Raw genomic sequence first — 54,914 nt, 5'->3', positions numbered from 1 at the left:
GAGCTTTTCCAATTTTGGCCAGAAGCCGAAGACGGCTTCCACGAATAGGCCTTATACATAGATGCAACGGGGCGACGGTTTTTTAAAAGCGGGTAGACAGTGGGGGCGAGTCCATACATAGGAGCTGCCGCAGGCTGCGATCTTTTGATCTTGTTTGTAAAAATCAAAGTCAAAAGATCGCAGCCTGCGGCAGCTCCTACAGGGTTGCGTCAGGTTCGGTAATGGGTGTCGATCAGGGCGTGGCAGCCAGAGGCGGCGAAGCCAGTGCCTTCTCCACCGCTTCAATGAATTCAGGATCATCGGGCTTGGTCAGGCTGGAGAAGCTGGCGATCACCTTGCCCTGGCGATCGACCACGTACTTGTAGAAATTCCACTTCGGCGCACTGCTCTGTCTGGCGAGCACCTTGAACAGGTTGGTTGCATCGTCGCCACGGACTTTCTGCGGTTCGGTCATGGTGAAGGTCACGCCGTAGTTCACGTAGCAGACCTTGGCCGTCTCGGCGCCGTCCTTGGACTCCTGCTTGAAGTCATTGGACGGCACACCAATCACCTCCAGCCCCTGCGCCTTGTAACGCTGATTGAGCGCCTCAAGGCTTTTGAACTGCGGGGCAAAACCACAGAAGCTGGCGGTATTGACCACCACCAGCGGCTTGCCGGCGAAGCGCTGGCACAAATCGATGGATTCGTTGGCGCGCAACTTGGGCAACGAGCCTTGCAGCAGCGCCGGGCACTCGTCCGCCTGAGCCAATCCGGTAAATGCTACCAGTAACGCGGGAACCGCCAGCCAGCGCATCAGCATATCGGTACTTCCTTGAGGATTCTTGTGAGGTTGACGTTACTCGCCCTCACTTCCTTCTAGCAAGTCTCTAGCAAGCCGCCTTCTAGCATGCCCCGCCCAACTGCATCAGCGCCAGGCCTCCCTGGTGCCAGCCCCACCACGCCAACGCCAGCAGCAAGGCGCAGACAGCGACGAGCACGATCCGCGGCCAGAGGCTGTTCATGTCGCACTCATCTGGCTTTGCAGGCGCGCCACCGGCCGCTCACGCACAGGCCAGTTCAGGGCCGCGGCCATCAGGCTCAAGAGAATCGCCACCTGCCAGATCAAGTCGTAGCTCCCGGTCCGGTCATACACCACCCCGCCCAGCCAGCCACCGAGAAATGACCCGAGCTGGTGAAACAGGAAAACGATCCCACCGAGCATGGACAGGTTTCGTACGCCGAACAAGGTGGCCACGGTGCCGTTGGTCAAAGGCACGGTCGACAACCACAGCAATCCCATGCCCATCCCGAACAAGTACGCGCTGGTGGTCGTCACCGGCGCCCACAGAAACAGCGCGATCACCACCGCTCGCAACAGGTACAGGGCGGTAAGCAAACGCGGCTTGGACATGCGCCCGCCGAGCCAGCCGGCGGTATAGGTGCCGAAGATGTTGAACAGGCCGATCAGCGCCAGCACCGTGGTGCCCACGGTCGCCGGCAGATGTTGATCCACCAGGTACGCCGGCAGGTGCACGCCAATGAACACCACCTGGAACCCACAGACAAAAAAGCCGAATGCCAGCAGCCAGAATCCCGAATGGGAACAGGCCTCGTGCAGCGCTTCAGAGAGGGTTTGCTCGTGGCCGAGTACCGGCAGCGGTTTGTCCTTGAGCATGCCCACCAGCGGCACGATCAGCGCCACCAGCAGCCCCAGCGCCAGCAAGGCCGCGGACCAGCCGAGCCAGCCGATCAACCCGAGCGTGCCGGGCAGCATGGCGAACTGGCCGAACGAACCGGCGGCGCTGGCGATGCCCATGCCCATGCTGCGTTTTTCCGGCGGCACCGCGCGCCCGACCACGCCGAGGATCACCGAGAAGGAGGTGCCCGACAGACCGATCCCGATCAGCAGGCCGGCGCTCAGGGACAAGGTCACCGCCGAGTCGGAAAGCCCCATGCACACCAGCCCCGCCGCGTACAGGACACCGCCGACCAGCACCACTTTCGCTGCGCCAAAACGGTCGGCCAGGGCGCCGGTGAACGGTTGCGCCAGGCCCCAGATCAGGTTCTGCAGGGCGATGGCGAAGGCGAAGACTTCACGCCCCCAGCCGAATTCGGCGCTCATCGGCGCCAGGAACAGCCCGAAACCGTGTCGCACCCCCAGGGATAACGCCAGGATCAGCGCACTGCCCACCAACACCCAACCGCACGTACGCCACATCGAGGTCATTCTTGTTCTCCTGTCGCGGGTATATACCCGCTTATAATCGTACAAACCGGCTTCATGCCAGTTCGTCCAGCAACTTGAGCAACGTTTCGCGCTTTTCGGCGCCCAGGCGATCTACCAACCGCTGTTGCGCCGCCTCCCACGCCGGCAAGGCTGCTTCCAGGCGCTGGGCGCCCGCTTCGGTCAGCCGGACGATGCGGTTGCGCATGTCCTCGCCCTCCACCAGCGTTACCAGGCCTTCACCTTCCAGCACCCGCAGATTGCGCCCCAGGGTGCTGCGATCCAGCCCCATGGCCTCGGCGAGCGTAGAAATACTCGGTTGATCCAGGCGCTGCAGATTGCACAGCAAAGAATACTGGGCAACGTTGATCCCGAAGCCATCGAGAGCGCCGTCGTAATGCCTGCTGACGCCACGGGCGGCGCGACGCAGGTTGATACATAAACATTGGGAGTCGAGCATGATGCGTGTATATACCCGTGGTTAGATAAGTGCAAGTCCTGCGAGGATCGCAACTTCCAGCAATTCCAGCAACGCCCCCGCCGTGTCTCCCGTCGTGCCACCCAATCGACGCAGCATCACCTGCCTCAGCCAGACGAAAATCAACGCTGCCAGCAACAGCGCCCATACGGCGCTGAGACCGGCGATCAGCACACACAACAGGCTACTTGCCGCCAGCACCTGCTTGCCCGACAAGCGCGGAAGATGATCGGCCAGCGCCTGACCCAAGCCACCGGGACGCACATAGGACGTGGTGAGGAATAATCCCAGCAGCGCGCTGCGACTGATCAAGGGAACGATGATCAGGGCCAGTGCATGCTGCTGTTCGATCAGCGCCACCAGTGCGGCAAATTTCAACAGCAACACCAACACCAGTGTGACCACTGCGATCGGCCCGCTGCGCGGATCCTTCATGATCGTCAATGTACGCTCACGATCGCCGAATCCGCCCAGCCAGGCATCGGCGCTGTCGGCCAGGCCGTCCAGGTGCAGCGCGCCGCTGAGCAGCACCCACACCGCCAGCAACAATGCCGCATGAAGCAACAATGGCGTGCCCAGCAACAGCCAGTTCAGCGCCCATAGAATCGCGCCGAACAGCAAACCCACCAGCGGATAAAACAGCAGCGAGCGCCCCAGTTCCTCAGGCGTCGGCATGCCCGGCAGGCGAATCGGCAGGCTGCTGAGAAATTGCAGGGCGATCCAGAACGGCAACATGGTCAGCGCACTTCCTTCAATACACCACCGGGCTCGACCGCCAGCGAGAACAGCGCCCCATGTGTCACTTCGACATTGAGCAGTTGCTCGCGTGGCAAGCCCCGGGCATGGGCCAGCAATAATCGCATGACCCCGCCATGACTGATCAGCAGCACACGTTCCCCGGCGTACCGCTCACGCAAACTCGCCACCGCCGCCAGCACCCGCGCGGAAAAGTCCGCGACCGGTTCGCCCTCGGGCGGGGTAAAGGCATAAGGATCCGCCCAGAACAAACCCAGGGCCTGGGCGTCGGTTTCCATCAACGCAGCGGCACTCTGCCCCTCCCAGGCACCGAAGTGCAGTTCTTGCAGGTTGCTGTCCAGCTCGATCGGCAGCCCTGATTGCACCGCCAGTTCTTCGGCGAATCGTGCACAACGCTGCAACGGCGAACTGACCAGGCGATCCCAGGGCCCCTGCTGCGCCACCGCTTCGCGCATCTGCGCCCAGCCCTTGTCCGTCAGCGCGTCGTCGAGGCTGCCGCGCAAGCCGCCGCCGAGTTCGGTTTCACCGTGACGCAACAGATCCAGATGCAAAATCATGCCGGACGATCCGCCACCGCCGCTTCGGCGAACGTCGCCATCTGCCCGTGCAGGTCACAGGCCAGGCGCAGCAATGGCACGGCCAACGCGGCGCCACTGCCTTCGCCCAGGCGCAACCCGAGGTCCAGCAAAGGCTGGGCATTGAGGGTTTCCAGCACATGACGATGGCCCGGCTCGGCTCCGCGATGACCGAACAACAACCATGGCCGGCACGACGGATTCAAACGCACCGCCACCAACGCCGCGACGCTGCAGATGAACCCGTCCACCAATACCGCGATGCCGTGCTGGGCGCTAGCCAGGTAGGCGCCGACCAGTGCCGCGATTTCAAACCCACCGAGGTTGAACAGGGTCTGCAACGCATCGCCACGCTGAGCGCCGTGCAAGGCCAGCGCGCGCTCGATCACTTGAGCTTTATGACTGACACCCGTCGCATCCAGCCCGGTACCCGGCCCGGTCATATGCACCACCGGACAATCCAGAAAGGCACAGGCCAGGGCGCTGGCCGCCGTGGTGTTGCCGATGCCCATTTCGCCACTAATGAACAGTTGCGCGCCCATCGCGATGGCACGCTGCACGCTGTCGCGACCGGCCTGCAAGGCGCGTTCGCCCTGAGCCACGGTCATCGCCGGACCCTGGGCGAAATTCGCCGTGCCCGGACCGATGTTCAGGTGACGCACACCCGTCAGGTTCAACGACGGGGTGATGGTGCCGAGGTCGACCACTTCCAGGGAGGCGCCCAACTGCCGCGCCAACACGCTGATCGCCGCACCGCCGCTGACGAAGTTGTGCAGCATCTGCCCGGTGACTTCCTGGGGATAGGCCGACACCCCCTCGGCCACCACACCATGGTCACCGGCAAAAATCGCGATCCACACCCGCTCCAGACTCGGCTTGACCTGCCCCTGGAGCCCGGCCAGTTGCACCGCCACCGACTCAAGCTGACCGAGGGAGCCGGCCGGTTTGGTCAGTTGCTGTTGACGGGCTTGCGCCTGCTCGACCGCCTGGGCGTCGATAGGTTGGCACGGGGTCAGCCACCACGATGAGCTCATAACGCAGTTCCTTTCAAAGTCAGGGGCAGGCCGGCGACGGTCAGGATGACGCGCTGACAACGCTCGGCCAGGGCTTGATGCAGCCAACCGGCTTCATCGACGTAGCGGCGAGTCAATTCGCCCAGCGGCACGACACCCATTCCGGTCTCGTTGCTGACAAAAATGATTTCACCCGGCAATGAGGCCAGGCATTCGAGCAAGGCTTCGCGCTCGGCGTTCAGGCGTTCAAGATCATCGAGCATCAGCAGGTTGGTCAGCCACAGCGTCAGGCAATCTACCAGCAGACAGCGGTTGGCGCTGGCGTTCTCGCGCAGGACGCGGGCCAGTTCCAGCGGCTCTTCGATCAACGCCCATTCGGCGGGACGGCGGGCGCGGTGATGGGCGACACGCTCGTTCATTTCGCCGTCCAGGGGTTGGCTGGTGGCGATGTAGGTCACTTGGAGTTGGCTGTCGGTTGCCAGTTTTTCAGCCAGGCGACTCTTGCCGGAGCGGGCGCCGCCGAGGATCAGTTGGAGCATTGTTTATTCCATAAATTGTGCAGTGTCATGACGGGCCCCTTCGCGGGCAAGCCCGCTCCTACAGGGAACGCGGTCAAACTGTAGGAGCGGGCTTGCCCGCGAAGAGGCCGGTAAAGCCAACTCAAATCCCACAGAGCTCACGCAACAGCCCGGTATCCAGATGCTTCTCCACCAGATCCGCCAACCGCTCGATATCCCGCTCGCGCAACCCGTGGTAATCCACGTCCTGCACATCCTGCAATCCCGCCCAGCGCAACAGCGCACTGCACGCCGCCGGTGACTCGAACAGGCCATGCAGGTAGGTGCCGAAAATCTGCCCGTCGACACTCTGCGCGCCATCGCAGCGACCGTCATCGAGCTGCACGGCAGCGTTTTCCAATGCCGGGCCAGTGGTGACGCCAGCATGGATTTCGTAACCGCTGACCTCAGCATTCTCCAGCGCCAGGCGCCCACGCACGTTGCGCAGCTGCTTCTCTTCTTCCAACTGTGTTTCAAACGCCAACAGCCCCAACCCCGCACTCGAGCCCGACGCCCCTTCCAGCCCCAGCGGATCATGCACCTGCTCCCCCAGCATCTGCAGACCACCGCAAATACCCAGGACCTTTCCGCCATAGCGCAAATGCCGGAAGATCGCGGCATCCCAACCATTGGCACGCAGGTACGCAAGATCGCTGCGCACGCTTTTCGAGCCAGGAAGAATGATCAGGTCGGCCGGTGGAATCGCCTGGCCGGGGCCGATGAATTGCAGGTCCACTTGCGGGTGCAGGCGCAGCGGATCGAAATCGGTGTGGTTGCTGATGCGCGGCAACACCGGCACCACCACTTTCAACAGTTTCCCGGCCTTGTCGGCCTGGCGCTGATCGATGCCGTCCTCGGCTTCCAGGTGCAAATCCATCACGTAGGGCAGCACGCCGATCACCGGTTTGCCGGTGCGCGCCTCGAGCCAGTCGAGACCGGGTTGCAGCAGCGCGATGTCGCCACGAAAACGATTGATGATGAAGCCTTTGACCCGCGCCTGTTCGCTAGGCGACAGCAGTTCCAGGGTGCCCACCAAATGGGCGAAAACCCCACCGCGATTGATGTCGGCGATCAGCACCACCGGGCAATCCACCGCTTCGGCAAAGCCCATGTTGGCGATGTCGCCGGCACGCAGGTTGATCTCGGCCGGTGAGCCCGCGCCTTCGACCATCACCACGGGATACGCCGCGCTCAAGCGTTCATGGGAGGCCAGCACCGCTTGCATGGCGATAGCCTTGTAGTCGTGATAGGCCACGGCGTTCATGGTCGTGACCGCACGACCATGGATGATCACCTGGGCGCCGGTATCGCTGTTGGGTTTGAGCAGCACCGGGTTCATGTCGGTGTGGGGTTCAAGATGGGCGGCCTGGGCCTGCACCGCTTGGGCGCGGCCGATCTCGCCACCGTCGGCGGTCACCGCGCTGTTGAGTGCCATGTTCTGCGGCTTGAACGGCACCACGCGGACACCCTGGCGTGTCACCCAGCGGCACAGCGCCGTTACCAGGGTGCTTTTACCGGCGTCGGAGGTGGTGCCCTGCACCATCAGCGTGGTCATGGGTGTTCCTTGGCGTAGGCGTCCAGCGCCGAAGCGAGACGTGCCCAGTCGGCTTCATCGCCAGGCAGACCGAAACGCAGGCTGCTGTTGTGGGTGAACAGGCGCAGCAGAATGCCGCGCCGGGCCATGAAGTCGTGAAGCAGTTCGGCGCGCTCGGTGCTCAGCCACTGGAACAGGGCGCAACCGCCCTGGGGCTCGAGGCCGTATTGCGTCAACAAGGTGGCCAGCCGCGCGCTGGCCTCATCGGTACGCAAGCGCTGGCGCGTGTGACCTTCGGTGTCGCGCAGGCATGCCTGGCCGAGCACCCGGGTCGGCCCGCTGACCGCCCACGGCCCGACCTGCTCGGCGAGCAGCTTGAGCAACCGGCGCTCCGCCAGGACAAAACCCAGGCGTACCCCGGCCAGGCCGAAAAACTTGCCAAAGGAGCGCAGCACGATCAAACCGACCTGATGGGCAAACGGCGCCACGCTCAGGTGCGGCGTGTTGTCCATGAAGGCCTCGTCCACCACCAGCCAGCCACCGCGCGGGGCCAGGCGCGAATGCCAGTCGAGCAGACGCGCGGGCGTCAGGTTCAGCCCGGTCGGGTTGTTCGGGTTGACCACCACCAGCACGTCGAGGCTGTCGACAAAGAAGTCGACTTCCTGCTCCAGCACCTCGCGCACGATGTAGCCATTGCGCCGCCACGCCTCGGCATGCTCGGCGTAACAAGGCGACAGCACGCCGACCTTGCCCGCCCGGCGCAAGCGCGGCAGTAACTGGATGGCCATCTGTGAGCCGGCGACCGGCAGTGCCTGCAGGGTGCCGTAGTAGTCACAGGCCGCCTGCTCCAGGCCGTCATCGGTTTCCGGCAACCGCGCCCAGGCGCGCAGCGGGATGTCGGGCACGGGAAACGGCCAGGGCGCCAGGCCGCTGGACAGGTCGAGCCAATCGGCTTCGTCAATGCCGTAATCGTGCGCCGCCTTGCGCAGTCGTCCGCCGTGCTCAAGCATAAAATTCAGCCCCCACGCACAAAATCAGCAGCCACAACCATACCCCACGCTGGACCAGTTGCCAGCCGCGGTCGATGGCGTCGGCATCCGCCGGCACGCCCTCGCCCAGCTTCGGGCGCTGATGCAGTTCACCGTGATAAATCGCCGGCCCGCCCAACTCGACGCCCAACGCACCAGCACCCGCCGCCATCACCGGGCCGGCATTCGGGCTATCCCAGGTCGGCCCCTGGGTGCGCCAGCATTTCAACGCCAGGCGGGTCTTGCCCAGCAGCGCGTAGGTCAACGCCACCAGACGCGCGGGAATGTAGTTGAGCACATCGTCAATCTTCGCCGCCGCCCAGCCGAACCTCTCGAAGCGCTCGTTGCGATAGCCCCACATCGCGTCCAGGGTGTTGCTCAAACGGTAGAGCACCACGCCCGGTGCGCCAGCCACGGCAAACCAGAACAATGCGGCGAACACCGCGTCACTGCCGTTTTCCAGCACCGATTCGGTGGCGGCACGGGCGACGTCGGTTTCATCCAGATCGCTGGTTTTACGGCTGACCAGATAACTCACGCGTTGGCGTGCTTCTTCAAGATTACCGCTACGCAATGCCTTGGCCACCGGCGTGACATGCTCGCCGAGGCTGCGCATGCCCAGGGCGCAATAGAGCGCAAGAATCTCGATGATCCAGCCGACGTAGGGCGCCCAGGAAAATGCCGTGGCCAACAGGGTCAGCGGCAACACGGCGATCACCCACGCGGTGACCCCATGGCTGCGCCAGCCGCGTCCGCCACCGTTGAAACGTTGCTCGATGCGCTCGGCAAATCGGCCGAACGCCACCAGCGGATGCCAGCGTTTGGGTTCACCCAGCAGCGCATCCAGCGCCACCGCGGCGACACTCAACAACGCCACACTCATTGACTCACTCCCCAATAGTTTTCATACAACAGCTCACTCAGCGGACGCGCCTGCGCCCAGCCTTCGAGTACCAGCATCGGTGCCGGATAAAAGGCCTTGACCGGTCCCAGGCAAAGAATCGCCAAGGGCTTGGCACCCGGCGGCAGGCCCAGCAGGTCCGCCAGGGCTTGCGGCTCGAACAGCGAGACCCAGCCCATGCCCAGCCCTTCGGCGCGGGATGCCAGCCAGAGGTTCTGGATCGCGCAGGACAACGAGGCCAGGTCCATTTCCGGCAGGGTACGACGACCGAAGATATGCCGTTCGCGATCGTCCATCAGCGCGGCGACCAGCACCTCGGCGCAATCGTTGATGCCCTCGACCTTGAGCTGCATGAACTCGTCGGTGCGCTCACCCAGGGCCTCGGCGGTGCGCACGCGCTCCTGCTCCACCAGGACCTGGATCTGGCTGCGTAGCGCGCGGTCACTGATGCGGATGAAGCGCCAGGGCTGCATCAGGCCAACACTCGGGGCCTGATGCGCGGCTTCGAGCAGGCGCCGCAGTAAATCGGGCTCGACCGTGCCGCCGGCGAAGTGGCGCATGTCGCGGCGTTCGCCAATGGCGCGGTAGACCGCATCGCGTTCGGCTTCGGAGAAGGCGTTGTCGGTCATGGCCTCTTCGCTGTAGGAGCTGGCTTGCCAGCGAAGGCGGCCTCAAGGTCGGGCGCAAACAACGCGGCAACCGCCTTCGGATTGGACGGAAAATAAAAATGCACATAAGAGGCCGTCATCCGCCCCTCGCGATAAACCGCCTCTGCCCCGCGCCCGCCGTTAGGGCTCAAGCCCCGGGCAATCGGAACAAGCTCGGTCGTGGTCAACGAATGATGATAGGTATGCCCACGCAGCGAACCTTCCGGCAGCTCCACCGCCTGCAAGGCCAACGCAGCCAGGCGCTTCTGCATCACCGCATCGCCCTTCAACAAGCCGACCAGCTCTGCCCGAGTACCCTCAACATCGGTCAACGAGTCGAGCAGATAAAGCATCCCGCCACATTCCGCCAACAAGGGTTTGCCCGCCGCGTGATGCGCGCGGATCGCCGCCAACATCGAGGTGTTCTGCGACAGCGCCACATGGTGCAATTCCGGATAACCGCCCGGCAGATACAAGCTGTCCGCCTCTGGCAAACCAGCGTCACGGATCGGCGAGAAAAACCGCAACTCGGCACCCATCGCCCGCAACAGATCCAGGCTGGCGCCATAGGTGAAGGCAAACGCCTCATCACGGGCCACGGCGATGCGCACGCCAGCCAGAAGCGGTTCGGCCGCGATTACATCCGGCGCGGCGAAGGTCACCGCCGGTGGCAGCGCGACTTCGCAACTGCTGGCCAGGGCGTCTGCCGCTGCATCCAGGCGCACGTCCAGGTCGTTCAACTCGCTGGCTTGCACCAGGCCCAGGTGGCGGCTCGGCAATTCAATGCCGGTCTCCCGAGACAAGGCGCCGTACCAGCGCAGGCCTTCGGTCAGGCTGCCTTCGAGTAGTTGCGCATGGCGCAGGGTGCCCACGCGGTTGGCCAGCACGCCGGCAAACGGCAAGTCCGGCTGATAGCGCGCCAGGCCCAGGGCCAGTGCGCCAAAGGTCTGGGCCATGGCGGTACCGTCGATCACAGCGAGCACCGGCACGCCGAAATGCCGCGCCAGATCGGCGCTCGACGGTGTACCGTCGAACAGCCCCATGACGCCTTCGATCAGGATCAGGTCAGCCTCAGCGGCGGCCTCCCACAACAGGCGACGGCTTTCCTGCTCGCCGACCATCCACATGTCCAGTTGATACACCGGCGCACCGCTGGCGCGTTCGAGGATCATCGGGTCGAGAAAATCCGGGCCACACTTGAATACCCGCACCTTGCGTCCCTGGTTGCGATGCAACCGGGCCAGCGCGGCGGTCACGGTGGTCTTGCCCTGGCCGGAGGCCGGCGCGGCAATCAGTACCGCCGGGCAATGACGAGGTTGATTCACAGCTCGACGCCTTTTTGCGCTTTGATACCGGCCTGGAAGGCGTGCTTGATCATGCCCATTTCAGTGACCGTGTCGGCCAGTTCGACCATCTCCGGCTTGGCGCCGCGACCGGTGACCACCACGTGCTGCATTGGCGGGCGCGCTTGCAGGTCGCTAAGCACCTGATCGAGATCGAGGTAGCCGTGCTTGAGGGCGATGTTCAGTTCGTCCAGCACCACCAGGCCAATCGATGGGTCGCGCAGCAGTTGCTGCGACACCGCCCAGGCCGCTTCGGCCGCCGCGATGTCGCGCTGGCGATCCTGGGTCTCCCAGGTGAAACCTTCGCCCATCACATGAAAACGCACCTGCTCGGGGAAGCGCCGGAAGAACAGTTCTTCGCCGGTGCTGTTGCGCCCCTTGATGAACTGCACCACACCGCACTGCATGCCATGCCCCATGGCACGCGCAAGCATGCCGAAGGCCGAGCTGCTCTTGCCTTTGCCGTTGCCGGTCAGCACCAGCAGCAGGCCACATTCGTTCGGGGAATTGGCGATGCGTTCGTCGATCACGGCCTTTTTGCGCAGCATGCGCGCCAGATGACGTTCGTCACGATCAGGGGTATCAGACATGGGGGAGCTCTCCGTTGAAGCAGGATTAACGGCGGGCAGGCACAAGAATAGACGGCAAGAAGCCTGGCATCGCCCACCGTGATGCCGCTTGGATGGATCAGGCCGGTCTCCGGGCTCATGAGCGGCGTAATGCCGGACTGCGCGCCTTCCCGCATCATGGATCGACGCAGTGGCTTCTGACGCAGTTTTCACTCATTTACCGTTGCGGGGGCAGCGCCGGGATCGCGGGGCTTCATCGAATGAAGCGCTCAACTCACCGGCTTCCCTGTTTCACTCTGTCGACCCAAAGCCACAGAGCACCTGAAACAAGCGGCGAAGGTTAGAGGGTTGGGGGTGGAGCGTCAATTGAAGACGCGGTACCGCGGCGAATAACTGCCACCCATCAATAATGTGACGTCAATCTTGTGCCACACTCACAGCAGTGATATCAAATAGCCACAAGCCTCAACACAATAACAAGGGTGAACCCCATGCAAGGCATCATCATCAGCAATCCGAAGCTGGAATTCCTGCGTCCGGTCCTGGAACGCTGGTTCGACTGTATCGACCGCTACAACGCCGTGCGCGGCGACACCGAGACGCCCTACTGGCTCGACGAAAAAGCCAACCTCGGCCTGCTGTCCGCTGCGGCCTGGATGGCCGAAATGATCACCCTGCAACAATCACCTACCCGCAAACAGACCGAAGAAGGCGAACGCAACGGCCGCGCCGATCTGTTTATCGCCACGCCCGAAGCACGCGCCTGGCTGCAGATCACGCAACGCTGGCCACGGGTCAACAGCCTGAACCTGACCCAGGCCCTGCTGGACATCACCAGCGACGCAAAAAAAATCAGCTACGCCAGCGACCTGAAAATCGGCTGCCTGTTCGTCGCGCCGCACAAGAACCAGCAAGGCGCCACCCCCGAAGAACTGCAGGACATGGTTGATGACCTGCAAAAGGAGCACAGCTGCGCCGTGGCCTGGTATTTCCCCTATGCCTATCGCAAATTGCGCAACGAAGCCGGCCACTATCACCCCGGCATCGCCGTGCTGCTCAAGGAAGCTCGCGGCTAACGTTGAACCATCGGGCTGCCGCGCTTCTCTATGGTTTAAGTCACTTCATTCATAGGGAAGGTCAGCAATGCGCACGTCTCAGCTGGTTTTCATTATCGCATTAGCGGGAGGGCTCGCCGCCTGTGGCGAAACCGCCCGCTTGCAAGTCACTGACGGCACCGGGCCGTCCCCCAAGCTCCCGGAACCCAACAAGACCCTGTTCCCGACGATGAACATCGCCCCGGCCATCGGCTGGGCGGACGGCGCCAAACCCGTCGCGGCCAGCGGCACCCAGGTCGGCGCCTTTGCCGAGGGCCTCGATCATCCGCGCTGGCTTTACGTGCTGCCCAATGGCGACGTACTGGTCGCCGAAACCAACGCCCCGCCCAAACCCGATGACAACAAAGGCATCAAGGGCTGGATCACCAAGAAAGTCATGGGACGTGCCGGTGCCGCCGTTCCGAGCCCAAACCGCATCACGCTGCTGCGCGACAGCAACCACGATGGCATCGCCGAAACCCGCACGGTGTTCCTGGAAAACCTCAACTCGCCCTTTGGCATGACCCTGGTCGGCAATGACCTGTACGTTGCCGACACCGACCGGCTGCTGCGCTTTCGCTATGTCGATGGCGACACGGCCATCAAGTCGCAACCGATCAAAGTCGTCGACCTGCCGGGGGGCACCCTTAATCACCACTGGACCAAGAACGTCATCGCCAGCAAGGACGGCAGCAAGCTCTACGTCACGGTGGGCTCCAACAGCAACGTCGGCGAAAACGGCATGGACCAGGAGCAAGGGCGCGCGGCGATCTGGGAAGTGGATCGTGCCACCGGCAACCACCGGATCTTCGCTTCAGGCCTACGCAACCCCAACGGCATGGCCTGGGAGCCACAAAGCGGCGCGCTGTGGACCGCCGTCAACGAGCGTGACGAAATCGGTAGCGACCTGGTGCCGGACTACATCACTTCGGTGAAAGATGGCGCCTTCTATGGCTGGCCATTCAGCTATTACGGCCAGCACGTCGACGTCCGCGTCGACCCGCAAAATCCCGACCTGGTGGCCAAGGCGATTGCCCCGGACTACGCGGTCGGCCCGCACACCGCCTCACTGGGCCTGACCTTTGCCGAGGGCAACAAGCTGCCGGCGCAGTTCAAGGAAGGCGCTTTCATCGGCCAGCACGGCTCATGGAACCGGAAGCCGCATAGTGGCTACAAAGTGATATTCGTGCCCTTCAGCGGCGGCAAACCGAGCGGTCAACCGGTGGATGTGCTCAGCGGTTTTCTCAATGACGAGGAAAAAGCCATGGGCCGGCCGGTGGGTGTGGTGGTTGATCAGCAAGGGGGTTTGCTCGTGGCCGATGATGTGGGGAACAAGGTGTGGCGGGTGTCGGCGGTGCAATAACCTGCACATGAAACAGGCCTGTCGGTCGGCCGCCTTGCTTTGGATTTGGCTCTGGCTTTGGCTTTGGTTCTGGCTTTTGATTTTGATCTTGATCTTGATCTTGATCTTCTTGCCCCATCGTGAGGCCGAGTGGAGGTTCTGCGCAGTGGGTAAACCGGCATGGATGCCGGGTTAGCCGCGGGGTGTCAGACTTCCCGCGTTATCGTTGACCTCCATCGCGAGCAAGCTTGCTCCTACAGGCTTTTCCAAGTGACTCGCCGTAAGGGCGAAACCATAAGCGGCCGTTACCGAAGGAATGGATATGTACTCGGTCAAGAAAATCCAGGTCGGCTGTCAGGCCGCCATCGCTGGCAAGCCAGCTCCCACAGTTGATCGGGTACAGCCGGGAGAGATTGGTCGGCTATCAGGCCGTCATCGCTGGCAAGCCAGCTCCTACAGTGGATCGTGTACAGCCGTAGGAGATGGGTCGGCTGTCAGGCCGCCATCGCCAGCAGGCTGGCTCCCACAGTAGATCGGGTACGGCCGTGGGGAGATGGTGCGGTTGTCAGGCCGTCATCGCTGGCAAGCCAGCTCCTACAGTGGATCGTGTACAGCCGTGGGAGATGGGTCGGCTGTCAGGCCGCGCCATCGACAGCAGGCTGGCTCCCACAGTAGATCGGGTACGGCCGTGGGAGATGGGTCGGCTTTGAGGCCGCCATTGCTGTGTGCCTGGAGATCAGCGTTTACGGCAGAGCGTCAGCCCATCCCCCAACGGCAACAGCGATAGATCCACTCGCGCATCATCCTTCAAGGCACGATTGAGCGCCTGGATGGCGCGGGTATCTTCGCTTTCGGGATTATCCTCAAGCACCCGGCCACTCCACAGGGTGTTATCGAATACTGCCAGGCCGCCGGTACGCAACAGGCGTAGTGCTTGTTCCAGATAGGCCGGGTAATTGGCCTTGTCGGCATCGATGAACACCAGGTCGAACTGGCCTGGCTCGTCCAGCCTGCCGAGGGTTTCGAGGGCCGGCGCCAAATGCAGATCTATCCGCCCGGCCACGCCGGCCTCCTGCCAATAGCGGCGCGCGGTGGCGTTGTAGTCGCCGGGCAGGTCACAGCAGATCAGCAAACCGTCATCCGGCAACGCCGCCGCCATGCACAGGGCGCTGTAACCGGTGAAGGTGCCCACTTCCAGCACACGCCGTGCACCGATGAGTTTGACCAGCAAGGCGAGAAACTGCCCCTGTTCCGGCGCCACCTGCCAGCGCGCCATGGGCAGCGCCTGGGTTTCGTCGCGCAGGCGCTTGAGCAGCGGCGTTTCGCGCAGGGAAACGTCGAGCAGGTATTGATAGAGCGAATCGTCGAGATTGAGCGTGCGGGCAGTCATTACAACACTCTCTGGCGGTTACGGATTGCGCGCCAAATGCTCCGGTTGCAGAACGCGCTTGGCACTCAGGTAGGCTCTCTGCCAATACGCCTTGGACAAGCTGTCGAGCTTGACCGTGCCACCGGTGGCCGGCGCATGGACGAAGCGCCCTTCACCGACATAGATGCCAGCATGGCTGACCTGGGAACCGCCATTGGTGGCGAAGAAGATCAGGTCACCGGTTTGCAGGCCCTCCTTGCCGACACTGGCCGCTTGCATGGAAATCATTTCGCGGGTGGTGCGTGGCAGGGAAATACCGGCAACATCACGGTAGACGTAGCCAATCAGCCCACTGCAATCGAACCCGGAGTCCGGTGTGTTACCGCCCCAGCGATAAGGCGTGCCGACCAGCCCCAACGCGCGAAACAGCACGTCTTCCGCTTCCGGAGAAAAGGCCTGGGAGGGACCGAATACGATGGGTGCACGAACCACCGGCGCAGGGGGCGGTGTACGGCTGGCGCAAGCGCTGAGCAGCGCTGCGAACAGCATGATTGCGAGGCGGGCCGACTTCGTCATAGCAGAGCATCCTGATCAGGCTGCGGCTTTTTTCTGCGCGAGTGCAGAAAAGAAAACCGCCTGCGGATCACGCAGGCGGTTTGCCATCATTCATGGATCAGAATTTTAGCGCTTATATGGCAAACTTCAAGTAAGACTTTAAGTTCGCCCTACGAAAAGTATGTTTACTTGCGAGCGGTGACGATTGGAGTCGCCGCGGGTGCCATCGCGAGAGCCCGCTTGGCTTCGATGAAGGTCTTGCTCCAGTAGCTGTCGCCCAGGCTATCGATGCGCACACCACCGCTACGGCGGCTGCTGGAGTGGATGAACTGGTTGTCGCCCAGGTAGATCCCGGCGTGACTCACACGACCGCGACGACCGTTAGTGGCGAAGAACAGCAGGTCGCCCGGCTCGAGCTTGCTGCGCGAGACCAGTGGTGCATCCACGTTGATCATTTCCCGAGTGGAGCGTGGCAGGTTCATGCCCGCTTCTTCACGGAACAGATAACCGATGAACCCGCTGCAATCGAAGCCGGCTTCAGAGGTACCGCCGAAACGGTAACGGGTACCGATCAGGGACATGCCGCGTTCGAGGATGCTGTCGGCCAGAACCGGAAGCTGGTAAGACTTGCCATTGCCGAAGCTGGCCAGTTCTTTTTCGGTGGCCGCTTCTTCCTGTTCAAGCGCTTGCTGATAAAGCGCGGAAGACTGGGCGGTAACGGAATTTTGAACCTGCTGTTGTTGTGCTTGCTGGGACACTGGCGTGTGGGCAGCGCAACCGAACAACAGGGTAACGAGTGCGAGAGGCACGAGGGGTGCAAAGCGATTTAGCATGGGCACGACCGTGGCTGATTGATGTCAAGAAGCCGAGACTATGCCCGCTATCATCCTCATTTGCAAATTCAATCGAACTTTTTGTGACTTCTTCGTTTCTCGCTGACATCTAAGCGCTAAAGCCCATTCTAGACACTTACGCAGTCGGCGCCCCCGCCGGAAAGCGGATTTTCTGCCGTCCGAAATATTCGATATATCGCTGTGGGCCTTGAATTTACAGGGCCTTGGCTACCAGCCCAAGGTCTCTTTAAGGAAAGGAATGGTCAGCTTGCGCTGGGCTTGAAGAGAGGCCTGGTCGAGTTGCTCGAGCAGTTCGAACAGCGCGCTCATGCTGCGGGTACCGCGAGTCAGGATAAAGTGCCCGACTTCGTCGGTCAGGTGCAGGCCGCGACGTGACGCGCGCAGTTGCAGGGCGCGCAGCTTGTCTTCGTCGGAGAGTGGGCGCATCTGGAAGATCAGCGCCAGGGTCAGGCGCGACTTGAGGTCAGCCAGCTTTACCGGCAGCTCGCGGGGCGAAGTCGATGCGGCAATCAGCAGGCGCCGACCACTGTCGCGCAGTCGATTGAACAGGTGAAACAACGCCTCTTCCCAGTCAGCCTTGCCGGCCACCGCCTGCAGGTCGTCCAGGCAGACCAGCTCGTATTGCTCGAGGTTGTCGAGGATTTCGATGCCGCGATCCATCAACTCGGCCAGCGGCAGGTAAACCGCCGGTTCGCCCATCTGTTCGAAACGCAGGCACGCGGCCTGCAACAGATGCGTGCGCCCTACCCCGTGCTTGCCCCAAAGGTAAATCAGGCTTTCGGTCCAGCCGGCGTCGGCTTCGCACAGACGTTCGACATAGCCGAGTGCAGCGGCATTGGCGCCTGGGTAGTAGTTGATGAAGGTGGCGTCGTCACGCAGACGCACACCTAGGGGCAGCTGAATCGGTTTCATGCTGACTGAACAGTTCCAAAGGAACCGTTAGTGGCCTCTGTGTAAAGTTTGCGAAGTTTATACCCGTGAGGCCGACCGCACAATGCGACAGACCACAAGCAAAATCAAAGGTTTGCGTTAGCGCACCGGTTTTATGACAGATTCTTTGGCGCTGTGGGCAGCCCGCCGGGGTCTATCCGGGCTGCCCGTGACCCCGTCTATAGCTCGGGTTCGTCAACACCACTGTACATACCAGAATCCTTATACAAATCATGCACATGGCGCAGCAGCACCATGATCACCGCCGCCACCGGCAGTGCCAGCAAAACGCCGGTAAACCCGAACAGCTCGCCCCCGGCCAGAATCGCGAAGATCACCGCCACCGGATGCAGACCGATGCGGTCCCCCACCAGCAATGGCGTCAGCACCATGCCCTCCAGCGCTTGACCGACCATGAACACTGCGACAATGCCCATCATGGGATACAAATCGCCACCAAACTGGAACAGACCGGCAATCAGCGCTGCGCCAATACCAATGATGAAGCCCATGTACGGCACGATGGCCGCCAGCCCGGCAATCATCCCGATCAACAGGCCCAACTCCAGGCCCACCAACATCAGGCCCGCGGCGTAGATCACGCCCAAGGCGACCATTACCAGCAATTGCCCGCGTATGAAGGCGCCGAGTACCTCATGGCACTCTTCGGCCAGTGACACCGCCTGCTCTTCGCGGTCCCGCGGCAGCAGGCTGCGGATCTTCGCCACCATCAAATCCCAGTCCCGCAGCAGGTAGAAACTCACCACCGGAATCAGCACCAGGTTCGCCAGCAAGGCTATCAACGCCAGGCCCGACGCCGTCGCCTGGGTCAGGACCACACCAACGATGTCGGTGGTCTGCCCCATGTGCTCGCTGATCGCCGCCTTGAGCTTGTCGAACCTCCAGAAGCCTTCCGACAAGCCAAACTTCGACTGCGTCCATGGCAATGCCGTGTGCTGCAGCCAATCGAGCATCTGCGGCGCCAGCTCATACAAGCGAAACAGCTGCTTGGCGAGCATCGGCACCAACACCAGCAACAGCGTGGTGAAGATCAGGGTGAACAGGGCAAATACCGCGATCACGCCCCAGGTGCGTGACAGGCCGGCCTTTTCCAGCCGATCCACCAGGGGGTCAAACAGATAGGCCAACAACAACGCCACCAGGAACGGCGTGAGGATCGGGTGCAACAGCCAGATAAACGCGCAGAGCAAGAGCACTCCACCCAACCAGAACCAACGCCGCGTATCGGCCATGTACCACTCCATTGCTGCTATATAAAGAAAGAAAATCCTACCAGCGGAAACGCAATTGCGGCGTCGGTGCCGGCGCAGGCGCGACCGCAGGGGCCGAACCACCGGCTACAGGCTGGACCGGAACCGCTGGCACCGGTGCCGGCGCCTGATCTGCCGTGACCTCCTGCAATTTTGCCAGCGACAACTGCGCGCGCAATTGATCGGTACTGCCATTGACCCGGTAAAGAATCCGGTCGCCGTCGACACTTTGCGGACGCCCCCCGAAAGGCTCGAGTAAACGCCCAAGGCTCGCATAACGCTCCAGGTTCATGCCCTGGACTTCGAGCAACTGCGCGGCAGAAGACCCCGGCTTGGCGACAAATCGCGGCGCCAGTCGCTGGTTCACCGCCAGCATCACCGCGTCGGCCAAAGCGGCCTGATCGGCGCCCTGGGCACTGCCCGCCTCTTTCTGATCGCCCAGCCACAATTGCCACTTGGCTTGCCATTGGCCGCCCTCTTCCCGGGCATGCACCGCCAGCAAGGCGTCGGCATTGTAACGCTGCGATGCGTTGCGCAGGGCCGACGGATCAGTACTTTCCAGATTCGGCGCGGTGGCGACGATCTGTTCGTTGAGGTCCGCCAGCGGTAGACGCAGGGGCAGACCACGGTGCTGCGCAGCGCGGCGCAGTGGCGTCGCACCGGCCTGGCCATCACCCACCAGGCTCGCGCCCTCGGTGTAGTCGTTCAACCACCAGCCCAGGATCGACGGCCGATTGGCGCCCCACATCGCCAGCCCGGCCCGGCGCAAGGCCTGCTCAGTGGTACCCGGGTCGAAATCGACTTTCAACACTTCCGGCGGGCCGGCCTCGAAGCCGTACTGGCTGATGATTTGCTGCGGGTCTTTGCGAACCGCCGCCAGCCCGGGATTCTGGGGTGCCTTGGGATCGCCAGTGAGGCGCAAGACCAGCGTATCGAGCGCCCGTTGTGTCGCTTCGTCACGCTCTTGCGCCGACTGGCCGTTGACCGGTTCGCGCACCTGATAAAGGCCTTTGACGGTTTCAGCCTGGCTGACAAGGCTGACCACTGACAAGCAGCCCACAAACAAGAATTTACAAAAACCCATGGAAGATTCCTGAGGACAAAAGCGGCTGGAACAGACCGCATGAAGACGAACGAACAAGGCTGTGACCCTCGCCCGACGCAAAACATTCACACGCCCTGGGTAAGTTTTCGCACTGTGATAACGATAGACGGTTAATGACGACAACTTGTGCAGGCGAGCAGGATGTCAGCCACAGGGGGCGATGGCGGTTTTTTTTCGGCCGATATGCCCCCTGCCGTCGGCCTGAGGATGGCCGCTGACCGTCAAGCCTGATAAAATCGCGCGCCTTCGCAGACCGGCAACAGCCGGGCACCCTCGAATATCGCGTGAGGCAATCACCTTCGTCGATGTCGGCGGTCCCGCTGGACTCGGTCGTTACCCAGAAATCCCCCCTAAAGGCCTGGATCATGAGCAAGCAACCCTCCCTGAGCTACAAGGACGCCGGTGTAGACATCGACGCCGGTGAAGCATTGGTCGAACGCATCAAGAGCGTCGCCAAGCGCACTGCGCGCCCGGAAGTCATGGGCGGCCTGGGCGGTTTTGGCGCCCTCTGCGAAATCCCGGCCGGCTACAAGCAGCCCGTGCTGGTTTCCGGTACCGACGGCGTCGGCACCAAGCTGCGCCTGGCATTGAACCTGAACAAGCACGACAGCATCGGCATCGACCTGGTTGCCATGTGCGTCAACGACCTGGTGGTGTGCGGCGCCGAGCCGCTGTTCTTCCTCGACTACTACGCCACCGGCAAACTCAACGTAGAAACCGCGACCCAGGTCGTGACCGGCATCGGTGCTGGCTGCGAACTGTCCGGTTGCTCCCTGGTGGGCGGCGAAACCGCTGAAATGCCAGGCATGTACGAAGGCGAAGACTACGACCTGGCCGGCTTCTGCGTCGGCGTCGTGGAAAAATCCGAAATCATCGACGGTTCCAAAGTCGCTGCCGGCGATGCCCTGCTCGCCCTGCCTTCTTCGGGTCCGCACTCCAACGGCTACTCGCTGATCCGCAAGATCATCGAAGTGTCCGCTGCCGACATCGAGAATATCCAGCTCGACGGCAAGCCGCTGACCGACCTGCTGATGGCCCCGACCCGTATCTACGTGAAGCCGCTGCTCAAGCTGATCAAGGAAACCGGCGCCGTCAAAGCCATGGCCCACATCACCGGTGGCGGCCTGCTGGACAACATCCCGCGCGTTCTGCCAAAAGGCGCACAAGCGGTGGTTGACGTAGCAAGCTGGACCCGCCCGGCGGTGTTCGACTGGCTGCAGGAAAAAGGCAACGTCGACGAAAACGAAATGCACCGCGTGCTGAACTGCGGCGTGGGCATGGTTATCTGCGTGGCTCAAGAGCACGTGGAAACCGCACTGAATGTGCTGCGTGAGGCTGGCGAGCAGCCTTGGGTCATCGGTCAGATCGCCACCGCTGCCGAAGGCGCTGCCCAGGTTGAACTGAAGAACCTCAAGGCTCATTAATGTCAGCCACCTGTGATGTTGTGGTGCTGCTATCCGGCACCGGCAGTAACTTGCAGGCCTTGATCGACAGCACGCGGACCGGCGACAGCCCGGTCCGCGTCGCTGCGGTGATTTCCAACCGCGCCGATGCCTATGGCCTGCAACGCGCCAGGGACGCGGGTATCGACACCCGCACCCTGGATCACAAGGCTTTCGAGGGCCGCGAGGCCTTCGACGCCGCGCTGATCGAACTGATCGACACCTTCAAGCCCAAACTCGTGGTCCTGGCCGGGTTCATGCGCATTCTAAGCGCTGACTTCGTGCGCCACTACGCGGGCCGCCTGCTCAATATCCATCCCTCGCTGCTACCCAAATACAAAGGGTTACACACTCATCAGCGCGCGCTGGAGGCCGGCGACGCTGAACACGGCTGCTCCGTGCACTTCGTCACCGAGGAACTCGATGGCGGACCACTGGTCGTACAAGCAGTAATACCGGTAGAGTTGCATGACTCGCCGCAGAGTCTGGCGCAGCGGGTCCATGTACAGGAACACCTGATCTACCCCATGGCCGTACGCTGGTTTGCCGAAGGCCGGTTATCCCTCGGCGAACAAGGTGCTTTACTGGATGGACAGTTGCTTGCGCCCAGCGGCCACTTGATTCGAACCTAGGAGATTTTATGCGTCGCGCCCTGCTCTTCGCTTGCGCTCTGCTCGCCTTGCCCTTCGCACAGGCTGCAGACCTTCAACCTTTCTCCGCCAGCTACACCGCCGACTGGAAGCAGTTGCCCATGAGCGGCACGGCTGAACGCAGCCTGACCAAGGAAGCCAACGGCGTCTGGAAGCTCAACTTCAAGGCGTCGATGATGATCGCCAGCCTGTCCGAAGAAAGCACCCTGACTGTCGACAAGGACACCTTGCTGCCACAGTCCTACCACTTCGAACGCGGTGGCCTGGGCAAAGCCAAGAAGGCTGACCTGGACTTCGACTGGACCGCCAAGAAGGTCACCGGCACCGATCGTGGCGACGCGGTCAATATTGCCCTCAACCGCGGCATGCTCGACAAATCCACCTACCAGCTGGCGCTGCAGCATGACGTGGCCGCCGGCAAGAAAAGCATGAGCTATCAGGTTGTCGATGATGGCGAAGTCGATACCTATGACTTCCGCGTGCTGGGTTCGGAAAAAGTCGAAACCAAGGCTGGCCAGATCGATGCGATCAAGGTCGAGCGCGTCCGCGATCCGACACAAAGCAAGCGCATCACCGTGCTGTGGTTCGCCAAGGATTGGGATTACCTCCTGGTTCGCCTGCAACAGGTCGAGACCGACGGCAAGGAGTACAACATCATGCTCCTGGACGGCACCGTGAACGGCAAGCCGGTTAAAGGCAGCTGATACTCATATGTTTGAAGGAGCCCCGCACTTGCGGGGCTTTTTTTAAGATCAAAAGATCGCAGCCTTCGGCAGCTCCTACACGGGAATTCGGTCTCTTGTAGGAGCTGCCGAAGGCTGCGATCTTTTAAAGGAACGCACAACTGGCGCAATGCTCTATACCTTCAAGGTCTTTTTTGATCGAATGACTTTCCCTGCTGCCTGCGAGGTTTCCCATGACTGTTACCGTCAACACCGTTTCCGCCGAAGGTCTTCGCCATACTGTCCAGATCGATGACCACGAGTTGTTTGCCGACGCTCCCGTCTCCGCCGGTGGCGAAGGCAGCGCGCCAGAGCCTCATGATTATTTCGACGCAGCGCTGGGCGCCTGCAAAGCCTTGACCTTGAAGATGTACGCGAAGAAAAAGGACATTCCGCTGACCGGTGTTGGTGTGGAGGTCAAACGCGACAACAGTGAAGAGCAGAAAGGCAAATATGCCCTGCATGTGAAACTGACCCTCAAGGGCGTGCTCACCGACGCCCAGCGCGATGAGCTGCACCGGGTGGCCGATCGTTGCCCGGTGCACAAGCTGATGACCAGCAGTGAAGTCAGCATCGAAACCCATCTGGCCGAAGGCGCGTTCAGCCAATAGCGGCAAGGGCTGCGCAAGCGGGTTATGCTCGACGCATTACCCGCTCAGCCTGGAACGCACCATGAACACTCCGCTCGTGATCCGCCCCCGCGCCGAAGATGTCGAAGGCCAGCCGATTCTTCGCCCGTTACCGTCTGCCAAATGCCGCAATGTCGGGCCCTTCGTGTTTTTCGACCACATGCTCGAAACCCGTTATGCCGCGGGCACGGGCATGAACATCCGCCAGCATCCACATATCGGTCTCTCCACACTCACCTACCTGTTTGAAGGCCAGCTGCAACACAAGGACAGCCTCGGTTCGGACCAGGTGGTCAATGCCGGGGATGTCAGCTGGATGACCGCCGGCAGCGCCATCGCTCATGTCGAGCGCACGCCCGACGCGCTAAAAGACAGCGGCTTTACGATGCACGGTTTGCAGATCTGGCTGGCTTCTCCCAAAGACAAGGAACAGGGCCCCGGACACTACAGCCACCACCCCGCTGCCACGCTGCCGGTCAGCGAAAACCTCGGGGTGAAGATCCGCATGATCGCCGGCTCGGGCTTTTGCCTCGAATCGCCGGTTCCGGTGCTTTCTCCGACGCTGTATGCCGAATTGAACCTGCAAACGGCGACAACCCTGCTGATTCCTACCGAGCATGAAGAGCGCGCGCTGTATGTCTTGAGCGGTGACGTGCAGCTGGATGGCGAGACGGTAGAGCCGCATTCGCTGGTGGTGTTGCCGGCTGGGGAAGAGATGACGTTGTTCGCCGAGAGCGACAGTCATGCGGTGGTGTTCGGGGGTGCGCCGCTGGATGGGCCGCGGCGGATCAACTGGAATTTCGTGGCGAGCGACCCGGCAGCCATCGATGAAGCGCGCCGGCGTTGGGCGGCCGGAGATTGGCCGACGGTGCCGGGGGAAGTTGAGCGGATCGAACTTCCTTAAGACTTTTTGTGAATTTCACATCGCCTTCGCGAGCAAGCCCGCTCCCACGGTTGACCGCATTCCAATGTGGGAGCGGGCTTGCTCGCGAAGAGGCCGGCACTATCGCAATCAGCCCTTGAACACTTCATCCAGCAGATTGTGCATCGAAGTGAAGGCACGAGCGGCGACCTTGGCGTCGTACATCATCATGCCCGGTACGTTCGCATGGGGATCGGTAAACGAGTGGAACGCGCCGCCGTAGCTCAGCAGCTGCCAATCCACGCCCGCGGCATTCATTTCATCCTCGAAAGCCGGCAGTTGCTCCTTAGGCACCAACGGATCGGAAGCACCGTGCAGCACCAATACCGAGCCCTTGATGTTTTTCGCATCATTGACGTCCGGAGTATCCAGCGTACCGTGGAACGACACCGCCGCCTTCACGGGCGCACCCGTACGCGCAAACTCCAGCGCGCAGCAACCACCGAAACAGAAACCGAACGTGGCCAGTTTCGACGTATCGACAGCGGCCTCACCCTGGCTTTGCAACTGTTCGAACGCCACCTGCATGCGCTTGCGCAGCAACGGCCGGTCATTCTTCAGCGGCATCATTGCCGCGCCTGCCTCATCGTTGTTCTGCGGACGAACCGATTGACCATAGAGATCCGCGATCAGCACCACGTAGCCCTTGACCGCGACCAACTTGGCGATCTCCTCGGCACCGGCACCGACGCCCATCCAGTTCGGCGCCATCAACAGGCCCGGACGCGGACCTTTGTGGTCAGCGTCGAACGCCAGCCGGCTTTCGTAGGATTGGCCATCAATCTGATAGGCAACAGAACGTACAGTGATTTGGCTCATTTCTGACTCCTGATTTTTTTACACCAGAATGAAAAAACCCGCCGAAGCGGGTTTTTCTACAACGAAGTTAAGCCGACAGCTCAACCAATAGCTTGTTCAGACGACGCACATAGGCCGCCGGGTCTTTCAAGCTGTCGCCGGCCGCCAGGGCCGCCTGATCGAAGAGGATGTGCGACAGATCGCCAAAGCGCTCGTCGCTCTGCTCGTTGTCGAGCTTCTCGATCAGTGGGTGAGCCGGGTTGAATTCGAAGATCGGCTTCGAATCCGGAACCTTCTGCCCGCTGGCTTCGAGGATCTGACGCATCTGCAGGCCCAGGTCCTGCTCGCCGATGGCCAGGATCGCCGGGGAGTCGGTCAGGCGATGGGATACCCGTACTTCAGCCACGGATTCGCCCAGCGCGGTCTTCAGACGCTCGACCAGACCTTCCTTGGACTTGGCGACTTCTTCCGCGGCTTTCTTGTCCTCTTCCGAGTCCAGGTTGCCCAGGTCCAGGTCACCGCGCGCCACGTCGACAAAGCTCTTGCCGTCGAAATCGCTCAGGTAGCTCATCAGCCACTCGTCGATACGGTCAGTCAGCAGCAGCACTTCGATGCCTTTCTTGCGGAAGACTTCCAGGTGCGGGCTGTTCTTGACCTGTGCGTAGGTTTCGCCGGTCAGGTAGTAGATCTTGTCCTGACCTTCCTTGGTGCGTGCCAGGTACTCGGCCAGGCCGACTACCTGTTCGCCGTCATCACCGATGGTCGATGCAAAACGCAACAGGCCGGCGATTTTCTCTTTGTTGGCGAAGTCTTCTGCCGGGCCTTCTTTCATGACCTGGCCGAAGTTTTTCCAGAAGCCTTTGTATTGCTCTGGGTCGTTCTTCGCCAGTTTTTCCAGCATATCCAGAACGCGCTTGGTCAGCGCCGACTTCATGGAGTCGATGATCGGGTCTTTCTGCAGGATTTCCCGCGACACGTTCAGCGACAGGTCGTTGGAGTCGACCACGCCTTTGATGAAGCGCAGGTACAGCGGCAGGAAAGACTCGGCCTGATCCATGACGAACACGCGCTGCACGTACAGCTTCAGACCTTTCGGTGCTTCACGCTGGTACAGGTCGAATGGCGCACGGGCCGGCACGTACAGCAGCGAGCTGTATTCCAGCTTGCCTTCAACCTTGTTGTGGCTCCAGCTCAGCGGGTTTTCGAAATCGTGGGCGATGTGCTTGTAGAACTCCTGGTATTCCTCGTCCTTCACTTCAGTGCGAGGGCGAGTCCACAGGGCGCTGGCGCGGTTGACGGTTTCCCATTCAACGGCAGGCTTCTCCTCGCCTTCCACGGCTGCCACTTCTTTCGGCAACTCGATCGGCAAGGCGATGTGGTCGGAGTACTTCTTGATGATGTTGCGCAGACGCCAGCCATCGGCGAACTCGTCTTCACCGGACTTCAGGTGCAGGACGATGCGAGTGCCACGGTCAGCCTTGTCGATGGTGGCGACTTCGAAATCGCCCTCACCTTTGGACGACCAGTGCACGCCTTCGCTGGCAGCGCTGCCGGCACGACGGCTGTACACGTCGACTTTGTCAGCGACGATGAATGCGGAGTAGAAACCGACACCGAACTGGCCGATCAGGTGCGAATCTTTCTTCTGGTCGCCGGTCAGGTGTTTCATGAAATCGGCGGTGCCCGACTTGGCGATGGTGCCCAGGTGGGTGATCGCGTCTTCGCGGCTCATGCCGATGCCGTTGTCTTCGAGGGTGACGGTCTTGGCGTCCTTGTCGAAGCTCACGCGGATTTTCAGTTCGGCGCCGCCTTCCAGCAGCTCTGGCTTGGCCAAGGCTTCGAAACGTAATTTGTCTACAGCGTCAGAGGCGTTCGAGATCAGTTCGCGAAGGAAAATTTCCTTGTTGGAATACAGCGAATGGATCATGAGGTGCAGCAGTTGCTTCACCTCGGTCTGGAAGCCCAGGGTTTCCTTTTGAGTTTCCACACTCATGGTCATCAAACTCCAATCAGATGGCATAAGCCGCGACCTTCAGGGTCGGCGGCGGGTTGTCATCAGAGTTGGGGGCAGCATTCAGGATTTCAAGGGCTCATCGAGTTTGAAATGCGCCCGGGCCGTGGCGATGGGTTCCGCTTCGGTGCTTTGCCAGGCGGTAATCGCCACGTTGGCGACCCGGCGCCCCTGGCGACACACCTGGCAACGGGCCCAGGTATCGCGAAACTGCCCGGCGCGCAGGTAATCGAGGGAGAAGTCGATGATCTTCGGCACGCCCGGCGAACCGGTCGCCACCAGCAGGTGCAGCGCGGCGGAAAGCTCCATGAAACCGGCGATCACGCCGCCATGGATGGCCGGCAACAACGGGTTGCCGATGTTGTCCTTGTTGGCCGGCAGGCGAAACAGCAGCTCGTCCCCCACCCGCGAGCATTCGACACCGATCAATCCGGCGTAGGGAATCAGGCTCAACAACGGCGCGTACTCGCCCTGCTCATGGGCCTGTTGCAGTTGCTCCTTGAACGACTCGCTCACTTCGCACCTCCGGCAATCACGCCGCCAAAACCCTTGGTCCCCTTGATGCCCTTGCCCATGCGCATGAAAGTGCCCACGACATGAGCAATGGGCTGCTCCGGGTCATCCTGATAGGCAAATCCGCGGGCGAAAATCACGTCGGTGGTCACCCGATAGCACTGGGCGAAGCCATAGACATCCTTATGCGGTTCGGCAGCGTGCATGTAGTCGATGCGCAGGTCGAGGGTCGGGCAGACTTCGAACTCAGGCAGTACGCAGAGGGTAGACATGCCACAGGCGGTGTCCATCAAGGTGGTCAGGGCGCCGCCGTGAATTACCCCGGTCTGGGGGTTGCCGACGATCTGCGGGCTGTATGGCAGCACTACGGTCAGCCCTTCGGCGCCGGCGCTGTGAACCCGCAACCCGAGCACCGAACAATGTCGCAGCGCCGACAGGAACCGTGTCGCACGCTCAAAAACGGGGTTTTCGGCCATGTTGATAAAGACTCTTGTTTAGTTGGCAGTGAAGTAGAGAGCCAGGTAAAGGTTCCGCGCTAGAACAAACTTATATATCTGAAATAATTTGTGGAACTTAACCATGACGCCAAGGCTCTTAAGGCCAGATAGATCTTTTCCACAAGGAGAAACACCCCATGCGTAAGACTTTTGCTATTGCCTTGATGTTGACCGCTTCCCTCGGTCTCGCTGCTTGCGATAAAAAATCCGAGGACAAAGCTCAAGATGCCGCCGAACATGCTGAGCAAGCACAGCAAGACATGAACAAAGCTCAGGATAAAGTGAACGACGCTGCAAAAGAAAATGCCGAAGCCGCCAAAGCTCAGGCTGAATCGAACGAAGCCGCAGCAAAAGAAGCCGCGCCTAAAAACTGATCCGGTTTTTAGCGTGGTAAAGAAAACCCGCCAAGTGCGGGTTTTCTTTTGCCTGCGATTTATTCGCTAGAGCAAAATCGTTCGAAAAGTCGGACTAATCATCAGCAACAAGGAACAGATCAAACCCACCAGCCAGACCAGGCTGCGTTGCCAGGCCAGGTCTTTCCAATAACACAGCAGGTAAAGGACTCGTGTAACCACAAAGATGATCGCCAGCGAGTCGATCAGCCAACCCGCCGTTTGTGTGGTGTGAGCCATCAACACCCCCACCGCAAACAATATGAAGGCCTCGAAACTGTTCTGATGCGCCGCCACCGCGCGCGCACCCAACCCCGTGAGTTGCGCCTGCTGTTGGCGCGGCAGGTGATTGTTGTAACCGCCCTGCTCTTTCATGGCCGTGGTCACGGGCATGCGCGCCACGTAAATCAGTACGGCACTGATAAACACGCACCAGAATGGAATACTCATCAAGCGGCCTCTTTATTCACCTCGGGCAATGGCGCCTCTGTAGGGGTATAGACCATCACATCGAGAACGTCGGAGTGAAACTCGCGGCGATACAGCACGAACACCACGCCGGCACTCATCAACATGAACAACCAGGGGCTGACGAACCAGGCCAGCATGGTCATGCCGAAATAGTAAGAGCGCAGGCCGAAGTTGAACTGGTTGGCGGCCATGGAAATAACCCGGGCTGCCCGATTGGCAAAGGCTTTGCGCTCCTGCTCCGACACATGACGCTCACCGACCATGGGGGCCGAGCCCACCAGGATGGCGGCGAAGTTGTACTGGCGCATGCACCAGCTGAAGGTAAAAAATGCATAAACGAACACCAGCGCCAAACACAGCAACTTGATCTCCGACATCCCCTGGGACGCCTGCTGCACCATCGGGATATCCGCCAGCAACGACACCGCCCTTTCCGACGCCCCAAGGACCGTGAGAATACCGGCCAGGATAATGAGGGTGCTGGAGGCAAAGAACGACGCATTGCGCTCCAGGTTGCCGATCACGCTGGCATCGGCGATGCGGTTGTCACGCAGGAGCATGCGGCGCATCCAGTCTTCGCGATACAGGTGCAGCACGCTGGCCAGGCAGGCCGTGTCACGGCCCTTCCAGGTCGCATAGCGGGTGTAACCGCCCCAGCAGATGACGAACCAGATGGCCGCGAGGATGTGGATCAGGTTGGCTTGGATGAACGACATGCAGGTCCTTGTGATGGAGTGGCTGGTACACCGATACCCCTTGTAGGAGCGAGCTTGCTCGCGAAGAACCTGAGAGCAACGCGTTTATCCAGAAAACACGCGCCATGATTCGCGTCCTTCGCGAGCAAGCTCGCTCCTACAATTGGATTGCGCAGTCTTTCGACGTTAGCGCAGAAGAAAAGGCACCGCATCTCCCCATAAAAAAATGCCCCGTATCGATTGATACGGGGCATTTCTGTTTTTGCCTGCAAGCCCGCTCGTGGCGGGCCGGCAACGCTTAAGCCAGCGCTTCTTCGCGCTTGCCCAGCAGACGGTCGCAAACCACCGCTACCACCAGGGTCATCACCGACGGCACCAGCCACGCCAGGCCTTGCTCGCTGAGCGGCAGGTGCGACAGTTGCGTCGGCATCCAGTCCGCCAGGCCGGCGCCCTTGAGGGCATCGATCAGGCCGAAGATGAACGACACCAGCATCACCGGGCCGACGATGCGGCCTTGTTCATGCCAGAAGTCCTTGCAGAAGCTCAGGGCCACCAGGGCGATGCACGGTGGGTAGATCGCGGTCAGTACCGGGATCGAGAACGCGATCAGCTTGGTCAGGCCCAGGTTGGACACCAGCAGGGAGAACGCCGCGAGGATGATCACCAGCGTCTTGTAGGACAGTGGCAGCACCCGGCTGAAGTACTCGGCGCAGGCACAGGTCAGGCCGACCGCCGTGACCAGGCAGGCCAGAGAGATCAGGACGGCGAGGAAACCGCTGCCCAGGGAGCCGAAGGTGTACTGCACGTAGGCGTGCAACACGGCCGCGCCATTGGTGGCACCAGCAGCGACTTCATGGCTACCCGAACCCAGGCGGAACAGGCTGATGTAGACCAGCGCTAGGCCCACGCCGGCAATCAAGCCGGCAATGATCGCGTAACGCGTGATCAACGCCGGCGACTCGACGCCGCGCGAGCGGATGGCATTGACGATGACGATGCCGAACACCAGTGCACCGAGGGTATCCATGGTCAGGTAACCATTGATGAAGCCCTGGGAGAACGGCGCCGCCACGTATTCCGGCGTTGCATGGCCAATGTCACCCGCCGGCAACGCGAACGCGGCGATGCCGAGCGCGGCCAGGGCAATGATCTTCAGCGGCGCGAGGAAGCGCCCGACGGTATCGAGCAAACGGCCCGGGTACAGCGAGATGAAGAACACCACCAGGAAGTACACGGAACTGTAGAGGAACAGCGCCAGCGGGCTTTCGCCGGTCAGGGGCGCCAGGCCGACTTCGAACGACACGGTCGCGGTACGCGGGGTGGCGAACAGCGGGCCGACAGCCAGGTAGCAGGCCGCCGCGAGCAGGCCACCGGCGATCTTGCCGATCGGGCTGCTCAGGGCATCCATGGCGCCGCCGACCTTGGCCAGGGCGACGACGGTGACCACGGGCAGGCCGACCGCGGTGATCAGAAAGCCCAGCGCCGCCATCCAGACGTGAGGCCCGGACTGCAAACCGACGATAGGCGGGAAGATGATGTTGCCAGCCCCGACGAACAGGGCAAACGTCATAAAACCAAGTGCCAGGATGTCCTGGCCTTTCAACACTTTCATTAAGGAAATACCACACTACTGAATCGGAATTTAGAGAGGGATTTCCCTATGGGTGAGGGAAATGCTGTCGGTCCGTATGGGACCAACCCTTTTAGCGCGTTGCAGCCTTGTGGGCCGCGGACGCAAAAATGGCGCGTATCCTAACGAATTTGGGCGGTAAACGCACTGTTAGAGGGCGGACTATCCGATACACGACATTTCCGTGTCGCATTTATGCATGTAAATGGTTGTCGCCTGTAAGTCCGTCTTCGCGAGCAAGCCCGCTCCCACATTGGAACGCGATCAACTGTGGGAGCGGGCTTGCTCGCGAAGAGGCCGGCACCCTCTACGCAAATCCGGAAACGACAAAGGCCACCCGAAGGTGGCCTTTGTTTGGTGAAGCGTCAGCTAAGCGCGAGGCTTACTTGACAGCCCAACCAGTCAGCTCGGCCAGGGCCTTGCCGATGTCTGCCAGCGAACGCACGGTTTTAACGCCTGCGTCTTGCAGAGCAGCGAATTTCTCGTCTGCAGTGCCTTTGCCGCCAGAGATGATTGCGCCAGCATGGCCCATGCGCTTGCCCGGAGGAGCAGTCACACCAGCGATGTAGGAAACAACCGGCTTGGTCACGTGTGCCTTGATGTAGGCAGCCGCTTCTTCTTCAGCCGAACCGCCGATCTCACCGATCATCACGATCGCTTCGGTCTTCGGGTCTTCCTGGAACAGCTTCAGGATGTCGATGAAGTTCGAACCCGGGATCGGGTCACCACCGATGCCGACGCAAGTCGACTGACCGAAACCGGCGTCAGTAGTCTGCTTCACAGCTTCGTAGGTCAGGGTGCCGGAACGCGAAACGATACCGACCTTGCCTGGCAAGTGAATGTGACCTGGCATGATGCCGATCTTGCACTCGCCCGGAGTGATAACGCCTGGGCAGTTAGGGCCGATCAGGACTACGCCCAGCTCGTCGCACTTAACTTTAGCGTCCAGCATGTCCAGGGTAGGAATGCCTTCGGTGATGCAAACGATCAGCTTGATGCCGCCGAAGGCAGCTTCCAGGATCGAATCTTTGCAGAAAGGAGCCGGAACGTAGATCACGGAAGCGGTAGCGCCAGTGGCTTCTACTGCGTCTTTAACGGTGTTGAACACTGGCAGCCCCAGGTGCTCGGTGCCGCCTTTGCCAGGAGTAACGCCACCAACCATTTTGGTGCCGTATTCGATGGCTTGCTGGGTGTGGAAACTACCTTGCGAACCGGTAATACCCTGGCAGATAACTTTGGTGTCTTTATTGATCAGGACGCTCATTATTTGCCCTCCGCAGCTTTGACAACTTGTTGAGCAGCGTCGGTCAGGCTGGTAGCAGCGATGATGTTCAAACCGCTTTCTGCCAGTACTTTAGCGCCCAGCTCAGCGTTGTTGCCTTCAAGGCGAACAACAACCGGGATTTTCACGCCGACTTCTTTCACTGCACCGATGATGCCTTCGGCAATCATGTCGCAACGAACGATGCCGCCGAAGATGTTAACCAGTACTGCAGCGACGTTGGTGTCGGACAGAATGATCTTGAAAGCTTCGGTAACGCGTTCTTTGGTAGCGCCGCCGCCCACGTCGAGGAAGTTGGCTGGCTTGCCGCCATGCAGGTTGACGATGTCCATGGTACCCATGGCCAGGCCAGCACCGTTGACCATGCAACCGATGTTGCCTTCCAGCGCTACGTAGTTCAGTTCGAACTTGGCAGCGTGCGCTTCGCGCGGATCGTCTTGCGACGGATCGTGGAAAGTCTTCAGCTTAGGCTGACGGTACATGGCGTTGGCGTCGATGTTGATCTTGGCGTCCAGGCAGTGCAGATCGCCGTCAGCCTTGATCACCAGCGGGTTCACTTCCAGCAGCGCCAGGTCGTGATCCTTGAACAGCTTGGCCAGACCTACGAAGATCTTGGCGAACTGAGCAACCTGCTTGCCTTCCAGACCCAGCTGGAATGCCAGCTCGCGACCCTGGAATGGCTGAGCGCCAACCAGTGGATCGATAGTGGCTTTCAGAATTTTTTCTGGAGTGTCGTGAGCGATTTTCTCGATGTCCACGCCACCTTCGGTGGAAGCCATGAACACGATACGACGGCTCGAACGGTCAACGACAGCGCCCAGGTACAGCTCTTTAGCGATATCAGTGCACGATTCAACCAGGATCTTGGTGACTGGCTGGCCATTGGCGTCAGTCTGGTAAGTCACCAGACGCTTGCCCAGCCACTGCTGTGCGAAGGCTTTGGCGTCTTCTTTGCTGCGAACCAGCTTGACGCCGCCCGCTTTACCGCGACCACCGGCGTGGACCTGGGCTTTGACAACCCACTCGCTGCCGCCGATTTTGTCGCAAGCTTCTGCTGCTGCTTCTGGGGTGTCTACTGCGTAACCAGTGGAAACTGGCAGGCCGTACTCAGCGAACAGCTGCTTACCCTGATACTCGTGAAGATTCATGCTTATTACCGTCTTCGTTAGGTACTGCGCATTCGGTGCTGCACTTGTTCAAGTGCCGCACCACCTGTGACTGCTGCTTGCGTAGCCTTTCCGGACAACCGGTGCAGCTACGCAAGACTGCGTCCAGCGGATATTCCGCGGTGAGTCTTGCATGCAAGGCTCACGACGGGCCAAACCGCCGTGGTTTCTTATTGTCTTAACGCTTCTTGCGGTTGGCGATGTGGATGGCGCCGCCATTCACTGCCAGAGCAGCTTCGTGCAAGGCTTCAGACAGGGTCGGATGGGAGAAAACCATCATGCCCAGGTCTTCAGCGCTGGTGCCGAATTCCATACCGATCGCGCCCTGCTGAACCAGTTCTGCAGCGCTTGGGCCAATCACGTGGACGCCCAGTACGCGGTCTGTCTTGGCATCTGCGATGACCTTGACGAAACCACCGGTGTCGTTGGCAGCCATGGCACGGCCGGAGGCTGCAAACGGGAAGGTGCCGACGTTAACTTCAACGCCTTCAGCTTTCAAGGCCTGCTCGGTTTTACCTACCCACGCGATTTCCGGGTGAGTATAAATAACCGAAGGGATCAAATCATAGTTCATCTGGGCCTTGTGGCCCTTGATGCGCTCGACAACCATGATGCCTTCTTCGGACGCCTTGTGCGCCAGCATCATGCCGCGAACCACGTCACCAATGGCGTAGACGCCCGGTACAGTGGTAGCGCAGTGATCGTCGACGTGCACGAAACCGCGCTCGTCCAGGGTCACGCCGCAGTCGGTAGCCAACAGATCAGTGGTCACTGGACGGCGACCAACGGCTACGATCAGCTTGTCGAACGTGATGGTCTGTTCGCCCTTGGCATCGGTGTAGTTCACAACGACTTCGTCGCCGTTCACTTTGGAGCCGGTCACGCGAGCGCCCAGCTTGATGTCCAGGCCCTGCTTCGTCAGGGTTTTCAGCGCTTCCTTGGAAACAGCGGCGTCAGCGGCCATCAGGAAGGTGTCCAGGGCTTCCAGGACAGTCACTTCTGCACCCAGACGCGACCAAACCGAACCCAGTTCCAGACCGATCACGCCAGCGCCGATCACGCCCAGACGCTTAGGTACGGATTGGAATTCCAGGGCGCCCGTCGAATCGACGATCACATTCTGGTCGACCGGAGCCGGTGGAATGTCGATCGGACGCGAACCTGGAGCCAGGATCACGTTTTCGGCTTCGATGATTTCTACCGAGCCGTCCGGCTTGGTGACTTCGACTTTCTTGCCGGCCAGCAGCTTGCCGTGACCCTCGATGGAGGTCACACCGTTGGCTTTGAACAGGGTCGCAACGCCAGAGGTCAGGCCTTTGACGATGGTGGCTTTACGGCCAACCATTGCACCCACGTCCATGGTCACGCCAGCGTGATTGATACCGTGGATCGCGAAGCCTTCTTTGGCTTCCTTGTATTTCCAGGAGCTGTCCAGCAGCGCCTTGGAGGGAATGCAGCCGACGTTCAGGCAAGTACCGCCCAGAGCCAGTTTGCCTTCCTTGTCGGTGTACTTCTCGATGCAGGCGGTCGAAAGACCCAGTTGGGCGGCCTTGATGGCAGCCACGTAGCCGCCAGGGCCCGCGCCGATCACTACTACGTCAAATTTCTGCGACATTCAAAAAATCCTCTTTAGCGAAAAGCTTCAAGCCGCAAGCTGCAAGCCAAGCTGCGGGTTTTCCGCCAGCTCGGGCTTGCAGCTCATGGCCGCTTCTATCAGATATCCAGCAACAGACGAGCCGGATCTTCCAGCAGGTTCTTGATGGTCACCAGGAAAGTCACAGCTTCTTTGCCATCGATCAGACGGTGATCGTAGGACAGTGCCAGGTACATCATCGGACGAATCACGACCTGGCCGTTGATGGCCATAGGACGCTGGATGATGTTGTGCATGCCCAGGATGGCGGCTTGTGGCGGGTTGACGATCGGGGTCGACATCATCGAACCGAAGGTACCGCCGTTGGTGATGGTGAAGGTACCACCGGTCATTTCGTCCATCGACAGTTTGCCGTCGCGGGCTTTCTTGCCGAAAGTGGCGATGCCGCCTTCGATTTCAGCCAGGCTCATCAGTTCGGCGTTACGCAGAACCGGTACAACCAGGCCGCGATCGCTGGAAACTGCAACGCCGACGTCAGCGTAGCCGTGGTAAACGATGTCGCCGCCGTCGATCGACGCGTTGACAGCCGGGAAGCGCTTCAGTGCTTCGGTAGCTGCTTTCACGAAGAACGACATGAAGCCCAGGCGTACGCCGTTGTGGGACTTCTCGAACAGATCCTTGTACTTCGAACGCAGGGCCATGACTTCGGTCATGTCGACTTCGTTGAAAGTGGTCAGCATCGCCATGTTCGATTGAGCTTCTACCAGGCGCTTGGCCACGGTAGCGCGAACGCGGGTCATCGGAACGCGCTTCTCGATGCGATCGCCTGCAGCGAACACAGGAGCAGCGGCGGCAGGTGCGGCAGCCTTGGCAGGCGCGGCAGCCGGAGCGGCTTTCTTGGCAGCAACGGCTGCAACCACGTCTTCCTTGGTCACGCGACCGCCTTTGCCGGTGCCGGCAACGGAAGCGATGTTGATGCCGTTTTCTTCAGCCAGCTTGCGCGCAGCCGGTGCAGCAACAGGATCGTCTTCGCCTTCGGCAGCCGGAGCAGCGGCCTGAGCAGCGGCAGCCGGAGCAGCAGCGGCTGGAGCGGCAGCAGCGCCGCCCGCTTCGATGGAGCCCAGGACTTCGTCGGACAGAACGGTGTCGCCTTCGTTCTTGACGATAGCGCCCAGCACGCCGTCAGCAGTCGCCAACACTTCCAGTACGACTTTATCGGTTTCGATGTCGACGATCAGTTCGTCGCGCTTGACCGCGTCGCCCGGTTGTTTGTGCCAGGTGGCAACGGTGCCATCGGCAACCGATTCCGGGAAAGTGGGGGCTTTGATTTCGATAGCCATTATCTGTGGGTCCTTAAATTCGGTTTCAGGTGCGCGAAGGCGTTAAACAGTAAAGGCGTCTTGCAGCAGTTTTTCCTGCTGCTCAGCGTGCATCGATGCGTAACCGCATGCCGGTGCAGCAGAAGCCTCACGGCCCGCGTACTCGAGTACGAGAGACTTGTTGAGGTTGCTGATGCTACGACGCATGTGGTGTTGGCTGCAGTACCACGCCCCCTGGTTCATCGGCTCTTCCTGGCACCAGACGGCAGCTTTGACGTTGGTGTAAGGAGCCAGGACTTCTTTCAAGTCGTCCTCAGGGAATGGGTACAGCTGCTCGATACGCACGATGGCGATATCGTCACGGCCTTCGGCACGACGTTTTTCCAGCAGGTCGTAGTAGACCTTGCCGCTACACAGGACAACGCGCTCGACCTTTTTCGGGTCTTGGGCATCGATTTCCGGGATAACGGTCTGGAAGGAACCTTCGGCCAGATCTTCCAGGGTCGAGATGGCCAGCTTGTGGCGCAACAGCGACTTCGGAGTCAGGACTACCAGTGGTTTGCGCAGCGGGCGAATCACCTGACGGCGCAGCAAGTGGTAGATCTGTGCCGGCGTCGTCGGCATGCACACCTGGATGTTGTGCTCGGCGCACAGCTGCAGGTAACGCTCCAGACGAGCCGAGGAGTGCTCCGGCCCCTGACCTTCATAACCGTGCGGCAGCAGCATGGTCAGACCGCACAGACGGCCCCACTTGTGCTCGCCACTGGTGATGAACTGGTCGATAACGACCTGGGCGCCGTTGGCGAAGTCGCCGAACTGGGCTTCCCAGATGACCAGGGCATTTGGCGTGGTGGTCGAGTAACCGTACTCGAACGCCAGCACCGCTTCTTCGGACAGGAACGAGTCGTACAGGTCGAAACGTGGCTGACCGTCGTACAGGTTCTGCAGCGGGACGTAGGTGCCCGCGTCCTTCTGGTTGTGCAACACGGCATGACGGTGCGAGAACGTACCGCGGCCGATGTCCTGGCCAGTCATGCGAATCGGGTGACCTTCGAACGCCAGGGTCGCGTACGCCATGGTTTCGGCGTAACCCCAGTTGATCGGCAGGCCGCCGGCTTGCATCTTCTGACGGTCTTCGTAGATCTTCGCAACCTGGCGCTGAACCACGAAGCCTTCCGGGATTTCCAGCAGCTTGGCGGACAGTTCCTGCAAGGTCTTGAGGTCGAAGCGAGTGTCGTGACGCGCGGTCCAGGCGTGGCCCAGATACGGACGCCAGTCCACGAACAGCTCTTTGTTCGGCTCTTTGACCAGGCTTTTCACTACGTGCAGACCGTTGTCCAGCGCGTTGCGGTATTCGTCGACCTTGGCCTGAACACGCTCCGCGTCGAGTACACCGGCCTGGGTCAGGCGATCGGCATACAGCTCACGGGTGGTGCGCTGCTTGGTGATCTGCTGGTACATGATCGGCTGGGTGCCGCTTGGCTCGTCGGCCTCGTTGTGGCCGCGACGACGGTAGCAGACCAGGTCGATCACCACGTCACGCTTGAACTGCATGCGGTAGTCGATGGCCAGCTGGGTCACGAACAACACGGCTTCCGGATCATCGCCATTCACATGGAGGATCGGCGCCTGGATCATTTTCGCAACGTCGGTGGCGTACTCGGTGGAACGCGAGTCCAGCGGGTTGCTGATGGTGAAACCAACCTGGTTGTTGATCACGATGTGCACGGTACCGCCGGTCTTGAAACCGCGGGTCTGCGACATCTGGAAGGTTTCCATCACCACGCCTTGACCGGCGAATGCCGCGTCACCGTGGATGGAGATCGGCAGGACCTTCTCACCGGTCACGTCGTTACGACGATCCTGACGGGCGCGAACCGAACCCTCGACCACCGGGGAAACGATTTCCAGGTGGGACGGGTTGAACGCCATGGCCAGGTGAACTTCACCGCCGGTGGTCATTACGTTGGACGAGAAGCCCTGGTGGTATTTAACGTCACCGGAACCCAGCTCGACCTTCTTCTTGCCTTCGAACTCGTCGAACAGCTCGCGCGGGTTCTTGCCGAAGGTGTTGACCAGCACGTTCAGACGGCCACGGTGGGCCATGCCGATGACGATTTCCTTGGTGCCGTAGGAACCGGAACGCTGGATCAGCTCGTCGAGCATCGGAATCAGGCTCTCGCCGCCTTCCAGGCCGAAACGCTTGGTACCCGGGTATTTGGTGCCCAGGTATTTTTCCAGGCCTTCACCGGCGGTCACGCGCTCGAGCAGGTGGCTCTTGATGTCGGCGGAGTACGTCGGACGGCCACGCACGCTTTCCAGACGCTGCTGGAACCACTGGCGCTGCTCGGAATCGGTGATGTGCGTGAACTCAGCGCCGATGGTGCGGCAATATGTCTGCTGCAACGCTTCGTGAATTTCGCGTAGGCTCGCTTCCTCTTTGCCGATGAACAGGTCGCCGGCACGGAAGGTCGTATCAAGATCGGCATTGGTCAAGCCGTAATGATTGATCGACAGGTCTGCAGGTGCAGGACGCTGCCACAGCCCCAGCGGGTCAAGCTGGGCTGCCTGGTGGCCACGCATACGGTAGGCCTGGATCAATCGCAGCACTTCAACTTGCTTCTTCTCGTGCTCACTGCTCACGCTGCCGGCGGAAACCGGTTGGGCGCGGCGCTGGTTCTTTGCCAGCAAGACGAAATGATCGCGAATTGTGGAGTGCGAAACATCGGTGGCAGAGTTGCCGTCAGCAGGCAACTTCTGGAAGTAGGTGCGCCACTCTTCTGGCACAGCGTTAGGGTCGTGCAGGTAGAGCTCGTAGAGCTCTTCCACATAGGCAGCGTTACTACCGGATAGGTAGGCGCTGTTCCACATGCGCTGCATCACGCTTTCTTGCATGCTTGGTCACCCTCGGTTAGGGGAACACCACCGGTGTCGACACCGAGCAAACTTGCAGAAGTCCGAATGCAGCGACCAAAACAAGCCACTAGGATCACACTGATAGTCCGGGTACCAGCCCGGATGCCCCTGCTTGTCTCATTTCTTCAAAATAAGAGCCGCAGCCTTATAGGCTGCTGCTCAGGTTAAAACTACGGCGCCGGTTGAAGCCTGCGCCGCAGCATCCACGGGTACAACGGTCTAGCGGGTACTACAGCTGAATCACACGCCGCTCGAGAGCAACATGTTACGGATGTGACCGATGGCCTTAGTCGGGTTCAGGCCTTTCGGACATACGTTGACGCAGTTCATGATCCCGCGGCAGCGGAATACGCTGAACGGGTCATCCAGCGAAGCCAGACGCTCGGACGTCTTGGTGTCACGGCTGTCTGCCAGGAAGCGGTACGCTTGCAGCAGGGCAGCTGGACCCAGGAACTTGTCCGGGTTCCACCAGAAGGACGGGCACGAGGTCGAGCAGCAGGCGCACAGGATGCACTCGTACAGACCGTCGAGCTTTTCACGCTCTTCAGGGGACTGCAGACGCTCGATGGCCGGAGCCGGCGTGTCGTTCTGCAGGTAAGGCTTAACCTTCTCGTATTGCTTGTAGAAGATGCTCATATCGACGACCAGGTCACGGATTACCGGCAAACCTGGCAGAGGACGAACGATCAACTTGTTACCTTTTACAACGGCAGACAGCGGCGTGACGCACGCCAGGCCGTTCTTGCCGTTGATGTTCATGCCGTCGGAACCGCAAACGCCTTCACGGCAAGAGCGACGATAGGAGAAACCTTCGTCCTGCTCTTTGATCAGGGCCAGCACGTCCAGCACCATCAGGTCTTTACCACCGGTATCAACCTGGAATTCCTGCATGAACGGCGCAGCGTCCTGATCAGGGTTGTAACGATAAACACTGACTTGCAACATGGCGGCCACCCTTAATAAGTCCGAATCTTAGGTTCAAAAGTCGGAACCGTCTTCGGCGAGAAGTTCACGGCACGCTTGGCAACGCGCTTCTCACCCGGGAAGTACAGGGTGTGGCACAGCCAGTTTTCGTCGTCACGGTCTTCGAAGTCTTCACGGGCGTGAGCGCCGCGGGACTCTTTACGCACTTCGGCAGCGATGGCGGTAGCTTCGGCCACTTCCAGCAGGTTCTGCAGTTCCAGAGCTTCGATACGCGCAGTGTTGAACGCCTGCGACTTGTCGTTGATCTTCACGTTGGCGATGCGCTTGCGCAGATCGGCCAGCTGGGCAATACCCTTCTGCATGTATTCGCCGGTACGGAATACACCGAAGTAGTTCTGCATGCAGTTCTGCAGCTCGCGACGCAGGGTTGCCACGTCTTCGCCATCGGTACGCTCGTTCAGGGCGGACAGACGAGCCAGGGCCGCATTGATGTCGGCGTCGGTGGCGTCGTCGTATTCGATACCGTCGGTCAGCGCCTTTTCCAGGTGCAGGCCGGCAGCACGGCCGAAGACCACCAGGTCGAGCAGCGAGTTGCCGCCCAAGCGGTTGGCACCGTGAACCGATACGCAAGCCACTTCGCCTACAGCGAACAGGCCCGGGATGATGGTGTCTACGCCGTCGGCGTCCTGGGTGATCGCCTGGCCATGAATGTTGGTGGCAACGCCGCCCATCATATAGTGGCAGGTCGGAACAACCGGAACTGGAGCAACCACCGGGTCAACGTGAGCGAAAGTCTTGGACAGTTCGCAGATGCCTGGCAGACGGCTGTGCAACACTTCCTCGCCCAAGTGGTCGAGTTTCAGCATTACGTGGTCACCGTTCGGGCCACAGCCGTTACCGGCGATGATCTCTTTAACCATCGAACGGGCAACAACGTCACGACCAGCAAGGTCTTTGGCGTTCGGAGCATAACGCTCCATGAAACGCTCGCCGTGCTTGTTGATCAGGTATCCACCTTCACCACGGCAACCTTCGGTTACCAGTACACCGGCGCCGGCGATGCCGGTCGGGTGGAACTGCCACATTTCGATGTCTTGTACCGGTACGCCAGCACGCAGGGCCATGCCAACGCCGTCACCGGTGTTGATCAGGGCGTTGGTGGTCGAAGCGTAGATACGACCTGCACCGCCGGTGGCCAGAACGGTAGCCTTGGCGCGGATGTAGGTGGTTTCGCCGGTTTCGATGCAGATGGCGATCACGCCGACGAAGTCGCCTTGACCGTTCTTCACCAGGTCAACGGCGTAGTACTCGTTCAGGAACGTGGTACCGGCTTTCAGGTTGCCCTGATAAAGGGTGTGCAGCAGGGCGTGACCGGTACGGTCGGACGCAGCGCAAGTACGCGCAGCCTGGCCGCCTTTACCGTAGTCCTTGGACTGGCCACCGAACGGACGCTGGTAGATACGGCCGGTTTCGGTACGCGAGAACGGCAGACCCATGTGGTCCAGTTCGAAAACGGCGGCCGGGCCTTCCTGACACATGTATTCGATAGCGTCCTGGTCACCGATGTAGTCGGAACCCTTGACGGTATCGTACATGTGCCAGCGCCAGTCATCGTTCGGGTCAGCGGACGCGATGGCACAGGTGATGCCGCCCTGGGCGGATACAGTATGCGAACGGGTCGGGAAAACCTTGGTGATTACCGCAGTCTTGTGACCGCCTTGCGCCAGTTGCAGCGCTGCGCGCATGCCGGCACCGCCACCACCAATGATGATGGCGTCGAAAGAAATCGTTGGAATGTTAGCCATGAATCAGATACCCCAGAGAATCTGCACACCCCAGACGAAGTAAGCGAACATCGCGACGCCGCATACTGCCTGGAAGAGGAAACGTATAGCCGTCGCGGACTTGCCGAACGCCATTGGCGTCAGGTAGTCGGTCGCGATGGTCCACATGCCGACCCAGGCGTGAGCGCCCAGAGCAACAAGGGCCAGCAGGCTGAAAATACGCATCCAGTTGTTGGCGAAGAGCGCGTGCCATTGGTCATAGCCAAGGCCCGGGTTCGCCACGAGGTATCCGATCAGGAAAATGAAGTAAGCCGCGAGAACGACCGCAGACACACGTTGCGCCATCCAGTCATAGAGGCCCGAACGCGAGAGGTTCGTGACGTTAGTTACCATATCCAAACTCCTGCCAGAACGATTACCACCACGGAAACGGCGATAATGATTTTCGAGCCCAGTTTGCCGCCTTCCAGCGTCTCACCGATGCCCATGTCCATGATCAAATGGCGCACACCGGCAACCAGGTGATACAGCAAGGCGGACAGGATGCCCCAAATCACTAGCTTGGCTAGCGGACTGGTCAGACACGCTTTCACCTGACCGAAGCCTTCCTCGGAGCTCAGCGACTTGTCCAATGCATAAAGCATGATGGCAAGGCACACGAAGAGGATGACACCGGAGATACGGTGAAGAATGGACGTGTAAGCAGTGACTGGGAGTTTGATGGTCCTTAGGTCTAGGTTTACAGGTCGTTGGCTTTTCACGGCTTTTTTTTCACACTGAAGAGCCCCTAACAATCAGGGCAAAGTTGTTGGGGAGTGCACTGGTCAGGTAACCACCACCCAGGGAGGCGACCCCCAATAACGCAAGCCCAAAAGCCCTTGGCGGTCGGCTGCCGAGTATAGACAGTTAGGCTACTAATGACAACGCAAAGACCTCACCCAAACAGCTGATTGCACAACGGACATAAAAGGCGTAAATGGCAGGCAATTTCGAGAAAAAAGTAGGGTTAAAGCCTTCTGGAGCAAGACTTTAGGCAAATTGACATTCGAATTTATCTCACTATAGTGGTGCGGGCCCTGCGTGGGGGGTCTGTCTGATGATTTCAAGCATAAATAGGAGGCCACATGGCTGACAAAAAAGCGCAGTTGATCATCGAGGGCGCAGCCCCCGTCGAGCTGCCCATTTTAACCGGCACCGTTGGTCCCGATGTTATCGATGTTCGGGGTCTGACGGCCACGGGCCGCTTCACCTTTGACCCTGGTTTCATGTCGACCGCTTCCTGCGAGTCGAAGATCACCTATATTGACGGTGACAACGGCATTTTGTTGCATCGCGGCTACCCGATCGAGCAACTGGCTGAAAAATCGGACTACCTGGAAACCTGCTACCTGCTGCTCAACGGCGAACTGCCGACCGCAGAGCAGAAGGCCCAGTTCGTCAGCACCGTGAAGAACCACACCATGGTTCACGAGCAGTTGAAGACCTTCTTCAACGGCTTCCGTCGCGACGCTCACCCGATGGCCGTCATGTGCGGCGTTGTCGGCGCCCTCTCGGCCTTCTACCACGACTCCCTCGACATCAATAACCCGCAGCATCGCGAAATCTCCGCGATCCGCCTGGTTGCCAAGATGCCGACCCTGGCCGCGATGGTTTACAAGTACTCCATGGGCCAACCCATGATGTACCCGCGCAACGACCTGTCGTACGCGGAAAACTTCCTGCACATGATGTTCAACACCCCGTGCGAGATCAAACCGATCAGCCCGGTACTCGCCAAGGCCATGGACCGGATCTTCATCCTCCACGCCGACCACGAGCAGAACGCATCGACCTCTACCGTACGTCTGGCCGGCTCGTCGGGTGCCAACCCGTTCGCCTGTATCGCCGCCGGTATCGCTGCACTGTGGGGCCCTGCCCACGGCGGCGCCAACGAAGCCGTCCTGACCATGCTCGATGAAATCGGCGATGTCTCGAACATCGACAAGTTCATCGCCAAGGCCAAGGACAAGAACGATCCGTTCAAGCTGATGGGCTTCGGTCACCGCGTTTACAAAAACCGCGACCCACGCGCCACCGTGATGAAGCAGACCTGCGACGAAGTGTTGAAGGAACTGGGCATCCAGAACGATCCGCAACTCGAACTGGCCATGCGCCTGGAAGAGATCGCCCTGACCGACCCGTACTTCATCGAACGCTCGCTGTACCCGAACGTCGACTTCTACTCGGGGATCATCCTCAAGGCGATCGGCATTCCAACCAGCATGTTCACCGTGATCTTCGCCCTGGCGCGGACCGTCGGCTGGATCTCCCACTGGAAGGAAATGCTCTCCAGCCCGTACAAGATTGGCCGTCCGCGCCAGCTGTACACCGGCTACGAGTCGCGTGACATCACCAAGCTGGAAGACCGCAAGTAAGATCGTTCTTGCTGTAGCGTGTTGAGTTGTACCGGGAACGGCCTCTATTTGCATAGAGGCCGTTTTTGTTTACCTGGAGTTCACGCAGTGACTGAAGCACCGCTATCGCCAGCAGGCTGGCTCCCACAAGGAGCACTTGTTCCAATGTGGAGCCAGCAGGCTGGTTCCCACAGGGAGCATGCATTCCAATGTGGGAGCCAGCCTGCTGGCGATAAGGCCAAATCCGGCGACACACCCCCTTCAGACAGAAGCAAAAATGCCCCGATCTCTCGATCGGGGCATTTGCTTGCAGCTTCTAACCGCTCTTAGTGCGAAACCGCCCCACTCGCCCCCAAACCCGTCTGCGAACGAACAAACTGCGGGAAGAACAGCGCCCGCTCGTTATCAGCCGCGGTCGACTTGTCGGTAATCGAGAAGAACCAGATCCCGACAAAAGCAATGATCATCGAGAACAACGCCGGGTACTCGTACGGGAAGATCGCCTTCTCGTGATGCAGGATCTGCACCCAGATGGTTGGGCCAAGGATCATCAAGCCCACAGCGCTCACCAGGCCCAGCCAGCCACCGATCATCGCACCGCGAGTGGTCAGCTTCTTCCAGTACATGGAAAGCAGCAGGACCGGGAAGTTGCAGCTCGCCGCGATGGAGAACGCCAGGCCGACCATGAACGCGATGTTCTGGCTTTCGAACAGGATGCCCAGGCCGATTGCCAGCACCGCCAGGGCGATGGTGGTGATTTTCGAGACGCGGATCTCATCCTTCTCGTTGGCCTTGCCCTTCTTGATCACGCTGGCGTACAGGTCGTGGGACACCGCCGAGGCACCGGCCAGGGTCAGGCCGGCAACCACTGCCAGGATGGTCGCGAACGCTACCGCCGAGATGAAGCCCAGGAAGATGCTGCCACCGACCGCATTGGCCAGGTGCACCGCCGCCATGTTATTACCGCCCAACAGCGCGCCAGCCGCATCCTTGAACGCAGGGTTGGTGCTGACCAGCAGGATCGCGCCGAAGCCGATGATGAAGGTCAGGATGTAGAAGTAGCCAATGAAACCGGTTGCGTACAGCACGCTCTTGCGCGCTTCTTTCGCATCACTCACGGTGAAGAAGCGCATCAGGATGTGTGGCAGGCCCGCGGTACCGAACATCAGTGCCAGCCCAAGGGAGAACGCCGAGATCGGATCTTTCACCAGGCCGCCCGGGCTCATGATCGCTTCACCTTTAGGGTGAACCTTGATCGCCTCGGAGAACAGAGCGTTGAAGTCGAAGTTGACGTGCTTCATCACCATCAGCGCCATGAAGGAAGCGCCGGACAGCAGCAACACCGCCTTGATGATCTGCACCCAGGTGGTCGCCAGCATGCCGCCAAACAGCACGTACATGCACATCAGGATACCGACCAGGATCACGGCAACGTGATAGTCGAGACCGAACAGCAGCTGGATCAGCTTGCCGGCACCGACCATTTGCGCGATCAGGTAGAACGCCACCACCACCAGCGAACCGCAAGCGGACAGCGAGCGGATCTGGGTTTGCCCAAGGCGATAGGACGCCACGTCGGCAAAGGTGTATTTACCCAGGTTACGCAGGCGCTCGGCGATCAGGAACAGGATGATCGGCCAGCCCACCAGGAAGCCGATCGAGTAGATCAGGCCGTCGTAGCCGGAGGTGAACACCAGCGCGGAAATACCCAGGAAGGACGCCGCGGACATGTAGTCACCGGCAATCGCCAGGCCGTTCTGGAAACCGGTGATCTTGCCGCCCGCCGCGTAGTAGTCGGAGGCCGACTTGTTTTTCTTCGACGCCCAGTAGGTGATGCACAGGGTTGCACCAACGAACGCGACGAACATCAGGATCGCGGAAACGTTGAGCGGTTGCTTCTGCACGGCGCCGGTCAGGGCGTCAGCGGCCCAGGCGCCAGGTGCGAATGCTGCGATGCTCAAAAGAGCCATTAGACGCCGGATCATTGCTGAGCCTCCTTGAGAATCGCATTGTTCAGGTCGTCGAATTCGCCGTTGGCGCGTCGCACATAGATACCGGTCAGGATGAAGGCCGAGACAATCAGCCCGACACCGATCGGTATGCCCCAGGTAATCGATGACTCAGGGCTGATTTTCGCCCCCAGTACATGCGGCCCGTAAGCAATCAAAAGGATGAATCCGGAGTAAAGCCCTAGCATGATCGCCGATAGAATCCAGGCGAATCGTTCCCTCTTGCTAACCAGCTCCTTGAAGCGCGGGCTGTTTTGAATCGAGAGGTAAATGCTGTCGTTCATTGTTTTTATCCTCGCAGCACAGATTTAGTTGGAACGGTATCCACTCTATGCGGCTGCGGGGCAGGTTCCAGACGACCTTAGTCTTAGAACCACGTGACGTATTCGCCAATCTCAAGCACTACTGAATAAAAGTGGGAGCTAGCCTGCTGGCGATTGCGATCTGTCAGTCAACACTTCAGTTAACTGACAGATCGCAATCGCCAGCAGGCTAGCTCCCACAGGGTACAGCGGGGTATCTGTTACTTGGTCCAGTCAGCCACACGCTCCGGATGCTTGGCTACCCAATCCTTTGCCGCCGCTTCAGGCTTGGCGCCTTCTTGAATGGCCAGCATGACTTCGCCGATTTCGTCTTTCGACGCCCACTGGAAGTTCTTCAGGAACTTGGCCACTTCCGGTGCCTTGGTCGCCAGCTCTTTGCTGCCGATGCTGTTCACGGTTTCAGCCGCGCCGTAAACGCCTTTCGGGTCTTCCAGGAAACGCAGTTTCCACTTGGCGAACATCCAGTGCGGCACCCAACCGGTCACGGCAATGGATTCGTTCTTTTTCTCGGCACGTGTCAGCTCGGCAATCATGCCGGCGCCGGAACTGGCCTTGAGTTGATAGCCGGTCAGGTCGTAGTCCTTGATCGCCTGCTCGGTCTTGAGCATCACGCCTGAACCGGCGTCGATGCCGACGATGCGTTTCTTGAAGCTGTCATCGGTTTTCAGGTCTTCAAGCGACTTGGCCTTGACGTACTCGGGCACGATCAAGCCGATCCTGGCGTCCTTGAAGTTCGGACCGTAGTCGACGACCTGGTCCTTGTTCTTGGCCCAGTAATCGCCGTGGGTCACCGGCAGCCAGGCCGACAGCATGGCGTCGAGTTTGCCGGTGGCCACGCCCTGCCACATGATCCCCGTGGCGACGGCTTGCAGCTTCACGTCATAATTGAGCTTCTGCTTGATCACTTCAGCGGCCACGTGAGTGGTCGCGACGCTGTCGGACCAGCCGTCAACGTAACCGATGGTCAGGGTCTTGTTCTCGGCATTGGCGAATGTGGAGCCAATCGCAAGCACCAGAGCGGCACCTGCGCCTAAAAGTCGTCGCATCTTCATCGTTACTTCCCCGAAAGTGCTGCGCTCGACGGATGCCGAGTCGCGTCAACGTATAGTTATGGTGCACAGCGCCCCCATCACGCCCCACCCGCAAACTCGTTCGATCATCAGCGGAGTACTGATGATGCGATCATCAACCTGACGCTGTTGGCGACCTGCTCTGCCAGCGACCTCAAGGCATCGAGAAACGACATCAGAACGCCATGAGTCTAGGACAGCGTACAGGTTCCGCCCGATCCGCCCGAACTTTGCATGTCAAAATCATGCAGGGCACCAAGCGCGGGACAAATACAGGTAACATGCGCCGCTTTGCTCCCAGACGGCCTGACCATGCCCGCGACATCCCGTTTTCCTTTTTTTGCTTATCTGTTCGCTTGCCTGCTGGGGCTGTTTGCCTTGGGCGGCTTCTGGTACGGCCTCGGTAAACCGGTGCTCCTGCCGGACGTGGTCAGCGCGACGCACAAGTTGCAATGCGCCTCCTATACCCCGTTCGACAAGGACCAGTCGCCGTTCGACGTACCGTTCAACCTTCGTCCCGAGCGCATGGACGCGGATCTCGCGCTGCTGGCCAAAAATTTCCAGTGCATCCGCACCTACTCCATGACCGGCCTCGATGCCCTCCCCGACCTGGCGCGCAAGCATGGGTTGAAGCTGATGATCGGCGCCTGGATCAACAGCAACCCGGTGGACACCGAAAAAGAAGTCGACCTGCTGATCGCCTCGGCCAACGCCAACGCGGACGTGGTCAGCGCGGTGATCGTCGGCAACGAAACCCTGCTGCGCAAGGAAGTCACCGGCACCCAGTTGGTCAAGCTGATCAACAAGGTAAAAAGCCAGGTCAAGCAACCCGTTACCTACGCCGATGTCTGGGAGTTCTGGCTCAAGCACCCGGAGATCGCGCCGGCCGTGGATTTCCTGACCATCCACTTGCTGCCGTACTGGGAAGATGATCCGTCGAACATCGACGCCGCGCTGCAGCATGTGGCTGAGGTACGCCAGGTATTCGGCAACAAATTCGCACCCAAGGACGTGATGATCGGCGAAACCGGGTGGCCGAGCGAAGGCCGCCAGCGTGAAACCGCCCTGCCGAGTCGGGTCAACGAAGCCAAGTTCATTCGTGGTTTTGTCGCCATGGCCGAGCAGCAAGGTTGGCACTACAACCTGATCGAAGCCTTCGACCAGCCGTGGAAACGTGCCAGTGAAGGTGCGGTTGGCGGTTACTGGGGGCTGTTCGATGCAGATCGCCAGGACAAGGGTGTGCTGGCCGGGCCGGTGTCGAACGTGCCGTACTGGTCGCAGTGGCTGGTGGTTGGCGGGTTTATCTTCCTTGGCACACTGATTCTCGGTGGACGCGTTCGCAGCACTCGCGCCGCGCTGGTGCTGCCACTGCTGGGCGCCTTGGCCGCTTGCTCGATGGGTGCCTGGGGCGATCTGGCACGGGTCACCACGCGTTTTGCCAGCGAGTGGTTGTGGGTCGCCGTGCTGACTGCCTTGAATGTGTTGGTGCTGGCCCATGCCGCACTGACGCTGAGCCCCCGCACCGGTTGGCGTGGCTGGGCGCTCAATTCGCTTGAGCGTCGGGCAGGCTGGATACTGGCGGTGGCAGGATTTGCCGCTGCAGTGATGATGCTGGAACTGGTGTTCGACCCGCGTTATCGCAGTTTCCCGAGCGTTGCGTTCATCCTGCCAGCGCTGGTTTACCTGTGCCGCCCGGTGAGCGTGCCGCGCCGGGAAATCGCCCTGCTGACCTTCATCATCGGCGCCGGCATTGCGCCGCAGCTGTTCCGGGAAGGCTTGCAGAACCAGCAGGCCTGGGGTTGGGCGCTGGTAAGCGGGTTGATGGTGGCGGCGTTGTGGCGTTGTTTGCGGGTTCGCAAGGACTGATCTTCAGCGCCGCCTCCGGCCTCTTCGCGAGCAAGCCCGCTCCCACATTTGATCTGCGTCGTTCACAAATCGAATGTGGGAGCGGGCTTGCTCGCGAAGGCTATCTATCAGGCGCTACGGGACGCCCTGACCAACCGCAACCCCGCAATCACCACCGCAAAAACCGCCATCGTCGTGTTGTACAACGCCAGCGCCGGAAACCCGAACACCAGCGCCACCACCGCCAACCACCACCCTGTCCGTCCCGGCAGCACAAAGCCGACCACGGCGGCGGCCAGTGCTGTCCAGCCCAACACCTGGAAGTGAATCATCAGGCCAAGATTGGAACGCACCTGGCATTCCCAGCGGCTGGCCTCGTCCACGCAGATGCCGACCCACTGCGCATCTTCCATGAAGCCATAACGCGCGCCATAGCTGGCGGCCAGCCATAACGGCAACAAAACAAGCAGCAGAATCACGGGCAAACGGCGGGACATGGAGCACTCCAATACGCGAAAACGGCGGCCAGCTTAATCGCCCGACAGCCTTAAGCAAGGGATAACAACTGTTAACTGGTCATTCAATCACTGCAAAGTGTATCGTCACGCTACTATTACTCGGAATTCAGGCCAGTTTGGTGCCGATGCGTGGCACTTTGGCGCAGATCCAGTGGTCATAGCCTGCGAACTTCATTCGGCACCTTTTTCTAAGGGATCTAGTCATGCTCCGTTCCTTGCGCTTCGCCGCCCTGTTTGGCGGCCTTATCTTGAGTGCGTCCGCACTGGCGGTCGATATCGACGCCGCCAGTTATGGCTATCCCTTGACCAACCCGTTCGAGGCGACCATTGCCACGACGCCACCGGACCTGCGCCCCGAGCTGCCGTTGGATGAGGACATCGATCAGTCCGATCGCAGCGTCACCCTGCGCCCGGAACGCGCATTCGAACTGCCGGACAACTTCTGGCCAGTGAAAAAACTTACCTATCGCATTGCCACCCAGGACAAAGCCGCGCCGTTGATCTTCCTGATCGCCGGCACGGGCGCGCGCTACGACAGCAGCCTTAACGAATACCTGAAAAAGCTCTACTACAAGGCCGGCTACCACGTGGTGCAACTGTCGTCGCCCACCAGCTTCGACTTCATGAGCGCCGCCTCACGTTTTGCCACGCCCGGCATCACCAAGGACGACGCCGAAGACATGTACCGGGTGATGCAGGCCGTGCGGGCGCAAAACCCGAAACTGCCGGTCACCGAGTACTACCTCACCGGCTACAGCCTGGGTGCACTGGATGCGGCATTCGTCGCGCACCTGGACGAAACCCGCCGCAGCTTCAACTTCAAGAAAGTGCTGCTGGTCAACCCTCCGGTCAATCTCTACACCTCGATCACCAACCTGGACAAACTGGTCCAGACCGAGGTCAAGGGCATCAACAACACCACCACCTTCTATGAACTGGTGCTGAACAAACTGACCCGTTACTTCCAGCAAAAGGGCTACGTCGATATCAACGACGCACTGCTTTATGACTTCCAGCAGTCCAAGCAGCACCTGAGCAATGAACAGATGGCCATGCTGATCGGCACCTCTTTCCGTTTTTCCGCGGCCGACATCGCCTTCACCTCGGACCTGATCAACCGTCGCGGCCTGATCACTCCGCCAAAAACCCCCATTACCGAAGGCACCAGCCTCACGCCGTACCTCAAGCGTGCGCTGCAGTGCGACTTCGACTGCTACATCACCGAACAGGTGATCCCGATGTGGCGTGCCCGCACCGACGGCGGCAGCCTGCTGCAACTGATCGACCAGGTGAGTCTGTATGCACTGAAGGACTACCTGCACGACAGCCCGAAAATCGCCGTGATGCACAACGCCGACGATGTGATCCTCGGCCCTGGAGACCTGGGTTTCCTGCGCAAGACGTTTGGCGATCGCCTGACCGTTTACCCGCTGGGCGGCCACTGCGGCAACATTAACTACCGCGTCAACAGCGACGCGATGCTGGAGTTCTTCCGTGGCTAAATACCTCCTGCTTATCGCCGCGTTACTCTGTGCAAGCGCTGCCAATGCCGACAACAGCAAGGCCAACGCACCGGTGGTCGTCGACAGTGACGGCTTCAAGGAGCCACTGAGCAAACTCAAGTTCAACCCGGGCCTGGACCAGCGCGAATTCGAACGTTCAACGCTCAGCGCATTGAACGTCTATGACCCGCTGGAAGAGTGGAACCGCCGGGTTTACCACTTCAACTACCGGTTCGACCAATGGGTGTTCCTGCCGGTGGTCGACGGCTATCGCTACATCACGCCGAGCTTCCTGCGCACCGGCGTCAGCAACTTCTTCAACAACCTTGGCGACGTGCCGAACCTGATGAACAGCTTGTTGCAGTTCAAGGGCCAGCGCTCGATGGAAATCACCGGACGGCTGTTGCTCAATACCACCATCGGCATCGCCGGCCTGTGGGACCCGGCCACCGCCATGGGCCTGCCGCGCCAGAATGAAGACTTCGGTCAGACCCTGGGATTCTATGGTGTGCCGGGCGGCGCCTACTTCGTACTGCCGATCCTCGGCCCGTCGAACCTGCGTGATACTGGCGGCTTGGTGGTCGATTTCAGCGCCGAGAACGCCATCAACTTCCTCAACGTTGCCGAGGTCAGCTCCAACCATCCCGAAGTCTGGATCCTGCGCGCCATCGACAAGCGCCATCAGAACAGCTTCCGCTATGGCCAGCTGAACTCGCCGTTCGAGTACGAGAAGGTGCGCTACGTGTACACCGAGTCGCGCAAGTTGCAGATCGCCGAGTAATAACGGCGGGTACAAATCAAATGTGGGAGCGGGCTTGCTCGCGAAGAGTGCATGACAGTCGACATCAATGTTGGATGTGCAGCCGTCTTCGCGAGCAAGCCCGCTCCCACACTTGATCGTATTGCCAGGTCTTAGCCCTTCAGCGTTTTCCAGACTTTCCCAACAATGGAAACCCCCGCCAACACCACCGCACCCGCCACAATCCCCGCCACCGCATTGAGTAACGTCGGCACGATAAATCCGGCACCGCCGGCGGCTGCGCTGACACTTTCGATCCAGTGATGCACCACCGGAACGCCGTGGGTGAGGATGCCGCCACCGACCAGGAACATCGCCGCCGTACCGATCACCGACAGGCTTTTCATCATGTACGGTGCCGCGCGCAGGATGCCACCGCCGATACTCTTGGCCATCTGCCCCGGCTTCTGGGTCAGCCACAGCCCCAGGTCATCGAGCTTGACGATACCCGCTACCAGGCCGTAAACGCCGACAGTCATGACGATGGCGATACCCGAGAGCACGACGACTTGCTGGGTCAGCGCCGAATCGGCCACGACGCCAAGGGTGATGGCGATGATTTCCGCCGAAAGAATGAAGTCGGTGCGGATCGCGCCCTTGATCTTGTCCTTTTCGAACGCCACCAGATCGACCGCCGGATCCGCCACCGCCTCGACCAGTTCGGCATGTTCGGCCTGGTCTTCGGCCTTGCTGTGGAGGAATTTATGGGCGAGCTTTTCAAACCCTTCGAAACACAGGTAGGCGCCACCGAGCATCAGTAACGGCGTGACCAGCCACGGGACGAACGCGCTGATGGCCAATGCCGACGGCACCAGGATCAGCTTGTTGACGAACGAGCCCTTGGCGACCGCCCAGACCACCGGGATTTCCCGCTCAGCGCGCACACCGCTGACCTGCTGGGCGTTGAGCGCCAGATCGTCGCCGAGCACGCCGGCGGTTTTCTTGGCGGCCATTTTTGTCATCAACGCCACATCGTCCAGTACGGCGGCGATGTCGTCGATCAGCACGAGCAAACTGCTTCCTGCCATGAATCGGCTTTCCTTCTTGAATGAATGCCGTGCAGCATAGCGCGGCCGAGCGCCGCACGGAGCATTCTTGAGCGTCGCCGAAGGCCGGTGCTACCATGCGCCACCGCCAGTACAGGCAAGGAACCCCCTGGTTTATGAGCACCATCCGCGAGCGCAACAAACAATTGATCCTGCGTGCCGCCAGTGAAGAATTTGCCGACAAGGGCTTCGCTGCGACCAAAACCAGTGACATCGCAGCCAAGGCGGGATTGCCCAAGCCCAACGTCTACTACTACTTCAAATCCAAGGAAAACCTCTATCGCGAGGTCCTGGAAAGCATCATCGAGCCAATTCTGCAGGCCTCGACGCCATTCAACCCGGACGGTGTGCCCAGTGAAGTGCTGAGCGGCTACATTCGCTCGAAAATCCGCATCTCCCGCGACCTGCCCTTCGCCTCCAAGGTATTCGCCAGCGAAATCATGCACGGCGCCCCGCACCTGAGCCCCGACCTGGTCGAACAGCTCAACGGCCAGGCCAAGCACAACATCGACTGCATCCAGACCTGGATCGACCGCGGCCAGATCGCGCCCATCGACCCCAATCACCTGATGTTCAGCATCTGGGCCGCCACCCAGACCTACGCCGACTTCGACTGGCAAATCACCGCCATCACCGGCAAGGCCAGGCTGGATGAAGAAGATTACGAAGCGGCGGCGCAGACGATCATTCGGTTGGTGTTGAAGGGGTGTGAGCCGGACTGATAGACCGCAGCGCGGCCATCGCCAGCAGGCTGGCTCCCACAGTTGATCTCTGACACTCAGCTAAACCCCTGCTGGCTCCCACAGTTGATCTCTGACGCTCAGCTAAACCCCTGCTGGCTCCCACAGTTGATCTCTGACACTCAGCTAAACCCCTGCTGGCTCCCACAGTTGATCTCTGACACTCAGCTAAACCCCTGCTGGCTCCC

The 54,914-nt window shown here is 60.3% G+C and carries 53 protein-coding genes and 1 riboswitch; of the genes, 13 read left to right on the top strand and 40 right to left on the bottom strand.

The annotated features are described in order from the left end of the window. Nucleotides 1-232 precede the first annotated feature (232 nt). From SOP95_RS26455 to cobO, 13 genes are all read right to left on the bottom strand, one after another. Nucleotides 233-799, bottom strand: a complete 567-nt coding sequence (locus SOP95_RS26455; protein ID WP_274074929.1) for a glutathione peroxidase — start codon at nt 797-799, stop codon at nt 233-235. Nucleotides 800-997: 198 nt separating this feature from the next. Continuing rightward, nucleotides 998-2,206: an MFS transporter gene (locus SOP95_RS26450; protein ID WP_274074928.1), complete on the bottom strand. Its 1,209-nt coding sequence runs from the start codon at nt 2,204-2,206 to the stop codon at nt 998-1,000. A 52-nt stretch (nt 2,207-2,258) separates the two neighbouring features. Next, entirely contained in the window at nt 2,259-2,663 is a 405-nt protein-coding gene (locus SOP95_RS26445; protein ID WP_274074927.1) for a MarR family winged helix-turn-helix transcriptional regulator, read from the bottom strand. Nucleotides 2,664-2,684: 21 nt separating this feature from the next. Then, complete coding sequence (locus SOP95_RS26440; RefSeq protein WP_323608844.1) at nt 2,685-3,416, bottom strand: adenosylcobinamide-GDP ribazoletransferase; 732 nt, start codon at nt 3,414-3,416, stop codon at nt 2,685-2,687. A 2-nt stretch (nt 3,417-3,418) separates the two neighbouring features. Further along, complete coding sequence (cobC, locus tag SOP95_RS26435) at nt 3,419-3,994, bottom strand: alpha-ribazole phosphatase family protein (protein ID WP_323608843.1); 576 nt, start codon at nt 3,992-3,994, stop codon at nt 3,419-3,421. Further along, a complete protein-coding gene (gene cobT, locus SOP95_RS26430; protein WP_323608841.1) occupies nt 3,991-5,046 on the bottom strand; it encodes a nicotinate-nucleotide--dimethylbenzimidazole phosphoribosyltransferase in 1,056 nt (351 codons plus the stop codon). Before cobT ends, cobC begins: the two co-directional genes overlap by 4 nt. Beyond that, the gene (gene cobU, locus SOP95_RS26425; protein ID WP_323608840.1) at nt 5,043-5,564 is read right to left on the bottom strand and encodes a bifunctional adenosylcobinamide kinase/adenosylcobinamide-phosphate guanylyltransferase; all 522 of its coding nucleotides are present in this window, start codon (nt 5,562-5,564) and stop codon (nt 5,043-5,045) included. The genes cobT and cobU overlap by 4 nt, the downstream gene beginning before the upstream one ends. A gap of 121 nt (nt 5,565-5,685) precedes the next feature. Beyond that, complete coding sequence (locus SOP95_RS26420) at nt 5,686-7,137, bottom strand: cobyric acid synthase (protein WP_323608839.1); 1,452 nt, start codon at nt 7,135-7,137, stop codon at nt 5,686-5,688. Continuing rightward, nucleotides 7,134-8,126 (bottom strand): threonine-phosphate decarboxylase CobD, encoded by a 993-nt coding sequence (gene cobD, locus SOP95_RS26415; protein ID WP_274074921.1) that lies wholly within the window; start codon nt 8,124-8,126, stop codon nt 7,134-7,136. The genes SOP95_RS26420 and cobD overlap by 4 nt, the downstream gene beginning before the upstream one ends. Beyond that, the gene (cbiB, locus tag SOP95_RS26410) at nt 8,119-9,027 is read right to left on the bottom strand and encodes an adenosylcobinamide-phosphate synthase CbiB (RefSeq protein ID WP_323608838.1); all 909 of its coding nucleotides are present in this window, start codon (nt 9,025-9,027) and stop codon (nt 8,119-8,121) included. Before cbiB ends, cobD begins: the two co-directional genes overlap by 8 nt. After that, on the bottom strand, nt 9,024-9,674 hold the full coding sequence (bluB, locus tag SOP95_RS26405) for a 5,6-dimethylbenzimidazole synthase (RefSeq protein WP_323608837.1): 651 nt from the start codon (nt 9,672-9,674) through the stop codon (nt 9,024-9,026). Before bluB ends, cbiB begins: the two co-directional genes overlap by 4 nt. After that, a complete protein-coding gene (locus SOP95_RS26400; RefSeq protein WP_323608836.1) occupies nt 9,671-11,017 on the bottom strand; it encodes a cobyrinate a,c-diamide synthase in 1,347 nt (448 codons plus the stop codon). Before SOP95_RS26400 ends, bluB begins: the two co-directional genes overlap by 4 nt. Further along, nucleotides 11,014-11,625, bottom strand: coding sequence for a cob(I)yrinic acid a,c-diamide adenosyltransferase (cobO, locus tag SOP95_RS26395; RefSeq protein WP_008065287.1), 612 nt, complete (start codon nt 11,623-11,625; stop codon nt 11,014-11,016). Before cobO ends, SOP95_RS26400 begins: the two co-directional genes overlap by 4 nt. 83 nt (nt 11,626-11,708) lie before the next feature. Next, a riboswitch (cobalamin riboswitch) is annotated at nt 11,709-11,944 on the bottom strand. 151 nt (nt 11,945-12,095) lie between these two features. Here cobO and SOP95_RS26390 point away from each other — a divergent pair. Both SOP95_RS26390 and SOP95_RS26385 read left to right on the top strand, forming a co-directional pair. Continuing rightward, nucleotides 12,096-12,680 (top strand): hypothetical protein, encoded by a 585-nt coding sequence (locus tag SOP95_RS26390; RefSeq protein ID WP_323608834.1) that lies wholly within the window; start codon nt 12,096-12,098, stop codon nt 12,678-12,680. A gap of 67 nt (nt 12,681-12,747) precedes the next feature. Continuing rightward, on the top strand, nt 12,748-14,061 hold the full coding sequence (locus SOP95_RS26385; protein ID WP_323608833.1) for a PQQ-dependent sugar dehydrogenase: 1,314 nt from the start codon (nt 12,748-12,750) through the stop codon (nt 14,059-14,061). Nucleotides 14,062-14,776: 715 nt separating this feature from the next. Here SOP95_RS26385 and SOP95_RS26380 read toward each other — a convergent pair. The 6 genes from SOP95_RS26380 to SOP95_RS26355 form a co-directional block, all read right to left on the bottom strand. Beyond that, entirely contained in the window at nt 14,777-15,430 is a 654-nt protein-coding gene (locus tag SOP95_RS26380; protein WP_323608831.1) for an O-methyltransferase, read from the bottom strand. 18 nt (nt 15,431-15,448) lie between these two features. Beyond that, nucleotides 15,449-15,985: a C40 family peptidase gene (locus SOP95_RS26375; RefSeq protein ID WP_274074914.1), complete on the bottom strand. Its 537-nt coding sequence runs from the start codon at nt 15,983-15,985 to the stop codon at nt 15,449-15,451. Nucleotides 15,986-16,149: 164 nt separating this feature from the next. Further along, nucleotides 16,150-16,797, bottom strand: coding sequence for a C40 family peptidase (locus tag SOP95_RS26370; RefSeq protein ID WP_323608830.1), 648 nt, complete (start codon nt 16,795-16,797; stop codon nt 16,150-16,152). A gap of 228 nt (nt 16,798-17,025) precedes the next feature. Beyond that, nucleotides 17,026-17,730 carry a DnaA regulatory inactivator Hda gene (gene hda, locus SOP95_RS26365; protein WP_008063324.1) on the bottom strand — a complete coding sequence of 235 codons (705 nt, stop codon included), beginning with the start codon at nt 17,728-17,730 and terminating at the stop codon, nt 17,026-17,028. A 197-nt stretch (nt 17,731-17,927) separates the two neighbouring features. Next, nucleotides 17,928-19,001 carry an AI-2E family transporter gene (locus tag SOP95_RS26360; protein ID WP_274074912.1) on the bottom strand — a complete coding sequence of 358 codons (1,074 nt, stop codon included), beginning with the start codon at nt 18,999-19,001 and terminating at the stop codon, nt 17,928-17,930. Nucleotides 19,002-19,038: 37 nt separating this feature from the next. Then, entirely contained in the window at nt 19,039-20,103 is a 1,065-nt protein-coding gene (locus SOP95_RS26355; RefSeq protein WP_323608828.1) for a DUF2066 domain-containing protein, read from the bottom strand. A gap of 386 nt (nt 20,104-20,489) precedes the next feature. On the opposite strand from SOP95_RS26355, the gene purM reads away from it, so the two are divergent. The 5 genes from purM (at nt 20,490) to SOP95_RS26330 (ending at nt 24,471) form a co-directional block, all read left to right on the top strand. Continuing rightward, complete coding sequence (gene purM / locus SOP95_RS26350) at nt 20,490-21,548, top strand: phosphoribosylformylglycinamidine cyclo-ligase (RefSeq protein WP_274074910.1); 1,059 nt, start codon at nt 20,490-20,492, stop codon at nt 21,546-21,548. Further along, nucleotides 21,548-22,198, top strand: a complete 651-nt coding sequence (gene purN, locus SOP95_RS26345) for a phosphoribosylglycinamide formyltransferase (RefSeq protein WP_323608827.1) — start codon at nt 21,548-21,550, stop codon at nt 22,196-22,198. The genes purM and purN overlap by 1 nt, the downstream gene beginning before the upstream one ends. 8 nt (nt 22,199-22,206) lie before the next feature. After that, nucleotides 22,207-22,920 (top strand): DUF3108 domain-containing protein, encoded by a 714-nt coding sequence (locus tag SOP95_RS26340; protein ID WP_274074908.1) that lies wholly within the window; start codon nt 22,207-22,209, stop codon nt 22,918-22,920. A 212-nt stretch (nt 22,921-23,132) separates the two neighbouring features. Further along, on the top strand, nt 23,133-23,549 hold the full coding sequence (locus SOP95_RS26335; RefSeq protein WP_323608826.1) for an OsmC family protein: 417 nt from the start codon (nt 23,133-23,135) through the stop codon (nt 23,547-23,549). 61 nt (nt 23,550-23,610) lie between these two features. Beyond that, nucleotides 23,611-24,471, top strand: coding sequence for a pirin family protein (locus SOP95_RS26330; RefSeq protein WP_323608825.1), 861 nt, complete (start codon nt 23,611-23,613; stop codon nt 24,469-24,471). A 108-nt stretch (nt 24,472-24,579) separates the two neighbouring features. Here SOP95_RS26330 and SOP95_RS26325 read toward each other — a convergent pair whose 3' ends face one another. The 4 genes from SOP95_RS26325 to SOP95_RS26310 all read right to left on the bottom strand — a co-directional run bounded on the left by SOP95_RS26325 (nt 24,580) and on the right by SOP95_RS26310 (nt 28,287). Beyond that, nucleotides 24,580-25,308 (bottom strand): dienelactone hydrolase family protein, encoded by a 729-nt coding sequence (locus tag SOP95_RS26325; RefSeq protein ID WP_323608824.1) that lies wholly within the window; start codon nt 25,306-25,308, stop codon nt 24,580-24,582. 67 nt (nt 25,309-25,375) lie between these two features. Next, on the bottom strand, nt 25,376-27,280 hold the full coding sequence (gene htpG, locus SOP95_RS26320) for a molecular chaperone HtpG (protein ID WP_323608823.1): 1,905 nt from the start codon (nt 27,278-27,280) through the stop codon (nt 25,376-25,378). 81 nt (nt 27,281-27,361) lie between these two features. Then, nucleotides 27,362-27,814 carry a PaaI family thioesterase gene (locus SOP95_RS26315; protein ID WP_323608822.1) on the bottom strand — a complete coding sequence of 151 codons (453 nt, stop codon included), beginning with the start codon at nt 27,812-27,814 and terminating at the stop codon, nt 27,362-27,364. Beyond that, nucleotides 27,811-28,287, bottom strand: a complete 477-nt coding sequence (locus tag SOP95_RS26310) for a PaaI family thioesterase (protein WP_274074902.1) — start codon at nt 28,285-28,287, stop codon at nt 27,811-27,813. Before SOP95_RS26310 ends, SOP95_RS26315 begins: the two co-directional genes overlap by 4 nt. A 158-nt stretch (nt 28,288-28,445) precedes the next feature. On the opposite strand from SOP95_RS26310, the gene SOP95_RS26305 reads away from it, so the two are divergent. Further along, the gene (locus SOP95_RS26305; RefSeq protein WP_046819383.1) at nt 28,446-28,682 is read left to right on the top strand and encodes a hypothetical protein; all 237 of its coding nucleotides are present in this window, start codon (nt 28,446-28,448) and stop codon (nt 28,680-28,682) included. Nucleotides 28,683-28,748: 66 nt separating this feature from the next. Here the strand turns inward: SOP95_RS26305 and SOP95_RS26300 are convergent, their stop codons facing one another. The 12 genes from SOP95_RS26300 to sdhC form a co-directional block, all read right to left on the bottom strand. Then, nucleotides 28,749-29,150: an MAPEG family protein gene (locus SOP95_RS26300; protein ID WP_323608821.1), complete on the bottom strand. Its 402-nt coding sequence runs from the start codon at nt 29,148-29,150 to the stop codon at nt 28,749-28,751. Next, nucleotides 29,150-29,887, bottom strand: a complete 738-nt coding sequence (locus SOP95_RS26295; protein WP_180202787.1) for a DUF599 domain-containing protein — start codon at nt 29,885-29,887, stop codon at nt 29,150-29,152. The genes SOP95_RS26300 and SOP95_RS26295 overlap by 1 nt, the downstream gene beginning before the upstream one ends. 277 nt (nt 29,888-30,164) lie before the next feature. Beyond that, a complete protein-coding gene (gene brnQ, locus SOP95_RS26290) occupies nt 30,165-31,478 on the bottom strand; it encodes a branched-chain amino acid transport system II carrier protein (protein ID WP_323608819.1) in 1,314 nt (437 codons plus the stop codon). A 400-nt stretch (nt 31,479-31,878) separates the two neighbouring features. Then, the gene (sucD, locus tag SOP95_RS26285; RefSeq protein ID WP_008082972.1) at nt 31,879-32,760 is read right to left on the bottom strand and encodes a succinate--CoA ligase subunit alpha; all 882 of its coding nucleotides are present in this window, start codon (nt 32,758-32,760) and stop codon (nt 31,879-31,881) included. Further along, the gene (sucC, locus tag SOP95_RS26280) at nt 32,760-33,926 is read right to left on the bottom strand and encodes an ADP-forming succinate--CoA ligase subunit beta (RefSeq protein WP_007919879.1); all 1,167 of its coding nucleotides are present in this window, start codon (nt 33,924-33,926) and stop codon (nt 32,760-32,762) included. The genes sucD and sucC overlap by 1 nt, the downstream gene beginning before the upstream one ends. Nucleotides 33,927-34,122: 196 nt before the next feature. Next, a complete protein-coding gene (gene lpdA, locus SOP95_RS26275; protein ID WP_323608817.1) occupies nt 34,123-35,559 on the bottom strand; it encodes a dihydrolipoyl dehydrogenase in 1,437 nt (478 codons plus the stop codon). A 98-nt stretch (nt 35,560-35,657) separates the two neighbouring features. After that, on the bottom strand, nt 35,658-36,878 hold the full coding sequence (odhB, locus tag SOP95_RS26270; protein WP_046819378.1) for a 2-oxoglutarate dehydrogenase complex dihydrolipoyllysine-residue succinyltransferase: 1,221 nt from the start codon (nt 36,876-36,878) through the stop codon (nt 35,658-35,660). Nucleotides 36,879-36,920: 42 nt separating this feature from the next. Next, nucleotides 36,921-39,752 carry a 2-oxoglutarate dehydrogenase E1 component gene (locus SOP95_RS26265; RefSeq protein ID WP_274074899.1) on the bottom strand — a complete coding sequence of 944 codons (2,832 nt, stop codon included), beginning with the start codon at nt 39,750-39,752 and terminating at the stop codon, nt 36,921-36,923. Nucleotides 39,753-40,013: 261 nt separating this feature from the next. Next, nucleotides 40,014-40,718, bottom strand: a complete 705-nt coding sequence (locus SOP95_RS26260) for a succinate dehydrogenase iron-sulfur subunit (protein WP_008063297.1) — start codon at nt 40,716-40,718, stop codon at nt 40,014-40,016. 11 nt (nt 40,719-40,729) lie between these two features. Then, a complete protein-coding gene (gene sdhA / locus SOP95_RS26255; RefSeq protein ID WP_274074898.1) occupies nt 40,730-42,502 on the bottom strand; it encodes a succinate dehydrogenase flavoprotein subunit in 1,773 nt (590 codons plus the stop codon). 3 nt (nt 42,503-42,505) lie between these two features. After that, a complete protein-coding gene (gene sdhD, locus SOP95_RS26250) occupies nt 42,506-42,874 on the bottom strand; it encodes a succinate dehydrogenase, hydrophobic membrane anchor protein (protein WP_008063295.1) in 369 nt (122 codons plus the stop codon). Continuing rightward, entirely contained in the window at nt 42,868-43,242 is a 375-nt protein-coding gene (gene sdhC, locus SOP95_RS26245; RefSeq protein ID WP_274074897.1) for a succinate dehydrogenase, cytochrome b556 subunit, read from the bottom strand. Before sdhC ends, sdhD begins: the two co-directional genes overlap by 7 nt. Before the next feature lie 363 nt (nt 43,243-43,605). Between sdhC and gltA the strand changes: the two genes are divergently transcribed. After that, complete coding sequence (gene gltA / locus SOP95_RS26240) at nt 43,606-44,895, top strand: citrate synthase (protein ID WP_007977501.1); 1,290 nt, start codon at nt 43,606-43,608, stop codon at nt 44,893-44,895. A gap of 305 nt (nt 44,896-45,200) precedes the next feature. Here the strand turns inward: gltA and SOP95_RS26235 are convergent, their stop codons facing one another. From SOP95_RS26235 to SOP95_RS26225, 3 genes are all read right to left on the bottom strand, one after another. Continuing rightward, entirely contained in the window at nt 45,201-46,859 is a 1,659-nt protein-coding gene (locus tag SOP95_RS26235; protein WP_274074896.1) for a cation acetate symporter, read from the bottom strand. Then, entirely contained in the window at nt 46,856-47,167 is a 312-nt protein-coding gene (locus SOP95_RS26230; RefSeq protein ID WP_008061165.1) for a DUF485 domain-containing protein, read from the bottom strand. Before SOP95_RS26230 ends, SOP95_RS26235 begins: the two co-directional genes overlap by 4 nt. A 239-nt stretch (nt 47,168-47,406) precedes the next feature. Further along, nucleotides 47,407-48,258 (bottom strand): glycine betaine ABC transporter substrate-binding protein, encoded by an 852-nt coding sequence (locus SOP95_RS26225; RefSeq protein WP_323608815.1) that lies wholly within the window; start codon nt 48,256-48,258, stop codon nt 47,407-47,409. A gap of 288 nt (nt 48,259-48,546) precedes the next feature. Between SOP95_RS26225 and SOP95_RS26220 the strand changes: the two genes are divergently transcribed. Beyond that, complete coding sequence (locus tag SOP95_RS26220) at nt 48,547-50,142, top strand: glycoside hydrolase family 17 protein (RefSeq protein ID WP_323608845.1); 1,596 nt, start codon at nt 48,547-48,549, stop codon at nt 50,140-50,142. A 107-nt stretch (nt 50,143-50,249) separates the two neighbouring features. Here the strand turns inward: SOP95_RS26220 and SOP95_RS26215 are convergent, their stop codons facing one another. Then, the gene (locus SOP95_RS26215; protein ID WP_323608814.1) at nt 50,250-50,618 is read right to left on the bottom strand and encodes a hypothetical protein; all 369 of its coding nucleotides are present in this window, start codon (nt 50,616-50,618) and stop codon (nt 50,250-50,252) included. 224 nt (nt 50,619-50,842) lie between these two features. Here SOP95_RS26215 and SOP95_RS26210 point away from each other — a divergent pair, with 224 nt between their 5' ends. Both SOP95_RS26210 and SOP95_RS26205 read left to right on the top strand, forming a co-directional pair. Next, nucleotides 50,843-52,141, top strand: coding sequence for a serine/threonine protein kinase (locus tag SOP95_RS26210; RefSeq protein ID WP_274074893.1), 1,299 nt, complete (start codon nt 50,843-50,845; stop codon nt 52,139-52,141). Beyond that, complete coding sequence (locus tag SOP95_RS26205; RefSeq protein WP_274074892.1) at nt 52,134-52,922, top strand: MlaA family lipoprotein; 789 nt, start codon at nt 52,134-52,136, stop codon at nt 52,920-52,922. Before SOP95_RS26210 ends, SOP95_RS26205 begins: the two co-directional genes overlap by 8 nt. A gap of 131 nt (nt 52,923-53,053) precedes the next feature. Here SOP95_RS26205 and SOP95_RS26200 read toward each other — a convergent pair whose 3' ends face one another. Further along, complete coding sequence (locus SOP95_RS26200; RefSeq protein WP_323608813.1) at nt 53,054-53,968, bottom strand: DUF808 domain-containing protein; 915 nt, start codon at nt 53,966-53,968, stop codon at nt 53,054-53,056. Between the two features lie 134 nt (nt 53,969-54,102). On the opposite strand from SOP95_RS26200, the gene SOP95_RS26195 reads away from it, so the two are divergent. Continuing rightward, entirely contained in the window at nt 54,103-54,708 is a 606-nt protein-coding gene (locus SOP95_RS26195; RefSeq protein ID WP_274074890.1) for a TetR/AcrR family transcriptional regulator, read from the top strand. Nucleotides 54,709-54,914 lie beyond the last annotated feature (206 nt).

The organism is Pseudomonas sp. YuFO8, from assembly GCF_035065025.1.
GTDB lineage: Bacteria > Pseudomonadota > Gammaproteobacteria > Pseudomonadales > Pseudomonadaceae > Aquipseudomonas > Aquipseudomonas putida_AE.
This window is presented reverse-complemented; position numbering and strand designations above follow the sequence as displayed.

Coding starts and splice junctions, on each gene's coding strand:
- SOP95_RS26455 (WP_274074929.1), bottom strand. CDS start 799: ATGCTGATGCGCTGGCTGGCGGTTCCCGCGTTACTGGTAGCATTTACC.
- SOP95_RS26450 (WP_274074928.1), bottom strand. CDS start 2,206: ATGACCTCGATGTGGCGTACGTGCGGTTGGGTGTTGGTGGGCAGTGCG.
- SOP95_RS26445 (WP_274074927.1), bottom strand. CDS start 2,663: ATGCTCGACTCCCAATGTTTATGTATCAACCTGCGTCGCGCCGCCCGT.
- SOP95_RS26440 (WP_323608844.1), bottom strand. CDS start 3,416: ATGTTGCCGTTCTGGATCGCCCTGCAATTTCTCAGCAGCCTGCCGATT.
- cobC (WP_323608843.1), bottom strand. CDS start 3,994: ATGATTTTGCATCTGGATCTGTTGCGTCACGGTGAAACCGAACTCGGC.
- cobT (WP_323608841.1), bottom strand. CDS start 5,046: ATGAGCTCATCGTGGTGGCTGACCCCGTGCCAACCTATCGACGCCCAG.
- cobU (WP_323608840.1), bottom strand. CDS start 5,564: ATGCTCCAACTGATCCTCGGCGGCGCCCGCTCCGGCAAGAGTCGCCTG.
- SOP95_RS26420 (WP_323608839.1), bottom strand. CDS start 7,137: ATGACCACGCTGATGGTGCAGGGCACCACCTCCGACGCCGGTAAAAGC.
- cobD (WP_274074921.1), bottom strand. CDS start 8,126: ATGCTTGAGCACGGCGGACGACTGCGCAAGGCGGCGCACGATTACGGC.
- cbiB (WP_323608838.1), bottom strand. CDS start 9,027: ATGAGTGTGGCGTTGTTGAGTGTCGCCGCGGTGGCGCTGGATGCGCTG.
- bluB (WP_323608837.1), bottom strand. CDS start 9,674: ATGACCGACAACGCCTTCTCCGAAGCCGAACGCGATGCGGTCTACCGC.
- cobO (WP_008065287.1), bottom strand. CDS start 11,625: ATGTCTGATACCCCTGATCGTGACGAACGTCATCTGGCGCGCATGCTG.
- SOP95_RS26390 (WP_323608834.1), top strand. CDS start 12,096: ATGCAAGGCATCATCATCAGCAATCCGAAGCTGGAATTCCTGCGTCCG.
- SOP95_RS26385 (WP_323608833.1), top strand. CDS start 12,748: ATGCGCACGTCTCAGCTGGTTTTCATTATCGCATTAGCGGGAGGGCTC.
- SOP95_RS26380 (WP_323608831.1), bottom strand. CDS start 15,430: ATGACTGCCCGCACGCTCAATCTCGACGATTCGCTCTATCAATACCTG.
- SOP95_RS26375 (WP_274074914.1), bottom strand. CDS start 15,985: ATGACGAAGTCGGCCCGCCTCGCAATCATGCTGTTCGCAGCGCTGCTC.
- SOP95_RS26370 (WP_323608830.1), bottom strand. CDS start 16,797: ATGCTAAATCGCTTTGCACCCCTCGTGCCTCTCGCACTCGTTACCCTG.
- hda (WP_008063324.1), bottom strand. CDS start 17,730: ATGAAACCGATTCAGCTGCCCCTAGGTGTGCGTCTGCGTGACGACGCC.
- SOP95_RS26360 (WP_274074912.1), bottom strand. CDS start 19,001: ATGGCCGATACGCGGCGTTGGTTCTGGTTGGGTGGAGTGCTCTTGCTC.
- SOP95_RS26355 (WP_323608828.1), bottom strand. CDS start 20,103: ATGGGTTTTTGTAAATTCTTGTTTGTGGGCTGCTTGTCAGTGGTCAGC.
- purM (WP_274074910.1), top strand. CDS start 20,490: ATGAGCAAGCAACCCTCCCTGAGCTACAAGGACGCCGGTGTAGACATC.
- purN (WP_323608827.1), top strand. CDS start 21,548: ATGTCAGCCACCTGTGATGTTGTGGTGCTGCTATCCGGCACCGGCAGT.
- SOP95_RS26340 (WP_274074908.1), top strand. CDS start 22,207: ATGCGTCGCGCCCTGCTCTTCGCTTGCGCTCTGCTCGCCTTGCCCTTC.
- SOP95_RS26335 (WP_323608826.1), top strand. CDS start 23,133: ATGACTGTTACCGTCAACACCGTTTCCGCCGAAGGTCTTCGCCATACT.
- SOP95_RS26330 (WP_323608825.1), top strand. CDS start 23,611: ATGAACACTCCGCTCGTGATCCGCCCCCGCGCCGAAGATGTCGAAGGC.
- SOP95_RS26325 (WP_323608824.1), bottom strand. CDS start 25,308: ATGAGCCAAATCACTGTACGTTCTGTTGCCTATCAGATTGATGGCCAA.
- htpG (WP_323608823.1), bottom strand. CDS start 27,280: ATGAGTGTGGAAACTCAAAAGGAAACCCTGGGCTTCCAGACCGAGGTG.
- SOP95_RS26310 (WP_274074902.1), bottom strand. CDS start 28,287: ATGGCCGAAAACCCCGTTTTTGAGCGTGCGACACGGTTCCTGTCGGCG.
- SOP95_RS26305 (WP_046819383.1), top strand. CDS start 28,446: ATGCGTAAGACTTTTGCTATTGCCTTGATGTTGACCGCTTCCCTCGGT.
- SOP95_RS26300 (WP_323608821.1), bottom strand. CDS start 29,150: ATGAGTATTCCATTCTGGTGCGTGTTTATCAGTGCCGTACTGATTTAC.
- SOP95_RS26295 (WP_180202787.1), bottom strand. CDS start 29,887: ATGTCGTTCATCCAAGCCAACCTGATCCACATCCTCGCGGCCATCTGG.
- brnQ (WP_323608819.1), bottom strand. CDS start 31,478: ATGAAAGTGTTGAAAGGCCAGGACATCCTGGCACTTGGTTTTATGACG.
- sucD (WP_008082972.1), bottom strand. CDS start 32,760: ATGAGCGTCCTGATCAATAAAGACACCAAAGTTATCTGCCAGGGTATT.
- sucC (WP_007919879.1), bottom strand. CDS start 33,926: ATGAATCTTCACGAGTATCAGGGTAAGCAGCTGTTCGCTGAGTACGGC.
- lpdA (WP_323608817.1), bottom strand. CDS start 35,559: ATGTCGCAGAAATTTGACGTAGTAGTGATCGGCGCGGGCCCTGGCGGC.
- odhB (WP_046819378.1), bottom strand. CDS start 36,878: ATGGCTATCGAAATCAAAGCCCCCACTTTCCCGGAATCGGTTGCCGAT.
- SOP95_RS26265 (WP_274074899.1), bottom strand. CDS start 39,752: ATGCAAGAAAGCGTGATGCAGCGCATGTGGAACAGCGCCTACCTATCC.
- SOP95_RS26260 (WP_008063297.1), bottom strand. CDS start 40,718: ATGTTGCAAGTCAGTGTTTATCGTTACAACCCTGATCAGGACGCTGCG.
- sdhA (WP_274074898.1), bottom strand. CDS start 42,502: ATGGCTAACATTCCAACGATTTCTTTCGACGCCATCATCATTGGTGGT.
- sdhD (WP_008063295.1), bottom strand. CDS start 42,874: ATGGTAACTAACGTCACGAACCTCTCGCGTTCGGGCCTCTATGACTGG.
- gltA (WP_007977501.1), top strand. CDS start 43,606: ATGGCTGACAAAAAAGCGCAGTTGATCATCGAGGGCGCAGCCCCCGTC.
- SOP95_RS26235 (WP_274074896.1), bottom strand. CDS start 46,859: ATGATCCGGCGTCTAATGGCTCTTTTGAGCATCGCAGCATTCGCACCT.
- SOP95_RS26230 (WP_008061165.1), bottom strand. CDS start 47,167: ATGAACGACAGCATTTACCTCTCGATTCAAAACAGCCCGCGCTTCAAG.
- SOP95_RS26225 (WP_323608815.1), bottom strand. CDS start 48,258: ATGAAGATGCGACGACTTTTAGGCGCAGGTGCCGCTCTGGTGCTTGCG.
- SOP95_RS26215 (WP_323608814.1), bottom strand. CDS start 50,618: ATGTCCCGCCGTTTGCCCGTGATTCTGCTGCTTGTTTTGTTGCCGTTA.
- SOP95_RS26210 (WP_274074893.1), top strand. CDS start 50,843: ATGCTCCGTTCCTTGCGCTTCGCCGCCCTGTTTGGCGGCCTTATCTTG.
- SOP95_RS26200 (WP_323608813.1), bottom strand. CDS start 53,968: ATGGCAGGAAGCAGTTTGCTCGTGCTGATCGACGACATCGCCGCCGTA.
- SOP95_RS26195 (WP_274074890.1), top strand. CDS start 54,103: ATGAGCACCATCCGCGAGCGCAACAAACAATTGATCCTGCGTGCCGCC.